Annotated in this window: 47 protein-coding genes, 2 tRNA genes and 1 other annotated feature (1 of these 50 only partly in view); of the genes, 30 read left to right on the top strand and 19 right to left on the bottom strand. The window is 55.9% G+C overall.

The features are described 5' to 3' along the window. The 3 genes from JK231_RS18030 to rsmC all read right to left on the bottom strand — a co-directional run bounded on the left by JK231_RS18030 (position 1) and on the right by rsmC (position 1370). Positions 1–69 (bottom strand) — tRNA-Leu (locus JK231_RS18030). A 38-nt stretch (positions 70–107) separates the two neighbouring features. After that, a tRNA-Leu gene (locus JK231_RS18025) sits at positions 108–194 on the bottom strand. Positions 195–335: 141 nt separating this feature from the next. Then, positions 336–1370 (bottom strand): 16S rRNA (guanine(1207)-N(2))-methyltransferase RsmC, encoded by a 1035-nt coding sequence (rsmC, locus tag JK231_RS18020; protein ID WP_097118292.1) that lies wholly within the window; start codon positions 1368–1370, stop codon positions 336–338. Positions 1371–1476: 106 nt separating this feature from the next. Between rsmC and JK231_RS18015 the strand changes: the two genes are divergently transcribed. The 4 genes from JK231_RS18015 (at position 1477) to yjjJ (ending at position 4445) form a co-directional block, all read left to right on the top strand. Further along, positions 1477–1887 carry a DNA polymerase III subunit psi gene (locus tag JK231_RS18015; RefSeq protein ID WP_058959393.1) on the top strand — a complete coding sequence of 137 codons (411 nt, stop codon included), beginning with the start codon at positions 1477–1479 and terminating at the stop codon, positions 1885–1887. Next, positions 1859–2299 carry a ribosomal protein S18-alanine N-acetyltransferase gene (gene rimI / locus JK231_RS18010; RefSeq protein ID WP_097118293.1) on the top strand — a complete coding sequence of 147 codons (441 nt, stop codon included), beginning with the start codon at positions 1859–1861 and terminating at the stop codon, positions 2297–2299. The genes JK231_RS18015 and rimI overlap by 29 nt, the downstream gene beginning before the upstream one ends. An 11-nt stretch (positions 2300–2310) precedes the next feature. Next, positions 2311–2994 carry a pyrimidine 5'-nucleotidase gene (gene yjjG, locus JK231_RS18005; protein WP_058959391.1) on the top strand — a complete coding sequence of 228 codons (684 nt, stop codon included), beginning with the start codon at positions 2311–2313 and terminating at the stop codon, positions 2992–2994. A gap of 128 nt (positions 2995–3122) precedes the next feature. After that, the gene (gene yjjJ / locus JK231_RS18000) at positions 3123–4445 is read left to right on the top strand and encodes a type II toxin-antitoxin system HipA family toxin YjjJ (protein WP_211729167.1); all 1323 of its coding nucleotides are present in this window, start codon (positions 3123–3125) and stop codon (positions 4443–4445) included. Here the strand turns inward: yjjJ and JK231_RS17995 are convergent. After that, entirely contained in the window at positions 4442–5119 is a 678-nt protein-coding gene (locus JK231_RS17995; RefSeq protein WP_097118295.1) for a YtjB family periplasmic protein, read from the bottom strand. The two genes, yjjJ and JK231_RS17995, sit on opposite strands and share 4 nt — an antisense overlap. A 107-nt stretch (positions 5120–5226) precedes the next feature. Here JK231_RS17995 and serB point away from each other — a divergent pair, with 107 nt between their 5' ends. From serB to nadR, 3 genes are all read left to right on the top strand, one after another. Continuing rightward, a complete protein-coding gene (gene serB, locus JK231_RS17990) occupies positions 5227–6204 on the top strand; it encodes a phosphoserine phosphatase (protein ID WP_034826251.1) in 978 nt (325 codons plus the stop codon). A gap of 13 nt (positions 6205–6217) precedes the next feature. After that, positions 6218–7600: a DNA repair protein RadA gene (gene radA / locus JK231_RS17985; RefSeq protein WP_034826249.1), complete on the top strand. Its 1383-nt coding sequence runs from the start codon at positions 6218–6220 to the stop codon at positions 7598–7600. A 176-nt stretch (positions 7601–7776) separates the two neighbouring features. Then, on the top strand, positions 7777–9003 hold the full coding sequence (gene nadR / locus JK231_RS17980) for a multifunctional transcriptional regulator/nicotinamide-nucleotide adenylyltransferase/ribosylnicotinamide kinase NadR (protein WP_034826244.1): 1227 nt from the start codon (positions 7777–7779) through the stop codon (positions 9001–9003). A gap of 52 nt (positions 9004–9055) precedes the next feature. Here the strand turns inward: nadR and ettA are convergent, their stop codons facing one another. Next, positions 9056–10723, bottom strand: a complete 1668-nt coding sequence (gene ettA, locus JK231_RS17975; RefSeq protein WP_072017012.1) for an energy-dependent translational throttle protein EttA — start codon at positions 10721–10723, stop codon at positions 9056–9058. Between the two features lie 185 nt (positions 10724–10908). Here ettA and JK231_RS17970 point away from each other — a divergent pair, with 185 nt between their 5' ends. Further along, complete coding sequence (locus JK231_RS17970; RefSeq protein ID WP_211729166.1) at positions 10909–11856, top strand: 2-hydroxyacid dehydrogenase; 948 nt, start codon at positions 10909–10911, stop codon at positions 11854–11856. Between the two features lie 2 nt (positions 11857–11858). Here JK231_RS17970 and deoR read toward each other — a convergent pair whose 3' ends face one another. Continuing rightward, complete coding sequence (gene deoR / locus JK231_RS17965) at positions 11859–12623, bottom strand: DNA-binding transcriptional repressor DeoR (RefSeq protein ID WP_058959460.1); 765 nt, start codon at positions 12621–12623, stop codon at positions 11859–11861. A 360-nt stretch (positions 12624–12983) separates the two neighbouring features. Between deoR and rbsK the strand changes: the two genes are divergently transcribed. From rbsK to JK231_RS17945, 4 genes are all read left to right on the top strand, one after another. After that, a complete protein-coding gene (gene rbsK, locus JK231_RS17960) occupies positions 12984–13901 on the top strand; it encodes a ribokinase (RefSeq protein WP_097118297.1) in 918 nt (305 codons plus the stop codon). Between the two features lie 9 nt (positions 13902–13910). Then, on the top strand, positions 13911–15236 hold the full coding sequence (gene fucP, locus JK231_RS17955) for an L-fucose:H+ symporter permease (protein WP_211729165.1): 1326 nt from the start codon (positions 13911–13913) through the stop codon (positions 15234–15236). Continuing rightward, the gene (locus JK231_RS17950) at positions 15233–16246 is read left to right on the top strand and encodes an aldose 1-epimerase family protein (RefSeq protein WP_211729164.1); all 1014 of its coding nucleotides are present in this window, start codon (positions 15233–15235) and stop codon (positions 16244–16246) included. The genes fucP and JK231_RS17950 overlap by 4 nt, the downstream gene beginning before the upstream one ends. Positions 16247–16410: 164 nt before the next feature. After that, complete coding sequence (locus tag JK231_RS17945; protein WP_211729163.1) at positions 16411–17997, top strand: methyl-accepting chemotaxis protein; 1587 nt, start codon at positions 16411–16413, stop codon at positions 17995–17997. A gap of 92 nt (positions 17998–18089) precedes the next feature. On the opposite strand, the gene urtE is transcribed toward JK231_RS17945, so the two are convergent. From urtE to atzF, 8 genes are all read right to left on the bottom strand, one after another. Continuing rightward, on the bottom strand, positions 18090–18788 hold the full coding sequence (urtE, locus tag JK231_RS17940) for an urea ABC transporter ATP-binding subunit UrtE (RefSeq protein ID WP_211729162.1): 699 nt from the start codon (positions 18786–18788) through the stop codon (positions 18090–18092). Position 18789: 1 nt separating this feature from the next. After that, positions 18790–19581, bottom strand: a complete 792-nt coding sequence (gene urtD / locus JK231_RS17935; protein WP_034826215.1) for an urea ABC transporter ATP-binding protein UrtD — start codon at positions 19579–19581, stop codon at positions 18790–18792. Beyond that, positions 19574–20650, bottom strand: a complete 1077-nt coding sequence (gene urtC / locus JK231_RS17930; protein ID WP_211729161.1) for an urea ABC transporter permease subunit UrtC — start codon at positions 20648–20650, stop codon at positions 19574–19576. The genes urtD and urtC overlap by 8 nt, the downstream gene beginning before the upstream one ends. Next, entirely contained in the window at positions 20650–22215 is a 1566-nt protein-coding gene (gene urtB / locus JK231_RS17925) for an urea ABC transporter permease subunit UrtB (RefSeq protein ID WP_160833984.1), read from the bottom strand. Before urtB ends, urtC begins: the two co-directional genes overlap by 1 nt. A 217-nt stretch (positions 22216–22432) precedes the next feature. Beyond that, positions 22433–23701, bottom strand: a complete 1269-nt coding sequence (gene urtA, locus JK231_RS17920; protein ID WP_097118305.1) for an urea ABC transporter substrate-binding protein — start codon at positions 23699–23701, stop codon at positions 22433–22435. Positions 23702–23729: 28 nt separating this feature from the next. Further along, positions 23730–24428 carry a GntR family transcriptional regulator gene (locus JK231_RS17915; protein WP_034826206.1) on the bottom strand — a complete coding sequence of 233 codons (699 nt, stop codon included), beginning with the start codon at positions 24426–24428 and terminating at the stop codon, positions 23730–23732. Between the two features lie 9 nt (positions 24429–24437). Beyond that, positions 24438–28055, bottom strand: a complete 3618-nt coding sequence (uca, locus tag JK231_RS17910; protein WP_211729160.1) for an urea carboxylase — start codon at positions 28053–28055, stop codon at positions 24438–24440. Between the two features lie 2 nt (positions 28056–28057). Then, complete coding sequence (gene atzF, locus JK231_RS17905) at positions 28058–29854, bottom strand: allophanate hydrolase (RefSeq protein ID WP_211729159.1); 1797 nt, start codon at positions 29852–29854, stop codon at positions 28058–28060. Between the two features lie 256 nt (positions 29855–30110). Here atzF and sltY point away from each other — a divergent pair, with 256 nt between their 5' ends. Both sltY and trpR read left to right on the top strand, forming a co-directional pair. Further along, on the top strand, positions 30111–32030 hold the full coding sequence (gene sltY / locus JK231_RS17900) for a murein transglycosylase (RefSeq protein WP_211729158.1): 1920 nt from the start codon (positions 30111–30113) through the stop codon (positions 32028–32030). Between the two features lie 44 nt (positions 32031–32074). Further along, positions 32075–32398, top strand: coding sequence for a trp operon repressor (gene trpR / locus JK231_RS17895; RefSeq protein ID WP_038649187.1), 324 nt, complete (start codon positions 32075–32077; stop codon positions 32396–32398). Here the strand turns inward: trpR and yjjX are convergent, their stop codons facing one another. After that, the gene (gene yjjX, locus JK231_RS17890) at positions 32399–32917 is read right to left on the bottom strand and encodes an inosine/xanthosine triphosphatase (RefSeq protein ID WP_211729157.1); all 519 of its coding nucleotides are present in this window, start codon (positions 32915–32917) and stop codon (positions 32399–32401) included. Positions 32918–32968: 51 nt separating this feature from the next. Here yjjX and gpmB point away from each other — a divergent pair, with 51 nt between their 5' ends. After that, the gene (gene gpmB / locus JK231_RS17885; RefSeq protein WP_038649182.1) at positions 32969–33616 is read left to right on the top strand and encodes a 2,3-diphosphoglycerate-dependent phosphoglycerate mutase GpmB; all 648 of its coding nucleotides are present in this window, start codon (positions 32969–32971) and stop codon (positions 33614–33616) included. 150 nt (positions 33617–33766) lie between these two features. Here gpmB and robA read toward each other — a convergent pair whose 3' ends face one another. Then, a complete protein-coding gene (gene robA, locus JK231_RS17880) occupies positions 33767–34648 on the bottom strand; it encodes an MDR efflux pump AcrAB transcriptional activator RobA (RefSeq protein ID WP_034826193.1) in 882 nt (293 codons plus the stop codon). 194 nt (positions 34649–34842) lie between these two features. On the opposite strand from robA, the gene creA reads away from it, so the two are divergent. Then, entirely contained in the window at positions 34843–35316 is a 474-nt protein-coding gene (gene creA / locus JK231_RS17875; RefSeq protein ID WP_211729156.1) for a protein CreA, read from the top strand. A gap of 48 nt (positions 35317–35364) precedes the next feature. Here creA and arcA read toward each other — a convergent pair whose 3' ends face one another. Next, positions 35365–36081 (bottom strand): two-component system response regulator ArcA, encoded by a 717-nt coding sequence (gene arcA / locus JK231_RS17870; RefSeq protein WP_034826183.1) that lies wholly within the window; start codon positions 36079–36081, stop codon positions 35365–35367. A gap of 609 nt (positions 36082–36690) precedes the next feature. Between arcA and JK231_RS17865 the strand changes: the two genes are divergently transcribed. The 5 genes from JK231_RS17865 to thrC all read left to right on the top strand — a co-directional run bounded on the left by JK231_RS17865 (position 36691) and on the right by thrC (position 42420). Next, a complete protein-coding gene (locus JK231_RS17865) occupies positions 36691–37380 on the top strand; it encodes a tRNA/rRNA methyltransferase (protein WP_038649173.1) in 690 nt (229 codons plus the stop codon). A gap of 202 nt (positions 37381–37582) precedes the next feature. Next, positions 37583–37654, top strand: coding sequence for a thr operon leader peptide (gene thrL, locus JK231_RS17860; RefSeq protein WP_128601299.1), 72 nt, complete (start codon positions 37583–37585; stop codon positions 37652–37654). Next, positions 37590–37712: a sequence feature (Thr leader region), on the top strand. (Overlaps the previous gene by 65 nt.) A 26-nt stretch (positions 37713–37738) precedes the next feature. Then, positions 37739–40201, top strand: a complete 2463-nt coding sequence (thrA, locus tag JK231_RS17855; protein ID WP_211729155.1) for a bifunctional aspartate kinase/homoserine dehydrogenase I — start codon at positions 37739–37741, stop codon at positions 40199–40201. A gap of 2 nt (positions 40202–40203) precedes the next feature. Beyond that, positions 40204–41133, top strand: a complete 930-nt coding sequence (gene thrB, locus JK231_RS17850; protein WP_211729171.1) for a homoserine kinase — start codon at positions 40204–40206, stop codon at positions 41131–41133. Between the two features lie 3 nt (positions 41134–41136). Then, on the top strand, positions 41137–42420 hold the full coding sequence (gene thrC, locus JK231_RS17845) for a threonine synthase (protein WP_211729154.1): 1284 nt from the start codon (positions 41137–41139) through the stop codon (positions 42418–42420). A 62-nt stretch (positions 42421–42482) separates the two neighbouring features. Here the strand turns inward: thrC and yaaA are convergent, their stop codons facing one another. Further along, the gene (yaaA, locus tag JK231_RS17840) at positions 42483–43259 is read right to left on the bottom strand and encodes a peroxide stress protein YaaA (protein WP_058959371.1); all 777 of its coding nucleotides are present in this window, start codon (positions 43257–43259) and stop codon (positions 42483–42485) included. A 213-nt stretch (positions 43260–43472) separates the two neighbouring features. Here yaaA and tal point away from each other — a divergent pair, with 213 nt between their 5' ends. From tal to nhaR, 7 genes are all read left to right on the top strand, one after another. After that, positions 43473–44426 (top strand): transaldolase, encoded by a 954-nt coding sequence (tal, locus tag JK231_RS17835; protein ID WP_034826122.1) that lies wholly within the window; start codon positions 43473–43475, stop codon positions 44424–44426. A 123-nt stretch (positions 44427–44549) separates the two neighbouring features. Then, positions 44550–45137 carry a molybdopterin adenylyltransferase gene (gene mog / locus JK231_RS17830; protein ID WP_038649159.1) on the top strand — a complete coding sequence of 196 codons (588 nt, stop codon included), beginning with the start codon at positions 44550–44552 and terminating at the stop codon, positions 45135–45137. A gap of 112 nt (positions 45138–45249) precedes the next feature. Next, positions 45250–46551, top strand: coding sequence for an MFS transporter (locus JK231_RS17825; protein ID WP_211729153.1), 1302 nt, complete (start codon positions 45250–45252; stop codon positions 46549–46551). A gap of 212 nt (positions 46552–46763) precedes the next feature. Next, positions 46764–48674 (top strand): molecular chaperone DnaK, encoded by a 1911-nt coding sequence (dnaK, locus tag JK231_RS17820; protein ID WP_097118312.1) that lies wholly within the window; start codon positions 46764–46766, stop codon positions 48672–48674. A gap of 103 nt (positions 48675–48777) precedes the next feature. Beyond that, positions 48778–49923 (top strand): molecular chaperone DnaJ, encoded by a 1146-nt coding sequence (dnaJ, locus tag JK231_RS17815; RefSeq protein WP_034826114.1) that lies wholly within the window; start codon positions 48778–48780, stop codon positions 49921–49923. A gap of 167 nt (positions 49924–50090) precedes the next feature. After that, complete coding sequence (nhaA, locus tag JK231_RS17810; protein WP_034826111.1) at positions 50091–51269, top strand: Na+/H+ antiporter NhaA; 1179 nt, start codon at positions 50091–50093, stop codon at positions 51267–51269. Positions 51270–51303: 34 nt separating this feature from the next. Next, positions 51304–52206, top strand: coding sequence for a transcriptional activator NhaR (gene nhaR, locus JK231_RS17805; protein WP_058959366.1), 903 nt, complete (start codon positions 51304–51306; stop codon positions 52204–52206). A 52-nt stretch (positions 52207–52258) separates the two neighbouring features. On the opposite strand, the gene rpsT is transcribed toward nhaR, so the two are convergent. Next, a complete protein-coding gene (gene rpsT / locus JK231_RS17800; protein WP_034826107.1) occupies positions 52259–52522 on the bottom strand; it encodes a 30S ribosomal protein S20 in 264 nt (87 codons plus the stop codon). Between the two features lie 318 nt (positions 52523–52840). Between rpsT and ribF the strand changes: the two genes are divergently transcribed. Both ribF and ileS read left to right on the top strand, forming a co-directional pair. Further along, positions 52841–53779 (top strand): bifunctional riboflavin kinase/FAD synthetase, encoded by a 939-nt coding sequence (ribF, locus tag JK231_RS17795; RefSeq protein WP_058959365.1) that lies wholly within the window; start codon positions 52841–52843, stop codon positions 53777–53779. 27 nt (positions 53780–53806) lie between these two features. Continuing rightward, positions 53807–55303 carry the 5' portion of an isoleucine--tRNA ligase gene (gene ileS, locus JK231_RS17790; RefSeq protein ID WP_211729152.1) on the top strand. The gene runs 1323 nt beyond the window's last position, so 1497 of the gene's 2820 nt are visible here — the first part of the coding sequence; it begins with the start codon at positions 53807–53809; its stop codon lies off the right edge, out of view.

The following is a 55303-nucleotide window of genomic DNA, read 5'->3' as shown; positions in this document are numbered from 1 at the left end:
GGAGGGACTTGAACCCTCACGTCCGTAAGAACACTAACACCTGAAGCTAGCGCGTCTACCAATTCCGCCACCATCGCTCAGTGCTATGATATAAACTTTGTGATTATTGGTGCGAGGGGAGGGACTTGAACCCTCACGTCCGTAAGGACACTAACACCTGAAGCTAGCGCGTCTACCAATTCCGCCACCGTCGCGTACCCTGCAACACTCTAAAGTATTGCTAACCACGGAGGCGCATTCTAGAGATTTTACTCTTTGCGTCAATACATATTTCACGACGATGAAACGATTGCTGCAAAAAACAACATTTTCACCGTCGGGAAGCGCAAAATGGGTTATTTACGCGCTTTGGCGCCGCGTCCGTAGACGGCACGGTAGACTTTAAAGCGTCCGGTCTGCGCCAGCACTTCGTGGTTACCGAAGGTCTCATCCAGAATCTGCGGATAGGGTAGGAAGGCGTTAGCCACAATACGCAGTTCACCGCCGCTGTTCAGATGCTTCAAGGCACCACGAATCAGCGTGTTGGCCGCATCGAGGCTGGTTTGCAGGCCGTCATGGAACGGTGGATTAGAGATGATCATATCGAAACGGCCGGTGACATCCGAGAAGACGTTACTGGCGAACACTTCCCCTTCCAGTTCGTTGGCGGCCAGCGTCAGCTTACTGGCTTCAATCGCTGCGGCATGCACATCACAGAGCCACAACCGCACGCGCGGGGAGATTTGTGCCATCACGGTGGCCAGCACGCCGCTGCCGCAGCCGATATCCAGCACTTTGCCACGGAAGTGCGGCTCCAGCGTGGAGAGCAGCAGATCGCTACCGATATCCAGACCATCGCGGCTGAATACACCCGGCAGCGTGTGGATGGTGAGGTGCTCGATCATGTAACTATTGCCGTAGCTGCTGGCATCAAAGGTTGGCTGTGTATCCAGACGACCATGATAGAGACCGCAACGACGTGCACTGTCGACTTTTTCCAGTTTCGTCCAGTCTTCCAGCATGCCTTCTGCACTGCGCACGCCGCTGCGGTTTTCACCGACCACAAAGATATCGCAGCCGACCGGCATCAGCGACAGCAGGTTTTGCAGCTGGAACTGCGCTTCTGGCTTGTTCTTCGTCCAGAAATAAACCAGCGTATCGCAGCCTTCAACATCGGCGGCAGTGGCCACCATGCTGTAAACCGCACGTTCACCGAGGCGACGGCTCAGGTTCTGCCAGTGATGGTACTGCTGGGTGTGCACGCGCGTTGATGCGGTTTCCAGCTGGGCGGGCAGGTCATCCTGCAGGTCGCCAGCAAACAAAACATGGCGGGCGGTAAATTCATCACTGTGGCGCAGAATGACTTCGCTGGCCGGGGTAAAAGCAGACATGGAACGCTCCTGTTAAATCAGAGCGGGGATTATAGTGCTTTGTTGGCGCATGTTCGATGGGTTTGCTAGCATAGCGTCGCATTCTGGTAGCATAACGGGTAATAGCATGAGCACAAGGCGCGACTGGCTTCTACAGCAAATGGGGATTACGCAGTATCAATTGCGGCGTCCGCGCGTGCTGCAGGGCGAAATTGCCGTGACGCTGGCCCCGGACACCCGCCTGGTGATGGTGGCTGAACATGCCCCCGCGCTGCAGGAACCCTTAATTCGCGATGTCCTGCATGCCCTGAATATTCAGCCTTCGCAGGTGATGACGCTGACGCCGGAACAGCTGCCGATGCTGCCTGAGCAGGTGGATTGTGCCGGTTGGTTGCTGGGCGTCGAGAGCGAATACACCTTTAACGGCATCACCTTTTCCACCGCCGTTTTCAACGAATTAATCAGCAGTGGTGCGGCAAAACGCGCCCTGTGGCAACAGATGTGTAACCATGACAGCCATCTCTTTAGTCACCCCTGAAGACCAGCCGCAGCTGCTGGCCATTGAACGTCGCAGCCACGCTTTTCCGTGGAGCGAGCAGACGTTTGCCAGTAATCAGGGCGAACGTTTTGTGAATTATCGTCTGGAAGCCGAAGGTAAACTGGCAGGGTTCGCCATTACGCAAGTGGTGCTGGATGAAGCCTCGCTGTTCAACATTGCGGTCGATCCCGATTTTCAGCGCCGTGGCTATGCGCGCCAGCTGCTGCAACATTTGATTGCTGAGCTGGAAAAGCGCGATGTCATGACGCTGTGGCTAGAGGTGCGAGCCTCGAATCACCCGGCGATTGCGCTGTATGAGCAACTGGATTTCCATCAGGTCAGCGTACGCCCCAATTACTATCCCACCGCCAACGGTCGTGAAGATGCCATTATCATGGCGCTCACTCTCTAAAAAGGGACACTATGTTAAACGACTGGGACTGCATCCTGTTTGATGCGGATGACACACTTTTTCATTTTGACGCTTACGCCGGTTTACAGCGCATGTTTGCCAGCTATGACGTGCACTTCAGCGATCAGGATTACGCCGATTATCAGGCGATCAACAAACCGCTGTGGGTCGATTATCAAAACGGCACCATTTCAGCCTTGCAGCTGCAAACACGTCGTTTCACCCTGTGGGGTGAGAAACTCAGCGTCGCGCCTGAAGTGCTGAACAGTGATTTCCTCAGTGCGATGGCAGATATTTGCCTGCCTCTCGACGGTGCTGCTGAGTTGCTCAATGCGCTGAAGGGAAAGGTGAAGATCGCCATCATTACCAACGGCTTCACCGCTTTGCAGCAAGCACGTCTGGAACGTACCGGATTCCGCGAGTTCTTTGATGAGCTGGTAATTTCTGAGCAGGTCGGCGTACCGAAGCCGGATGTGGCGATTTTCGACCACACGCTGGCGTTGCTTGGCAACCCGGATCGCAGCCGGGTGTTGATGGTCGGTGATACACCTGAGTCTGACATTCTGGGTGGGATGAATGCCGGGCTAAAAACCTGCTGGATCGATCACGGCACACGCCCGTTACCGGAACATATTAAACCGACCTGGCAGGTGAAGACGCTGGCAGAGCTGCAGGCGTTGCTGACAGAACGCTAAAAGTATCTATTCACCGTTAACGTTGTGATGATTCGAAGAAGCCCGCTGTGCGGGCTTTTTTTATGATAAAATCTATGCATAAATCTATTCACGAATCTATTCATCAGACGCTGATAGGGTGAACGACAATGGCCGATCTGCAAAGTTTGCTGCTAGCGGGGCCGCTCAGTGCAGCCGATTTACTGCAACGCTCTGGCATTAGTCAGGCGACGTTGTCGCGGCAATTACGACAACAGCCCCAAATCGTGAAATGGGGCAAAGCCCGCGCGACGCGTTATGCCTTGCTCCGTCCGATTCGCGGCGAAAGCCGCTTCCCACTGTATCGCATTTCTGCACAAGGCCAGGCGCAGCCCGCGGGTGCTTTGTTACCCACCTGGCCGCAGGGCAGTTGCCTGCATCAGGATGAGCAGGGCCGAGGCCACTTTTTCGAAGGGTTGCCGTGGTTTTTACAGGATATGCGCCCGCAGGGCTTTATCGGTCGTCAGTGGGGTAGAGAGAATGCCCACCCATTAGGATTGAATGATGACATTCGCCTGTGGAGTGATGATCAGTGCTTAATGGCGTTGGCAAGCGGTGGTGTCGATATGCCGGGCGCGTTCATCATCGGTGCACGCACCTATCAGCGTTGGTTAGAGCAGGAAGCACCGCACGCCATCAGCGAAAAAGAGAAAACGTTAACGTATCCGCAGCGAGCACATCATGCGCTGAGTGGGGATGAGCCCGGGTCATCAGCGGGGGGCGAGCAACCTAAATTCCTCTGTTATGCCGCGACAGACAATGGCGATCGTCACTGTCTGGTGAAATTCACTGTGGCGCGCCACAGTGATAATGCGCAGCGCTGGCGCGATTTGCTACGTGCGGAACATCTGGCATTAAAGCATTTGCATGCTACAGGCGTGGCCGCGGCGCAGAGCCAGTTGATTGAAGGTGCAGAGCAGTTATTTCTCGAAGTGCAGCGTTTTGATCGCATCGGTGAGCGTGGTCGACGTGAGATGAGTTCACTTGAGGCCGTCAGCGCAGAGTTTGTTGGTCATCAACAACACTGGCCTGCCGCGCTGCGTGAACTGCACCATCAGCAGCGCATTGATGATGTCACCCTACAGCGTGGCACCTTGCAATGGGCATTTGGTCGCCTGATTGGTAACAGTGATATGCACGCAGGGAATTTGTCTTTCTTCACCGACCAGGAAAAATTCAGTCTGACGCCAGCCTACGACATGCTGCCTATGGCACTGGCACCGAACGCGCAGGGGCATATGCGTGATGAACTGTCATTAACGCTGGATTTTTCATTACCAGGTGAGGTGTGGCGTGCTGCCAGCACTATGGCGAAAACCTACTGGCAGGCGATTGCGGATGACGAAACGTTCAGCGCCAACTTCCAGCGTATCGCCACGCAAGCATGGCAGCAGTTGGATACGCTGGATGAGACCATCCGCAAAATGGCTTAAAGGCTTTTTTCATTTTCTGAGTTAGTGGCCGCTTCTTCTTCCTCTCGTTCCTTATCCTCTTTTACCGCGCGGCTGGCGGTGAGCAGGAACGGTGATTGCTGCCAGCGGGTACGGCGGTCGCGCAGCAGGGTGCGTGTCAGGATGATGCCAATCGCCAGCGCCAGCAGCATCATCAACCGCAAAATGTTGGTGGTGTTGTCCACCTGGCGTGATTCGGTGACCAGCACGTGGGTATCCAGGGTCACGCGCAGGAATCCCTGTGGCCCCTCTTTGCCTTCCAGCGGCTGCACGATTTGATGGTTGAAGTAGCTGCCGGCACGTTTACCATCCAGCGCCAGACGATCGCGCACGTTAATGCTTTCGCCGCTGTGCGCCACCAGGCTGCCGTCGTCGGCATACACCGAGGCATCCAGAATGCGGCTGTTATCGGTCATCTGATTAAGGATGGCTTCGATTTGCGTACGGTTGTCGTCGCTGTTGTCCATCAGCGGTTTGAGGCTAAATGCCACCTGGCGCGTCAGCGTATGCGCGAGTTCTTCCACCTGCTCAGAGCGTGCCATTTGGTGGCCGAGACTGAACCAGGATGCCCCTTGCATCAGCACCACTAACAGGGCCAGCGAGATAAGAACAATCACCGTGCGATGCAGGCGAAATTTCAGTGCGGTTTTAACCATCAGAAACCCGTGTGACGTAACAGCAGAAAGGCTGGCAATTATGTTGCCAGAACCCGCGCAGACAAGGTAGCCTCTTGCGTGGTTTTGTTGTCCCTACAGGAGCTGTAATGCCAAATCGTCTTACCTGGTGCGATCTGCCCGCCGATGTTTCACTCTGGCCGGGTCTACCCCTTTCTCTCAGCGGTGATGAAGTGATGCCGCTGGATTACCGTGCCGGTCGGACTGGCTGGTTGCTGTATGGGCGCGGACTCGATAAACAAAAACTGACCGATTATCAGCATCTGCTGGGTGCGGCGATGGTGATCGTTAGTGCCTGGAATGTCGATGAGTATCAGGTGGTTCGTCTGGCCGGTTCGCTGACGCCCCGTGCGACCAAACTGGCGCACGATGTGGGATTTGATGTGGCGCCGCTTGGCAAGATCCCGCATCTGAAAACCCCAGGATTGCTGGTGATGGATATGGATTCCACCGCGATTCAGATCGAATGCATCGATGAGATCGCCAAACTGGCGGGCTGCGGCGAGCAGGTGTCAGAAGTCACCGAACGCGCGATGCGCGGTGAGCTGGACTTCAAAGCCAGCCTGCGTGAGCGCGTGGCAAAACTGGCGGGCGCTGATGCCAACATCCTTAAGCAGGTACGCGATACGCTGCCTCTGATGCCGGGCCTGACCACGCTGGTACATAAACTACAGGCGCTGGGCTGGCAGGTGGCGATTGCCTCCGGCGGCTTCACTTACTACGCCGACCATTTGCGTCAGACATTGCATCTGGCTGCGGCCGTCGCCAACGAGCTGGAAATGCGCGATGGTAAGCTGACGGGCGAAGTGCTGGGGCAGATTGTGGATGCCCAATTTAAAGCCGATACCCTGAAGAATCTCGCTGAACGTCATGAAATCGCGCCAGAACAAACGGTTGCGATTGGCGATGGCGCCAACGATCTGCCGATGATCAAGGCGGCGGGATTGGGTATCGCTTACCATGCTAAACCAAAAGTGAATGAGCAGGCGTCGATCATTATCCGTCATGCCGATCTGATGGGGGTGTTCTGCATCCTGACCGGCAGCCTGATTCACGAAGAGCGTTAACTGAGGATTTGATTTGGCCAAAGCGGCAAAACGCGCCTTCGTTTGTAACGAGTGTGGCGCAGATTATCCACGCTGGCAGGGGCAATGCAGCGCCTGCAACGCGTGGAACACCATCACCGAGGTGCGTATTGCCGCCTCGCCTGCTGCAGCGCGTAATGAGCGCCTGAGTGGCTATGCCGGTAGCGCGGGACCCGGCCGGGTGCAGAAGCTGTCCGAGATCAGCCTCGAAGCCGTGCCGCGTTTCTCCACCAGCTTCAAAGAGTTTGATCGCGTGTTGGGGGGCGGCGTAGTGCCAGGCAGTGCGATTTTGATCGGGGGTAATCCGGGAGCCGGTAAATCGACGCTGCTGTTGCAGGTGATGTGCAAGCTGTCCGAAGGGATGAAAACCCTGTACGTCACTGGCGAAGAGTCACTGCAACAGGTCGCGATGCGCGCCCATCGTCTGGGATTGCCCACTGAAAACCTGAATATGTTGTCGGAAACCAGCATCGAGCAGATCTGTCTGATCGCCGAGCAGGAACAGCCGAAACTGATGGTTATCGACTCCATCCAGGTGATGCACATGGCGGATATCCAGTCTTCGCCCGGGAGCGTAGCGCAGGTGCGTGAAACTGCCGCTTACCTGACGCGCTTCGCTAAAACACGCGGCGTGGCGATTGTGATGGTCGGCCACGTGACCAAAGATGGCTCGCTGGCCGGGCCAAAAGTGCTGGAGCACTGCATCGACTGTTCAGTGATGCTGGATGGCGATGCCGATTCCCGTTTCCGTACGCTGCGCAGTCATAAAAACCGCTTCGGTGCGGTGAACGAATTGGGCGTGTTCGCCATGACCGAGCAGGGCATGCGTGAAATCAGCAATCCATCCGCCATTTTCCTGTCACGTGGAGATGAAGTCACCTCTGGCAGTTCGGTTATGGTGGTGTGGGAAGGTTCGCGTCCGCTGCTGGTGGAGATTCAGGCGCTGGTGGATCACTCGATGATGGGCAACCCGCGTCGCGTCGCTGTTGGCCTGGAGCAAAACCGTCTGGCGATTTTGCTGGCAGTGCTGCATCGACACGGTGGTTTGCAGATGGCGGATCAGGATGTGTTCGTCAACGTGGTCGGCGGTGTGAAAGTCACCGAAACCAGTGCTGATCTTGCGCTGCTGCTGGCAATGGTATCAAGCTTGCGCGATCGTCCGCTGCCGCAGGATCTGGTGATCTTCGGCGAAGTGGGGCTGGCGGGGGAGATACGTCCGGTGCCAAGTGGTCAGGAGCGCATATCCGAAGCGGCCAAGCACGGTTTCAAACGTGCGATTGTGCCGGCGGGCAATGCACCGAAGAAAGCGATTGAAGGCATGAAGGTGTATAGCGCGAAGAAGCTGGCGGATGCGCTGGCGATATTAGACGAGCTGTAATTTCGCCGGGCGGCATACCTGCCGCCCCTGCCTTTCACCGTCACTGTAGCGTGCGCATTCATGCGCATCTTGATAAACGTACCGCACAGACTTTTCCCTCTCACGTAAACGGGAGAGGGCCGGGGTGAGGGCCAGCGCATACCCCATCCCATTCTTTCCCATGCAGGAGGCACCAAATGTCATCGTTCGACTACCTGAAAACCGCCATACGCCAGCAGGGCCATACGCTGCAGCAGGTTGCAGATGCCAGCGGGATGACCAAAGGCTACTTGAGCCAGTTGCTGAATGCCAAAATCAAAAGCCCCAGCGCGCAAAAGCTGGAAGCACTGCATCGATTTCTTGGGCTGGAATTCCCCCGTCGTGACAAAACCGTTGGCGTGGTGTTCGGTAAGTTCTACCCGCTGCACACCGGCCACATCTATCTGATCCAGCGCGCCTGCAGCCAGGTGGATGAGCTGCACATCATCATGGGCCATGACGATCCGCGCGATCGTGAGCTGTTTGAAAACAGTGCCATGTCACAGCAGCCGACCGTCAGCGATCGTCTGCGTTGGTTGTTACAGACCTTCAAGTACCAGAAGAACATCCGCATCCACTCGTTTGATGAAGAGGGGATCGAACCTTATCCACACGGCTGGGATGTGTGGAGCGAAGGGGTAAAGAAATTCCTCTCCGAGCAGGGCATTGAGCCGGATTGCATTTACACCAGTGAAGAGCCGGATGCGGCGATGTATCAACAGCATCTCGGCATCTCGACGGTGGTGATCGATCCCAACCGATCCTTTATGAACATCAGCGGCGGGCAGATTCGCCAGGATCCGTTCCGCTACTGGGAATATATTCCCACCGAAGTGAAGCCGTTCTTTGTGCGCACCGTGGCGATCCTAGGCGGGGAATCCAGCGGCAAATCCACGCTGGTCAACAAGCTGGCAAATATCTTCAATACCACCAGCGCGTGGGAATATGGCCGCGATTATGTGTTCTCGCACCTCGGTGGCGATGAGATGGCGCTGCAGTATTCAGACTACGACAAGATTGCCTTAGGGCAGGCGCAGTACATTGATTTCGCGGTGAAATACGCCAGCAAAGTGGCGTTTATCGATACCGATTTTGTCACCACGCAGGCGTTTTGCCTCAAGTATGAAGGGCGCGAGCATCCGTTTGTGCAGGCGCTGATCGATGAGTACCGTTTCGATCTGGTGATCTTGCTGGAGAACAATGTGCCGTGGGTGGCTGACGGTTTGCGCAGCCTGGGCAGCTCAATGGATCGCCGCGAGTTTCAGTCGATGCTGGTGACCATGTTGCGTGAAAACAATATCGACTTCGTCCATGTCAAAGAGGATGACTACGACACGCGCTTCCTGCGCTGCGTTGAACTGGTGAAGCAGATGCTGGGGGCCTAACCCTCCAGCAATAAAAAAGGCGCCAATCGGCGCCTTTTTCACATCATAACAATTACTTCGCCATACGCTTGTACTTGATACGCTTCGGCTCCAGCGCGTCAGCGCCGAGGGTGCGTTTCTTGTACTCTTCGTACTCGGTAAAGTTACCTTCGAAGAACTCCACCTTACCTTCATCCTGATAATCGATGATGTGGGTGGCGATACGGTCGAGGAACCAACGGTCATGCGAGATCACCATGGCACAGCCTGGGAACTCCAGCAGGGCGTTTTCCAGCGCGCGCAGGGTTTCGATGTCCAGGTCGTTGGTCGGTTCATCGAGCAGCAACAGGTTGCCGCCAACCTGCAGCAGTTTCGCGAGGTGCAGACGACCACGCTCACCACCGGACAGTTCGCCAACGCGTTTGCCCTGATCGGTGCCTTTGAAGTTGAAGCGGCCGACATAGGCACGGCTTGGCATCTCAACGTTGCCGACGCGCATAATGTCCTGACCACCTGACACTTCTTCAAACACGGTTTTCGAATTGTCCATCGCGTCACGGAACTGATCCACAGACGCCAGCTTGACGGTTTCGCCCAGCTCGATGGTGCCAGAATCGGGCTGTTCCTGACCGGACATCATGCGGAACAGGGTCGATTTACCGGCACCGTTCGGGCCGATGATGCCGACAATCGCGCCTTTCGGCACCGAGAAGGTCAGATCGTCGATCAGTACGCGGTCGCCATACGATTTGCTCAGGTTGGTCACTTCCAGCACTTTGTCGCCGAGGCGCGCACCTGGTGGAATGAACAATTCGTTGGTTTCGTTACGTTTCTGGTATTCGGTGTTGTTCAGCTCTTCGAAACGCGCCAGACGGGCTTTGCCCTTAGACTGACGGCCTTTCGCGCCCTGACGTACCCACTCCAGCTCTTTTTCAATTGACTTACGACGCGCCGCTTCAGAAGAAGCTTCCTGCGCCAGGCGCTGATCTTTCTGCTCCAGCCAGGAAGAGTAGTTACCTTCCCACGGAATACCTTCACCGCGGTCCAGCTCCAGAATCCAGCCTGCAACGTTATCGAGGAAGTAACGGTCGTGCGTGATCGCCACCACGGTGCCTTCAAAGTCGTGCAGGAAACGTTCCAGCCAGGCCACGGATTCTGCATCCAGGTGGTTGGTCGGTTCGTCGAGCAGCAGCATGTCTGGCTTTTCCAGCAGCAGGCGGCACAGCGCGACGCGGCGGCGCTCACCACCGGACAGGTTGCCAATTTTGGCATCCCAGTCTGGCAGACGCATCGCATCAGCAGCACGGTTCAGCTGGGTGTCGAGGTTATGGCCATCGTGCGCCTGAATCACTTCTTCCAGACGACCTTGTTCGGCAGCCAGTTTATCGAAATCGGCATCAGGATCGGCATACAGTGCGTACACTTCGTCGAGACGCTTCAGCGCACCAACCACTTCAGAAACCGCCTCTTCCACAGATTCACGCACGGTGTGCTCTGGATTGAGTTTGGGTTCCTGCGGCAGATAGCCGACTTTAATGCCCGGTTGTGGGCGTGCTTCCCCTTCGATATCGGTATCAATACCGGCCATGATGCGCAGCAGGGTGGATTTACCCGCGCCGTTCAGGCCGAGTACACCGATTTTGGCGCCAGGGAAGAAGCTAAGAGAGATGTTCTTCAGAATGTGACGCTTCGGCGGAACCACTTTGCCGACGCGATGCATGCTATAGACGAATTGAGCCACGTTGTAATGAGCCTCTGGTCTGTGAATGGTGGAACCTCAGATGCTGAAGTTTAGCCGTTTTCACCTGGCAATCACAGCCGCATGGCGTTGAATCTTCTGGAGTGGGGTTGAACAGGGGATAACTGATTGATTCTCACTCAACAGTCGCTATGCTGCTTTTTTGCCTGGAAAACGGAGGGGGTTCGATGAAAGTGCTGATTGCTGCAGATGAACATGCCTGGGGCGGATTAATTCCGGCCATTCGTCAGACGTTACCGGATATGGAGTTTATTGCCTCGGCGGGCCATGCGGCGGAGAGTCTGGCCGGTTTTGATGCGCTAATTCCTGGTATGTGCCGGGTGGATGCCCGACTGATCGCCACGGCCGATCGCCTGAAGCTGGTGCAGCAGGCGGGTGTCGGGCTGGAAGGTGTCGATCTTGAAGCGGCCAAAAAGGCCGGCATTGTGGTGGCGAATGTTCCCTCCGACCATTCCGGTAATGCCGATTCGGTGGCGGAATTGGGGATCTGGATGATGATTGGCCTGGCACGTCGCCAGCATGAGATCGCCGATTGCCTGGCGCAGCAGAGACTGGGTCAACCCATTGGCTTAGGCCTGATGGGCAAAACCGTGGGACTGGTGGGGCTGGGCGGCATCGGCAAAGCTTTGGCGAAGCGACTTGCTCCGTTTGGTATGCGCATGATCGGGGTAAAACGTGAAGCGGATGAAGCTTTTGCGCGTCAACATCAACTCGACTGGGTCGGCAATATGGCGCAGTTGCCGGAACTGTTGCAGCAAGCCGATTTTGTCGTGCTCAGTCTGCCTGACAATGCGGCGACGCATAACATCATTAATGCTGATGCGCTGGCGCAGATGAAACCAGCTAGCTTCCTGATCAACCTGGGACGCGGTGGACTGATCGAGAAACAGGCCTTTCTGGCAGCGCTGGAGACAAAAAAATTGGCTGGAGCCGGGCTGGATGTGTTCTGGCAGGAACCACCCGATCCACAAGATCCGGTGTTCCGCTATAACGTGATCGCGACGCCACACGTTGGCGGCGTCACCGATGTCTCAATGAAGGGAATTATCAAAGGGATCTGCGATAACTTGCGCCGTCTGCGCGACGGCGACGCGGTGATCGATCGCAAGGCATAATTTTAAGGCAGGCGCAGCGGGATGTTATGTTGCGCCAGCCAGCTCTTCAGCGCCGGTTCTGGCGCACTGTCACTCACCAGTAAATCAAAACGGCGTAGCTCGCCAATGCGCGCGGGCAGCACTTTGCCAAATTTGCTGCTGTCCGCCACTAACACGCGCGTGCGCGAACGCAGCATGGCGTGATGTTTCATCGCTAGCTCATTGATGTTATAGCAGGTTGCGCCCTGTTCCGGATCGATCCCCGCGGCTGAGATAAAGGCCAGCGTCGGGCAGAGATCGTCGAGGATCGAGTGCGCGCCAATCGGCGTAAACAGCGCATTATCGGCATGAAACTCGCCGCCACTTAATATCACATTACAGGCGGGTTTCTCTTTCAGCGCGAGGAAGGTGTTCATGGCGCAGCAAATCGCGGTGAACGCCAGCGTGTCCGGAATTGCATCCACGATATAAGGCAGGGTGGTGCCACAGTCGAAAAACACCGTGTCATTTTCGCTGATCAAACTGGCTGCGGCCTGCGCCAGGCGCTGTTTGCGTGCGGCATTTTGCCCGTGCTGGTCGGAGACGAAATAGTGCCCGGCATGGCTTTTCGGATCGCTGACAATGTAGCCCCCGAGCAGGACCACCGTCGAAGCTGGCTCAGTCAGATCGCGACGAATAGTCATCTCTGAGACGCCCAACAGTTGCGCCGCATCTTTCAGGTGCAGCTTATCGGTGCGCTTCAGTGCTTGCGCCAGCTTGTGAATACGTTCTTCGCGCCGGGTTTCCATGAGCATCTCTGTGTTATGGCTATCCTGAGGGGAAAAGTTTTACCCGTCGGCGCGAGAGAAGCGCCACCGACAAACCAAGGTAAATCTCTCATATTTTAATGATTTGCGACTTATCTAGCCGGCAGTTTTTCAATCTTACCTGTAATGAAATCGCCCCGCAAACTTCCCACACCGCGCTGAAAGCGTCAACGGCGCTGATGTTGTTTTGTTAAAATAATAACATCGCTGCGGGCCTTCCTGTCAGAAAATCGTTTTCATATGCTGCTCAGGATGTGAATTTTGTCACACAGATCACTTTGTATACCTGCTAGTGTGATTTAAATAACATTTAAATGCTAAAAATTCACCGGGGAGTAAACAATGGATATCGCGGTTATTGGGTCAAATATGGTGGACCTCATTACCTACACCAATCAGATGCCGAAAGCGGGCGAAACGCTGGAAGCGCCTGATTTCGCCATCGGCTGTGGTGGCAAAGGCGCAAATCAGGCGGTGGCCGCGGCGAAAATGGGCGGCAGCGTGATGATGGTGAGCAAAGTGGGTGACGATCTGTTTGCGCCGAACACCGTGGCGAACCTGAAACAACAGGGCGTCGATACCCAATTTGTCACCACCGCGCCGGGCACTTCCAGCGGCGTAGCGCCGATCTTTGTTGATGATCAATCGCAGAACCGCATTCTGATCATCAAAGGCGCCAACCAGCAGCTCAAACCGGCCGATATTGATGCGGCGGCCGAGGGGCTGAAAGCGTGCCAACTGATTATCCTGCAACTCGAAATCCCGCTGGAAACCGTCTATTACGCGATTGATTTTGCCCGTCAGCATGACATCAAAGTGATCCTCAACCCGGCGCCGGCAGTGGCGAATCTCGATATCAATTACGCCTGCAAGTGCGACTTTTTTATGCCTAACGAAACCGAACTGGAGATCCTCACCGGCATGCCGGTCGGAACCGATAATGAGGTGATCCGTGCAGGCCAGACGCTGCTCAAGCGCGGCCTCAAAAACCTGATTATCACCCTGGGTGCGCGTGGTTCACTGTGGATGGCGGGTGACACGCTGCATCAGGTCGCGCCAACGTCAGTGAAGGCGGTGGACACCAGCGGTGCCGGTGATGCCTTTATCGGCTGCTTTGCGCACACGCTGGTGAAGACCGGCGATATTCCCACGGCGATGGCGCAAGCCTCGGCCTATGCCGCCTGCAGCGTCACTGGACGCGGCACGCAACGTTCCTACCCGGACGCGGAAACCTTCCAGCGTTTTCTCAACCTAAACTGAGGTCGAGTCATGCAACAGAACATTGTTCAGCAATCTGACGGCTATCTGAATAAGACGCCACTGTTTCAGTTCATTTTGCTCTCGTGCCTGTTCCCATTGTGGGGTTGTGCCGCGAGCTTAAACGATATCCTGATTACGCAATTCAAAAGCGTATTTGCGCTGAGCGATTTTGCCAGTGCGCTGGTGCAGAGTGCCTTTTACGGTGGCTACTTCCTGATCGCGATTCCCGCCTCGCTGGTGATCCGCAAAGCCACTTACAAGCTGGCGATATTGATGGGATTGGTGCTGTATATCGTCGGTTGCGTGCTGTTCTATCCGGCGTCACATATGGCGACTTACACCATGTTCCTCGCGGCGATCTTCGCCATCGCCATTGGCCTCAGCTTCCTCGAAACGGCCGCCAACACCTATAGCTCGATGATTGGTCACCGCGATCACGCCACGCTCCGTCTTAACATCAGCCAGACGTTCTATCCGATTGGCGCGCTGATGGGCATCGTGCTGGGTAAATATCTGGTGTTCCAGGACGGCGAAAGTCTGCATACGCAGATGGCGGGCATGAATGCCGAGCAGGCACATGCCTTCCGCCTGAGCATGCTGGAACACACGCTGGAGCCGTATAAATATCTGGTGATGGTGTTAGTGGTGGTGATGCTGCTGTTTCTGTTCACCCGCTATCCACGTTGCAAGCCGGAATCCAGTGAGAAGTCGTTGCCCTCGCTGGGTGAAACCTTCCGCTATCTGGCCGGTAATCGCCACTTTAAACGCGGCATCGTGGCGCAGTTCCTGTATGTCGGCATGCAGGTAGCGGTGTGGTCCTTCACCATCCGTCTGGCGTTGACGTTGGGTGCGACAAACGAACGCCACGCGTCTAACTTTATGATTTACAGCTTTATCTGCTTCTTTATCGGTAAGTTTGTCGCCAACTTCCTGATGACACGCTTCCGTGCGGAAAAAGTGCTGATTGCCTACTCGGTACTCGGCGTGATCACCCTCGCGTGGGTGATGTTTGTGCCAAACTTTACCGCTGTTTACGCGGCAGTGTTTGTCAGTGTGCTGTTTGGACCCTGCTGGGCGACGATTTACGCGGGCACGCTGGCCACGGTGGATAACAAGTACACCGAAGTGGCAGGCGCGTTTATTGTCATGTCGATTGTCGGCGCGGCGTTTATCCCGGCTATACAGGGATTCGCCTCTGATCATCTCGGGTCGATGCAGCTGGCCTTTGGTGTGTCGCTGCTGTGCTTCGCCTGGGTTGGTTTCTATTTCTGGGGCGAACTGCGCCATAAAAATCAGGCGATGCAGGCAGGTCGTCTGGTTGAGGAGATGCCATGAAAACCCGTTTGCCGCTGCGTCGTGAGCAGTTTCATGAAACGCCCAGCACGCTGTTGCACAATGACTATTTCCACGTCGAGTTGTTTCGCTATCCGGCGGGTGTCGAAGCGGTGCGTATCAGCAACCAGCGTGGCACGGTGATTGTGCTGCCGTTTTACGGTCAAATGGTGTGGGATGCGACCTTCGATGGCCATTCCCTCACCATGGGGCACAGCTTTAAACAGCCGCTGCCAGGCAGTTCGATTATCGATACTTACGGCTGTTTTGCCTTCCACTCTGGATTGCTGGCGAACGGCTGTCCTGCGCCCGATGACGAACATCCGCTGCACGGTGAAATGGCCTGCGCACGTATGGACAGCGCGTGGATGGTGCTGGAGCAAGATCGCGTTTCTCTGGAAGGGGAAACCGAATATGTGAAAGGTTTTGGTCATCACTATCTGGCTTCTCCAGCGGTGCGGTTGCACGCTAACGCGCCGCGCTTGCAGATTGAGATGAACGTCACCAATCTGGCGGGCGCGCCGATGCCGCTGCAGTACATGTGCCATCTGAACAGCGCCTGGCTGGCCAATGGCCGCTTTAAACAGTCGATCCCGCAGGATGCGTTCAAGTTACGCACCTCGATCCCGGCACATGTAAAACCAACGCCCCAGTGGACCGCGTACACTGATCGGCTGGCGCGCGATCCCCAGGCATTGCAGCAGCTAGATCAACCGGAGATGTGCGATCCGGAAATCGTGTTTTTTGCCGATAATCTGCCGCAATACGGCAACGAGGTGCAGTTCGAACTGCATGCCCCGGAAGGTTATGCCTTGATGACGCGCTTCGATAGCCGACAATTCCCCCACGCCACACGCTGGCTGCTGCATAATCACGATCAGCAGGTCGCGGCTTACGTGCTGCCCTCAACTTGTCGGCCTGAAGGATTTAAGGCGGCACAGCGTGCTGGCACCCTAATTGAGCTGGCACCCGGCGAGAAGCGACATTTCAGCGTCGAGACCGGCATTCTGTAATCACTGGCGGCCCTTGCGCCGCCTCAATTTTTACCGCTTCGCTATTCACGAAACTGTCACGCAATATCCTTGCCAATCCTATAAAGCCAACTGCCCGGTTGGACGATAACCCCTGCGACATTCGTCACATTGGTTCTCCTCTCTCTTTACCAGGGTTCAGATTTATGAAGCTCAATCAGTTTAAAATTGGCCAGCGGCTAGGTTTTCTCGCCACGCTGCTGTTGCTCGCCACATTGTTGATGGGACTGCACGGACTGCAAGTCAATATGCAGGCGCTGGAAAACAATCAGGACGTGATGGCACGTGAAGTCCTGATTGCCGACAGCATCGACACCGCGCGCAGTGCGCAGGTGCAGTTCAAGATACAGGTACAGGAGTGGAAAAATACCCTGTTGCGCGGCACCCAAGGGCAGGAGACCTTCGATAAGTACAAAAAGGCGTTTTTGAAAGAGAGCCAGCAGACGCAGGCGCTGCTCAGCGAGTTGAGTCAGATCCAAACCGCGCTGGGCTTACCTGTCGCGCCGGTTGAACAGGCGCGCGCGGTGCATGCCGGGCTGGAGAGCAAATATCTGGCGGCACTGGAAAACTACAGCATCAGCGATATTAACAGTGCGGCGCGCGTTGACCATCTGGTCACCGGTATCGACCGCGCACCGACACAGCAAATCGACGATCTGGTGGCTGCCACGCTGAAACGCGCGCAGCAGATGCATCAGGAGATAGAAGCCAACAACCTCGCCCATTACCAGAAAACCCGCATGCTGCTGCTGATCGCGATGGGCTGTATCTTGCTGGTTGGTGTGTGCATTACGGCCTGGCTGGTGCAGAGCATCACGCGTCCGCTGAAGCAGGCAATTAACGTCGCGAAGACCGTGGCGGCAGGTGATCTGCGAGCCCGGATTGCGGTCTCAGGACGTGATGAAACCGCACAGCTGATGGCGGCGCTGCGTGATATGAACCATAACCTGACGCGTATTGTGACCGGCGTGCGTTCGGGGACTGAGGCAATAGCCGATACCACCGATCAGGTCGCACACGGCAGCCGCGAGTTGTCGGCGCGCAACGAAGCGCAGGCCAGTGCGTTGGAAGAGACCGCAGCTTCAATGGAGCAGCTGACTTCCGTGGTGAAAAACAATGCCGAGAACGCACGCCATGCCAGCGATATCGCGCGTGATACCCGCCAGCGCGCCGGCGAGGGCGGCGAGGTGGTGGAAAAAGTGGTGGTGGCAATGGGCGAGATCCACCAGTTCTCGCGTGAGATCAACGAGATCGTGACGGTGATTGATAGCATCGCGTTCCAGACCAATATTCTGGCACTCAATGCCGCAGTCGAAGCGGCACGCGCTGGGAATGACGGGCGTGGCTTTGCGGTGGTAGCGTCGGAAGTGCGTGCGCTGGCACAGCGCTCCGCTTCCGCAGCGCGTGATATTCGTGGTCTGACCGATCGTTCAGTGAGTTTGATGGCGCAGGGCAACACGCTGGTGAAAGGCGCGGGATCGTCGATGCAGGAGATTGTCGAGAGCGTGAAGCAGCTGTGCGAGCTGATGGAGAACATCTCATCCGCTAGCGCGGAGCAGAGCGTGGGTATTGAGCAGGTGAACCTGGCGGTGACGCATATGGATGCCGCCACCCAGCAGAACGCCACGCTGTCGCAGCAGTCCGCCCAATCGGCACGCGCGCTGAATCAGCAGGTCGGCTCGCTGGTGGAGAATATCAGCGTATTTCAGTTGGAGTCGAAGCCGGCTCAGTAACGTCGCGCAACAAACTACGCCGTTACACCGATAGGTATTGAGTCGTAGGGCGCCATCAATGGCGCCCTTTTCGTGCACTCTACAGTTAAAAGTTAAATCGCCACCAACCCGCGCACGCCTTCTGCTTCCATATTGGATCCCGCGCCGCGTTGTACGATCTCTCCACGCGACATCACCAGATACTGAGCGGCCAGCTCGGCGGCGAAATCGTAAAACTGCTCAACCAGCAGGATCGCCATATCACCGCGCTGGGCTAACTGGCGGATCACTGCACCGATCTCTTTGATCACTGATGGCTGGATCCCTTCGGTGGGCTCATCCAGGATCAACAGCTGTGGCTTGCAAGCCAGCGCCCGACCGATCGCCAGCTGCTGCTGTTGCCCGCCGGAGAGATCGCCGCCGCGTCGGGCTTTCATCTCGCGCAGCACCGGGAACAACTCGTAAATCTCCTCGGGCACGGATTTGGCCTGCGACCCGGGGAAGCGCGCCAGCCCCATCAGCAGATTCTCTTCCACCGTCAGGCGCGGAAAGATTTCACGGCCCTGCGGCACATAGGCAATGCCCGCCTGTACACGCTGGTGCGGCTTACGACTGTTTATCACCTTATCCTGCCAGCGAATCTCACCGGATTTCGCCGGAATCAGCCCCATCAGACATTTCAGCAGCGTGGTTTTACCCACGCCATTGCGGCCCAGCAGGCAGGTAATTTCGCCCGGTTTCGTCTCAAACGAAAGACCGCGCAGAATATGGCTGCCGCCATAATATTGATTCAGTTCGGATACTTGCAGCATCTTAGCGCCCCAGATAAACGTCGATGACCCGATCATTCGCCTGCACTTCGCGTAACGATCCCTCTGCCAGCACCTGGCCCTGATGCAGTACCGTGACATGATCGGCAATCGTCTCGACAAAACCCATGTCGTGTTCCACCACCATCAGCGAATGCTTGCCTGCCAGACTGCGGAACAGCTCGGCGGTGTACTCGGTTTCCGCGTCGGTCATACCTGCCGCGGGTTCGTCGAGCAGTAGCAGATGCGGGTCCTGCACTAACAACATGCCGATTTCAAGAAACTGCTTCTGACCGTGCGACAACAAGCCCGCTTTACGCTGGCGCTCACCGCTCAGCCGCAGCAGTTTTAGCACCTCATCGATGCGATCCTGCTGTTCGCCGTTAAGCCGTGCACGCAAACTAGCCCACACCGACTTATCGTTTTTCAGCGCGATTTCCAGATTTTCGAATACGGTGAGCGCTTCAAAAACCGTGGGTTTCTGGAACTTGCGGCCAATGCCGGCCCGGGCGATCTCCACCGACGACATGCGGGTGAGATCGGTATCCTGGTCATAGATCACCTGCCCGTTATCGGGACGCGTTTTGCCGGTGATCACGTCCATCAGCGTGGTTTTGCCCGCGCCGTTGGGGCCGATCACACAGCGCAGTTCACCGACGCCGATCTTCAGCGACAGATCGGTGAGCGCGCGGAAGCCATCAAATGAGACGTTGATCTTCTCCAGTTGCAGCACAGGATCGCTCTGATCGCGATGGCGATCGGCGGGATGGGGTTGGGTAAACAGTTGCTCAGTCATCACGCCTCCGGCGCAGCAGGCCAATCACACCACGCGGCAGGAACAGCGTGACGAGGATAAATATCAGGCCGAGGAAGAACAGCCAATATTCCGGGAAGGCGACGGTGAACCAGCTTTTGGCCCCGTTCACAATCGCGGCCCCTAAAAGCGGGCCAATTAAGGTGCCGCGCCCGCCGAGTGCCACCCAGATAGCCGCCTCAATCGAGTTGGTCGGCGACATTTCACTGGGATTGATAATGCCGACCTGCGGCACATACAGCGCGCCCGCAAGACCACACAACACCGCCGACAGCGTCCAGACAAACAGCTTGAAGCCTTTAGGGTCGTAACCGACGAACATCAGGCGGTTTTCGGCATCGCGTACCGCCGTCAACACCCGCCCAAACTTACTGCGCGCCAGTGTGAAGCCAATGCCAAGGCTGATTAACAACAGCAGCACGGTGGCGACGAACAATCCAATGCGCGTGCCGGTGGCGGTAACGTTAAAGCCGAGCAGGGTGGTGAAGCCGGTAAAACCGTTGTTACCGCCAAAGCCCGTTTCATTACGGAAGAACAGCAGCATGCCGGCATAGGTCAGCGCCTGCGTCATGATCGAGAAGTAAACGCCTTTGATTTTTGAGCGGAAGGCGAAGTAGCCGAACACCAGCGCCAGCAAACCCGGCACCAGCATGATCAGACACAGCGCCCAGGCAAAATGTTGCGTGCCGGCCCAGAACCACGGCAGCTCATTCCACGACAGGAACGACATAAAGGCCGGTAAGCCCTCGCCCGATGCCTGGCGCATCAGGTACATGCCCATCGCATAGCCGCCTAATGCGAAGAACAGACCGTGTCCAAGAGACAGCAATCCGGCATAGCCCCATACCAGATCCAGCGCTACCGCGACGATGGCGTAGCAGAGGATTTTGCCGATCAAGGTCAGAGTGTAAGTGGAGATCGCCAGCGGATGCGTGGCGGGTAATAGGGCGCAGAACGGCAGCACCAGCAGCAGCAAGGAGATCACGATGCCGAGGCTGATACTGAGGCGCGGCGCTTTGCGCGTCAGCGTTAACGTCAGGGGTTGGCTCATCAGTCTATTACCCTCCCTTTGAAGGCAAACAGGCCCTGTGGACGTTTCTGAATGAACAGTACGATCAGCACGAGGATGAGGATTTTACCCAGCACCGCACCAATCTGCGGTTCCAGCACTTTGTTAAGGATGCCCAGGCCGAAGGCCGCTACCACGGTGCCCGCCAGCTGCCCCACGCCGCCAAGCACCACCACCAGGAAAGAGTCGATGATGTAACCCTGGCCAAGTTCCGGGCCGACGTTGCCGAGCTGCGACAGCGCCACGCCGCCCAGTCCAGCAATGCCAGAGCCCAGACCAAACGCCAGCATATCGATGCGTCCGGTTGGCACGCCGCAGCAATCGGCCATCGCGCGATTTTGCGTCACGGCGCGCACGCTCAGGCCCAGACGCGTTTTATTGAGCAGCAGCCAGGTCAGGCCGAGTACCGCAAACACAAACAGGATCACCGCAATACGGTTGTACGGCAGCACCAGGTTAGGCAACACTTGCCAGCCGCCAGACAGCCAGCCTGGGTTAGCCACTTCCAGGTTCTGTGCGCCAAACAGCATACGCACCAGTTGGATCAGCATCAGACTGATGCCCCAGGTGGCGAGCAGGGTTTCCAGCGGGCGGCCGTATAAATGACGAATGATGGTGCGCTCCAGCAGCATGCCAATGCTCGCGGTGATCAGGAATGCCACAGGCAGCGCCAGCAGCGGATACCACGCCAGCCACTGCGGTGCGAACTGCTGGAACAAGTTTTGTACAAACCAGGTGGCGTACGCACCGAGCATCAGCATCTCACCGTGCGCCATGTTGATCACGCCAAGCAGGCCGTAAGTGATCGCCAGACCCAGCGCGGCTAGCAGCAGGATCGAGCCGAGTGACAGGCCGGTAAACGCCTGACCGAAGAGATCGCCCCACATCAGGCGATGTTTGATTTGTTGCAGGCTCTCCGTGGCCGCGGCGCGCACCTGCGCATCGGGTTCGTTGCTGGCCTGCGTTAAGCGATCGAGGCTGGCCTGCATATTCGGGTCGCTGGACTCACCGAGCAGTGTGACGGCTTTGAGGCGCACGCGGGCATCCGGGCTAGCAAGTTGCAGATAGGCGGCGGCCATGGCGAGCACGGCGTGAACCTGAGTGTCTTTTTCCACGGCGAGACGCTGTTCGATCAGCGGCAACTGATCGGCGGCACCGTCGTTTTGCAACTGTTGGGCGGCACGCAGGCGAATCGCGGGATCCTCGCTCACCAGCTGGTGGGCGGCGAGGGCGCTGGCGATTAACACGCGTAGCCGGTTGTTCATAAACAGCTTTTTGGTCTCACCCGTCGGCTGTTGTGCGCTATCCAGCGGGATGAGTTTGTCATCCTGCTTGCTGAACGGCTGTTTATTTTGGTCGATGACCATGCTTTCGTTGCGCAGTGCCTGCAGCAGCGGCAAGCGGCTGGCCTGCGGTGCGGCCGCCCACTGTTGCAGCAGGTTGGCCTGATCAGTGCGGCTGGCAGCGGCGAAATCCGCGCCATCGCCCGCCTGGGCGAGCCACGGCAGGAGCAGCAGCAGACAGCAAAGATAACGGCGGATTGTCATGATGATGATCCTGTATGTCGTTGGGCTTGGGGGCGGTTGGTGACCTCACCCTAACCCTCTCCCGTAAGCGAGAGAGGGGACCGATCCAGCAAAGAACGCTGTTAATCACATTCGGCATCCTCTCCCATACTTTGCCAGAGAAGATCCGCAGGCGGCTGATGCCTTTGCCCTGGCTCCATTACAGAGCCAGATCGGGCATCAGCGCGCATTTTGCGTATTACTTCGTCGATTTCACCGGATAATCCGGCTTCTTATCATTACCGGCGATGTACGGGCTCCAGGGCTGAGCGCGGATTGGCTTATCGGTCTGCCACACCACGTTGAACTGACCGTTCTCTTCCACTTCGCCGATCATCACGGGCTTGTGCAGATGGTGGTTGGTTTTATCCATGGTCAGCGTGAAGCCGTCCGGCGCTTTAAAGGTCTGTCCGGCCATCGCCGCACGCACTTTGTCCACATCGGTGGTACCCGCTTTTTCTACCGCCTGCGCCCACATATGGATGCCGACATAAGTCGCTTCCATCGGGTCATTGGTGACCACGGTGCCTGCGTTCGGCAGGTTGTGCGCTTTGGCATAAGCACGGTAATCCGCCACGAATTTCGCGTTAGTTGGGTTATCCACCGATTCGAAGTAGTTCCACGCGGCTAACTGACCGACCAGCGGTTTGGTATCAATGCCGCGCAACTCTTCCTCCCCGACCGAGAAGGCGATCACCGGAATATCCGTGGCTTTAATGCCCTGGTTAGCCAGCTCTTTGTAGAACGGCACGTTGGAGTCACCGTTGATGGTGGAGATCACGGCCGTTTTGCCACCGGCAGAGAACTTCTTGATGTTAGAAACGATGGTCTGATAGTCGCTGTAGCCAAACGGCGTATAGACCTCTTCGATGTCTTTATCCTGAATGCCTTTGGTGTGCAGGAAGGCGCGCAGAATCTTGTTAGTGGTACGCGGGTAGACGTAATCGGTACCCAGCAGGAAGAAGCGTTTGGCGCTGCCGCCGTCTTCGCTCATCAGGTATTCCACCGCCGGAATCGCCTGCTGGTTGGGTGCCGCACCGGTGTAGAACACGTTTGGCGACATCTCTTCGCCTTCGTACTGCACCGGATAGAACAGCAGGCCGTTCAGCTCTTCAAACACCGGCAGCACTGACTTACGTGAGACCGAAGTCCAGCAGCCGAACACCGCCGCGACTTTATCCTGTGTTAACAGCTGACGCGCTTTCTCCGCGAACAGCGGCCAGTTAGACGCCGGATCGACCACCACCGGTTCCAGCTTTTTGCCCAGCACGCCGCCTTTGGCGTTGATTTCATCAATGGTCATCAGGGCCACGTCTTTCAGCGGCGTCTCGGAGATCGCCATGGTGCCGGAAAGCGACGACATGATGCCGACTTTGATGGTATCAGCGGCCTGGGCACCAAAGGTAAAGCCCAAACTGGTCACGGTGGCGGAGAGCGCAAAAGCTTTTAGCAACGAACGTCTTTTCATCGTTAACCCTCTAAATGTGTTAGTGTTTTTATTCAATGGGTTGAAGCCGGGCCTGCTGTAACATATGCAATGTGATCTTTCTGACCTCTGCCTTACTGACGGCAATGTGGTCGGTTAAAATGCGTTGTGCCTCCTCGGTTTGTTGCTGGAAAATCGCCCGTAAAATCTGAGCGTGTTCGCGGTATGTCGCATCTACCCGGTCGTCACGGGTAAAGTCGAGACGACGGATGATGCGGATCTTTTCGGTCAGTTCGGCGTGGATGCGTGCCATCTCCTGATTGCCCGCGGCGGCTACCAGCGCCATATGAAAGGCTTCGTCGTGCGCCGACACCGCTTTGCCATCCTCCAGGCGTGGCGCATCGATCCAGAAACCTTTCAGTTCGTTCAGGATTTCCGCACAGGCCAGCGGCGGCAGCGCGCACAGGCGGCGCACTGCTTCGCGCTCCAGCACGGTGCGGAAGTCGTACAGCTCTTCGAAGTATTCGAAGTCGAACGGCTTCACCTGCCAGCCGCTGCGGAACCACACTTCGACATAGCCCTCGCGCTCCAGCCAAAACAGCGCCTGACGTACCGGCGTGCGGCTCACGTCGAGCCGATCGGCGATTTCGTTTTCGCTAAAGCGGTCACCGGGCATCAAACGAAACTCAAAAATGTCCTGTTTCAATGCCTGATAAACCTTCTCCGCCAGCGCTTCCGGGCGGCCTTTGCTGCGTGGGCTTTGATGCATACGAACTCCTTATTCCAGCCACAGCAGAGTGTCGCCCGGACTCACCGGACGTCCTGCCTGACAGGCAATGCGTTTCACCGTGCCGGCCTGCGGCGCGACAATCGCCAGTTCCATTTTCATGGCTTCGACGATGATCAGCGTCTGACCGGCTTCCACCGCGTCAGCTGGCTGCACCAGCACTTTCCAGATGTTGCCGTTCATATCGGCACAGACCGCTAGCGCATCTTCGTCGGCTTCCGGGGCCATCAGCGTCTCTTCACTGGTCAGCGGCGCGTTCTGCTCTTCCTGTGCCCACAGCGTCACTTCCTGTTCGAAAGCGGCTGACTGGCGCTGACGGAATTCGGCAATTGAGTCGGCGTGTTCAGCGAGGAATTGCTGGTGGGCAGCGAAATCAAACAGCGTCTCTTCGATGCGTACCGTGGCGCGGCCTTCGCGGAAGTCATCGCGCAGTTGCGTGAGTTCATCTTCGGTCACCGGATAGAAGCGCACCTGATCGAAGAAGTGCAGCAGCCACGGCTCATCCGCGGCGAACTGGTCGTTCTTGAGGAATTTGTTCCAGATTGGCAGCGTGCGGCCCACCAGTTGATAACCGCCGGGAGAATCCATGCCGTAGATGCACATGTACATGCCGCCGATACCGACCGTACCTTCGGCGGTAAAGGTACGTGCCGGGCTGTATTTGGAACTGAGCAGGCGATGGCGTGGGTCGATCGGTACCGCGCAAGGCGCACCGAGGTAGACATCGCCCAGGCCGAGGATCAAATAGCTGGCATCGAAAATGGTGTCGCGCACCGCTTCGCGACTCTCCAGCCCATTAATGCGCTGAATAAAATCAACGTTGTTCGGCAGCCATGGTGCGGTAGCGCGCACGGTTTCCTGATAACGCTCAACCGCACCAAGCGTGGCGCTGTCTTCAAATGCCATTGGCATCCAGACGATGCGCGAAGGCACTTTCAGCTGGCTGACATCGCCGAGTCCGGCTTCCAGTTCCAGCAGTAGATTCATCAGCTGTTTCTGGCTGAGGATCAAGCTGTCATAGCGCACCTGCAATGAACGCACGCCAGGCGATAGCTCTTCCACGCCAGGCACCGCACGTTCACGCAGCGCATTCATCAGCAGGTGCACACGCAGACGCAGCGCCAGATCCAGCACGTTATCGCCGTACTCAATCAGCACGTATTTATCACCGGCCTGGCGATACACGGCAGCAGGCGTGGTGTCTGTGGCGGGCAGTGCGGCCAGCAAGGTCGCAGAGCCAATGTTACTGGCCGCCAGTGAGGGAACCTCAAAGGCTGGCGCATGAGTGCTGCGCAAGGTTTCCACGCTGTGCGCCTGGGCTTTCTCCAGCGCCACCGCTTCATCAGCGCTGATCGGGTGGAAGCGAATGCGGTCGCCGGGTTTCACCTGACCGACTTTCCACAATTCTGATTTGGCGATGGTCACCGGACAGACGAAGCCACCGAGGCTCGGGCCGTCATGGGTCAGGATCACCGGGAAGTCACCGGTAAAGTTCACCGCGCCAATTGCGTATTCGCAGTCGTGTACGTTAGACGGGTGCAGCCCGGCTTCGCCGCCGTTGGCGCGCGTCCAGGTCGGTTTTGGTCCGACTAAACGCACACCGAGGCGGTTGGAGTTGTAGTGCACCTGCCAGTCGCTGGCAAAGAACTCGTCGATGGCAGCCTGGGTGAAGAAATCCGGCGCGCCGTGCGGGCCGTACAGCACGCCGATGCGCCATTCGTTGCCATAGTGCGGCACCAGCGCGTGATCGAGCGCTTGCGGTTCACTGATCGGCGCGGGCGTGGTGCAGGCGGCCAGCAGCGGCTGGGAGATCGGCAGCATATCGGCGACGCGCAGGGTGCGTCCGGCATGACCACCAAACTGGCCGAGTGAGAAGGTAGAACGGCTGCCCAGATATTCCGGCACATCGAAACCGTTGCGTACTGCCAGATAAGTGCGGCAACCGCTTTGCGCACGGCCTAACGTCAGCGTCTGGCCTGCTTTTACACTGATTGGTTGCCAGTAATCGAGGCTTGCGCCATCCAGTTCTGCCGGGCAATCTGCGCCGGTCAGGGCAATGACTGCGTCGCTGTGGAAACGCAGTGTCGGGCCTTGCAAAGTAAACTCCAGCCCGGCGGCGCTGTCGTGGTTGCCGACAATGCGGTTTGCGAGGCGGAAAGCGAAGTCATCCATCGGGCCTGAAGGTGGCACGCCAATATCCCAATAGCCCAGGCGGCCAGGGAAATCCTGAATGCTGCTGAAGGTGCCGGGTTGCAGCACTTCAATCACGCTGGCGGACGGCGTAAAGCTGTCGAGGAAACGCGTCCAGACTTTGCCGCTGCTGAACGCTTCGGTGGCCACAATCTGGCGCAGATAATCGAGGTTGGTGGCGATGCCGTGCAGCTGCGTGGCATCCAGCGCCTGCTGCATTTTTTCCAGCGCCGCTTCACGCGTGTCGGCGTGAACAATCAGTTTGGCAATCATCGGATCGTAAAATGCTGAGACTTCGGTGCCGGTATCGATCCAGCCATCCACGCGCACGCCATCCGGGAAACTGACGCCGGTCAGGGTGCCGGGACTTGGCTGAAAGTTTTTCAATGGATCTTCGGCGTAGATACGCACTTCAATCGATGCGCCTTTGGGGGCCTGCTGCAGTCGCGCCCAGTCGATGGCATCACCGGCGGCGACTTGCAGCATGCACTCCACCAGATCGAGCCCGGTCACACACTCCGTCACCGGATGCTCAACCTGCAAGCGGGTGTTCACTTCGAGGAAATAGAACGCATCCTGTGCGGCGTCGTAGATGTATTCCACGGTACCGGCGCTGCGATAGCTCACTAACTCGCCCAGACGCACGGCCGATGAGAGCAGCGCCTCACGCGTCGCCTGCGGCAGGTTCGGTGCCGGGGTCTCTTCCACCACTTTCTGGTTGCGACGCTGTAATGAGCAGTCACGCTCACCGAGGGCAATCACTTTGCCGCTGCCGTCACCAAAAATCTGCACTTCAACGTGGCGCGCGCGGTCGATAAAGCGCTCCAGGAACACGCCTGCATCACTGAAAAACTGTTCGCCGAGACGACGTACGCTCTCCCATGCATTGCGCAGCGCATCGGCGTCGTCACAGCGGATTAAGCCAATACCGCCGCCGCCCGCCGTGCTTTTTAGCATCACCGGATAATTGATGTTTTCTGCCGCGCTGAGCGCCTCTTCCAGCGAGTTGAGCAGCGGTGTGCCAGGCGTCATCGGCACACCTGCGCTAGCCGCCAGTTCACGCGCGCGGTGCTTCAGGCCAAACTCGCCAATCTGCTGCGCCGTCGGACCAACAAATGCAATCCCCGCCTCTTCACAGGCGGCGGCAAACGGCAGGCTTTCGGAGAGAAAGCCGTAGCCCGGCCAGATGGCTTCTGCGCCGGTCTCTTTAGCAGCAGCCAGAATTTTATCGATGCGCAAATAGCTGTCGCTGGCTTTGTCACCGCCGAGGGCAATCGCCACATCGGCTTCTTTGACATGTCGCGCGTTACGGTCGGCATCGGAGTAAACGGCGACGCTTTTCACGCCGAGGCGCTTGAGGGTGCGAATCGCACGGCAGGCGATTTCGCCACGGTTAGCGATCAGGACGGTGCTGAACATGGTTATTTACTCCCCTGAGAGGCCAGCCAGTTGCGCCAGCCGCCAAATTCGGTAATTTCCAGCGCCTGCGACAGCACCGCCGGTTCACAGATAAAGCCTTTCACCACGCGACCATCAGCCAGCGTCAGAGATCCAATGCCGAGCGGTGCCGGGATTTCCGCCACGAATTCGCCAAAGCGCGCGAGTGGGATATCCCACAGTTCCACGGTGATGGCGGCACCGCTGTCACCGCGCAGCAGGCCGGGTTTTTTGATCGGACCATCGAGCAGGGCAAACAGGCGGTAGTGACTGGCGGTTTGTGTCTCTTCCACCCACACCGCATTGCGGGTGGTGAGCTGGAAATTGAGCGGCATGCCGGTGAGGTGCGCACCGACCACTGCCACGCGTACGTGATCGGCAGACACCGGGAAGGCGGTGTATTGAGCGGGCTGAGCTTTGCCGGTCGCGCCTAACGTCAGCGCCATCTGCTGTTGCCACTGAATGCCGAAGCCTGCCAGCGCGCGATCCTGCCAGGCAGACGCAATCAGCGTGATGCCCGCAGGCAGGCCATCGGCGCGGAACGGACCAGGCAGCGCCAGTGCGCTAAGGTCAGCAAGGTTAGTGAAGTTGGTGTAGGTGCCAAACTGCGAGTTGTAATGCACCGGCTCCTGCTTCATCTCTTCCAGCGTGTGAATGGTTGGCGAGGTCGGCACCACGAGCGCATCAAACTGCGCCAGGGTTTGCTGGATTTGACGCGTCAGTTCGGCACGCAGGTATTCCGCCTGATAAGCTTCAACGGCGGTGTATTTCAGGCCGCTGCTGACAATGCCGAACACCACCGGGTCCATCTCTTCCGGGCGATTGATCATCTCACCGACAGCGACAGTGCGCTCGGCAACCCACGGGCCGTAATAAAGCTGTTCCGCCAGTTGGTGGAATGCGGTGAAGTCGATAGGGTGCAGCGTCGCACCGCCCGCTTGCAGTTGCTCCAGTGCACGTAACCAGGCTGCTTCGGCCTGCTTATCACCAAAGAATTCAGGCGTGGCAGGAATGGCGAAATCAGGTCGAGCCTTAAAGCTGGCAGGCGCGGTGTGCGGATTGTTGCGTGAGTAGGCGTCTCCCGCATCGTAACCGCCTGCGGCGGTGGCAACGGTGAAGGCATCTTCCACCGTCAGAGCGAAGACGGAGATGGTGTCATTCAAACGGCAAGCAGGCACTACGCCGCTGGCCGAGAACCAGCCTTTGGTCGGTTTCAGACCGACGATGTTGTTAAAACCTGCCGGGACGCGACCGGAACCGGCGGTATCGGTGCCCAGCGAGAAGCCCACCAGGCCGCGCGCCAGCACCGAAGCAGAACCGGAGCTGGAACCACCGCTAACATACTCGGGGTTAAAGGTGTTGCTTACCGCACCGAACGGAGAACGCGTGCCGACTAACCCAGTGGCGTATTGGTCGAGGTTGGTTTTGCCGATCACCACCGCACCGGCCGCTTTAAGCTGTGCGACCACAAAGGCATCAGATTCAGCCGTATAGGTTAAGGCCGGACAGGCGGCACTGGTCGGCCAGCCTGCCACATCGATATTGTCTTTCACCGCAAACGGCACGCCAAACAGCGGCAGTGCAGCGGGATTGCGCAAGTAACTGGCCAGCAAGGGTTCAATTTGCGCCTGCAGCTGTGCGGGCGAAGCGACATACAGCCAGGCGTTATCCTGCTGGTCGATGGCGTCGAGGTGTGCTGCCAACAAGGTGCTGATGCACTGTGGGTCCTGCTGATAGCGGTGTTGCCAATCCTGAAGCGTGTATCCGAAGGTTGCTGCCATGAGTGAATTCCAACTGGTATACAAGATGGAATTCAACAGAGCAAAGCGCGTGCCATTTTTGTAAGTAAATGAATAGCTGTAGCTAATTGATATGACATAGGATTTTGTGATGATAATTTGCACAGTCACAGCGCAGACGGTGTGCAATCACGGTGCGCCTGCGTAAATTTTGTGAAGAACATGGCAAGAGACCGTTGGCCTGGTTAGCATGAGTTAAGTCTGGCATGAGCTGGATCGCAGCAGAGAGGAGAGTAGAGTGGAGAAGTGGCGTAACTGGATGATAGGGATCTGTCTGGTCAGCACGGCCAGCAGCGTGTGGGCCGACTCGCTGGATCAACAAAGACAGCGCTATGCGCAAATCAAACAAGCCTGGGATAACAATCAAATGGACCAGGTCTCGCAGCTGATGCCAACGCTGCGGGATTATCCGCTCTATCCGTATCTGCAATACCGTTTGCTGGCGCAGGATCTCGATCAAGAGACGCCGCTGGCGGTGAAGAATTTCATTCAGCAATATCCAACGCTGCCACCGGCGCGTTCACTCTCGACACGCTTCGTCAACGTGTTGGCACATCGTCAGGACTGGCAGGGCGTGCTGAGCTTTAGCCCGGATGAGCCCAAACCGGTGCAGGCGCGCTGTAACTGGTATTACGCCAAGTGGGCTACCGGCCAGCAGCAGGTGGCGTTTGATGGCGCGAAATCGATCTGGCTGCGCGGTTCCGCGCTACCGAATGACTGCGATCAGCTGTTCTCGGTGTGGCAAGCGTCCGGACAGATGTCGCCGATCACCATCCTCGAACGTATTCGCCTGGCGATGAAAGCCGGCAACGACAGCCTGGTGAATTATCTGGCGAAAATGCTGCCGGCGGATTATCAAACCACTTCCAGCGCGCTGATTGCGCTGCAGCAAAATCCGCAGACCGTCACCACTTTTGCCAGCAGCCTCGGTCCGACCGATTTCACCCGTATGGCCACCAGTTATGCCTTTGCCCGCGTCGCGCGTGAAGACATGGATAATGCGCGCATGATGATCCCGCAACTGGTGCAGGCGCAGAAAATGAGCCCGGCGGAAGAGCAGGATCTTAAGGAAACCGTGGTGTGGCGCATGATGGGCGCCGATCTGACCTCCGAGCAGGCGCGCTGGCGTGATGCAGTGGTGATGAACAGTGAATCCACCGCGCTGGTGGAGCGTCGCGTGCGTCTGGCGCTGAGTCAGAACGATCGTCGTGGACTGAACACCTGGATCGCGCGTTTACCGGTTGAAGCCAAAGAGAAAGATGAGTGGCAATACTGGCAAGCCGATCTGCTGATTTCTCAGGGGCGCAAAGAAGAAGCCGATGAGATTCTGCGTAAGCTGATGCAGGCTCGTGGTTTCTATCCGATGGTGGCGGCGCAGCGTCTCGGCGTGGAATATCCGTTGCAGATCGATCAGGCCCCGGCGGCAGACAGCTCGGTGGTGCAGGGGCCTGAACTGGCGCGCGTACGTGAGCTGATGTACTGGGGGTTGGATAACCTGGCGCGCAGTGAATGGGCCAATCTGATCTCCAGCAAGACCCATTCGCAGCAACAGATGCTGGCGCGTTACGCCAACGAGCAGGACTGGTGGGATCTCAGCGTGCAGGCGACCATTACCGCGAAAATGTGGGATAGCCTGAAAGAGCGCTTCCCGCTGGCATGGCGCAATCTGTATCAGCAATACACCAGCGATAAAGGTATTCCGCAGAGCTATGCCATGGCGATCTCCCGCCAGGAGAGTGCGTGGAATCCGAAAGCGCGTTCGCCGGTCGGTGCCAGTGGTTTGATGCAGGTGATGCCAGCCACGGCCAGCCATACCGTGAAGATGTACAACATCCCCGGCTATGTGAACAGCAGCCAGTTGCTCGACCCACAGACCAATATCCAGATTGGTACGCAGTATCTGGAATACGTCTATCAGCAGTTCGATCAGAACCGCATCTTCTCCTCGGCGGCCTATAATGCCGGGCCGGGCAGGGTACGCAGCTGGTTGAATAACAGCGGTGGCAAACTGGATGCAGTGGCGTTTATCGAAACCATTCCGTTCTCAGAAACACGCGGCTACGTGAAAAACGTGCTGGCGTATGACGCCTACTACCGTTACTTCATGGGCAAGCCGGATAAGATTCTCGCCGATGGCGAGTGGAATCGCCGTTACTAGCTGTGCTATGCTTCCGTACTCGCTAATGAGTACGGAAGCCCTTCATGAGCCAACCTCTTTCTTCCCAGCCGGATGCGGCTCAGCCTGTTGAAGATAACTGGCTGCGTTTTATCGATTTGATGCAGAACGCTTTCGCGGACGGTGTGTCGTTGCCTTTGCTGCAACTGATGATGACGCCCGATGAGCGTGAAGCGTTTGGCACGCGCCTGCGCATTATTGAAGAGCTGATGAACGGCGACATGAGCCAGCGCGAGCTGAAGAATGAGCTGGGCGTCGGTATCGCCACCATCACGCGTGGCTCTAACAGTCTGAAAGAAGCGCCTCCTGAGCTGAAACGCTGGCTGGAAGCGCGCTTAGGCCGCCATTAATTACTGCTGATACAGCGGATGGGTGAACGGGCAGAGTGCCAGTATCAGCGCCTGGTGGTAAACGCTTGAGCGGCTCAACAGACCGTTGGTAAACGCGCCGATAGCGCCGCCTTTCTGCTTGATATTATCAACGCCGGTTAAGCGTGCCATTTCGTGACCGAGTTCGTGTCCGGCGGCTAAGCCCGCCATGACAATCGGCGGCAAGGTGAAGCTGGCGGAGCGCGATTCGCCGCGCTGCTGGGCGTTTTCAATCACCATCCATGCAAAGGCACAATCGCCCTCGATGCCGGCTTCAATCGCGACCCAATAGTCAGATTCAGGGCGTTGCTGACGGGCGTTCGCTACGCGGGTACGTGCGCCAGTTCGCGTTTCGACATCGCTTAACGGTTGAGCAGCGACGCCGCTCTCGACCTCGACCCCTTCAATATGGCAGGATTCTTCACCAAAGACGTCGTTGAACGCCTGAGCAATCGCGCGAATTTTTGCCGGGTTGATGGTGGCTGCGACAACGTGGTACATAATTGTTTGAACCCTCAAGGCAAATTTGTCGCAGTATAACGGAAATTAAGCATGCTACAGGTCTATCTTGTTCGTCACGGCGAAACGGTATGGAATGCGGCCCGACGCATTCAAGGTCAATCCGACAGTCCGCTGACGGAAAAAGGTGAGCAACAGGCCCAACAAGTGGGTGAACGGATGAAATCGCAGGGCATCACCCATGTGATCGCCAGCGATTTAGGCCGCACGCGCCGCACCGCCGAGATCATCGCGGATGCCTGCGGTTGTACGGTCACGGTTGATGCACGTTTGCGTGAGCTGAATATGGGCTGTCTCGAACAGCGCCCCCTTGATGGCTTAACGCCGGAAGAGGAGAGCTGGCGTAAAACGCTGGTGGATGGCACCCAAGACGGCCGCATCCCTGGCGGTGAATCGATGCTGGAGATGGCGACGCGCATGCACGAAGCGCTGAACGCGTTGCTCGAACTGCCAGCGGGCAGCCGTCCGTTGATTGTCAGTCACGGTATGGCGTTAGGCGTGTTAGTGAGTACGCTATTGGGATTGCCGGCGCACGCTGAGCGCCGTTTGCGCCTGCGCAACTGCTCGATTTCACGCGTGGATCATCAACAGAGCGCGTGGCTGGCTGCAGGTTGGGTGGTCGAGACGGCAGGCGATGTGTCGCATCTGGATGCGCCTGCGCTGGACGAATTGCAGCGTTAAGCGTCATTCGGTTTCGGTGCGCATCAATGCGCTGCCTGTAAAGGGTGGGGGTAATGATTGCCTGCCCAGCAAAAGGGTCAGCTCGCCATTTATGGCGATCTGCCGTTATTGAAGCCAAAAAAATGCCGTCATCATGACGGCATTTTCATATCAGCGATTCTGCTGCGGGCGAATGGGAATCAGGTATTCGCAACGGATTTCCGTTGGCGGCTCGCTGCGTTTCTTACCGCCATGCGTGAAGAAACGCTCAATATCCTGGCCCTGACGACGCACCAGACCCAACGTTGGCATACAGGTGCCGTACAGCAGCAGAATGAACTCACCCAGTGCGCTGCGCGCACCGTTATAGGTGAACTGCACGTAATCCCCGGCTTCGAGAATCACATTTTGATTCGACTGCATGCTCAATGCCTGTTGATCGGCAGGCACTGCCGTGGTGTAGAGAATCTCCTGCTCATCATCCTTTTCATGGCTGGCACGTACCTGATGCAGACCGTATAACACCGGTGGCACGGTATCAGTTTCCAGCAGGAACTGTTTCCAGAAATGGATGCGCATTTCGTCACGGTAGCTGGAAATTTGCTCCAGCGTACAGGTGTAACTCTGCGTTTGCCCGACCAGCACCGTTTCCGGCAGCGTGACAAACGTGGCCTCAGGCATGTGGTGATCGTCCAGACGAATCGGCGGGCGAATGCCGAAGGAGTTCCATTCCGATGAGCGACGATACCAGGCGGGCGTTTGATTAAACTGCTTTTTAAACGCACGGGTAAAAGTCTGCTGTGAATCGAAGCGGTATTGTAAAGCGATGTCGAGGATCGGGCGGCTGGTCAGGCGCAAGGCCACAGCGGCTTTCGACAGGCGACGCGCGCGGATGTAAGCGCCGATGGCGTGGCTCGTCACTTCCTTGAACATACGCTGCAGGTGCCACTTGGAATAGCCCGCTTTCAACGCAACATTATCTAATGAAAGGGGTTGATCCAGATGGCTCTCCAGCCAGACAAGCAAATCGCGAATGATACCGGCTTGGTCCATAAAACATCCTCATAACTCTCTGGTGGCGCAACTATGAAGTCGTCGAATAATAGCACGAAATGCACAAAAGCGTGGGGGCGGTTTGTCAATCGGCTGTGCTAAATCAATGCGGGCTACAACCCGTTTAGGTTTGGTTCCGGGTTCGATTGACAGTACATTACAGTCTCATCTATTCGATTGGCAATGGTAACTCAATGACAATAACTCGCTTTCTTATAATCACGCTTGCAACTTGTCTCTTCAGCGTGGGCGTTCAGGCCGAGGAAATCGGCTCGGTAGACACGGTTTTTAAGATGTTTGGCCCCGACCATAAGATTGTGGTGGAAGCCTTCGACGACCCCGACGTAAAAAATGTAACCTGTTATATCAGCCGGGCGAAAACCGGTGGGATCAAGGGCGGATTAGGTCTGGCGGAAGATACTTCCGACGCGGCCATCTCCTGCCAGCAGGTTGGGCCTGTAGAGCTTAGCGATAAAATCGCACAAGGCAAGGCGCAAGGAGAAGTGGTCTTCCAAAAGCGCACTTCATTGGTATTTAAGAAGCTGCAGGTGGTGCGCTTCTATGATCAAAAACGTCATGCGCTGGTTTACCTGAGCTACTCAGATAAAGTGGTGGACGGTTCGCCGAAGAATGCGCTGAGCGCTGTGCCAATCATGCCGTGGCATTGAGGCATAAAAAAACGCCCTGATGGGCGTTTTTCTTTTACTGCAGCAAACTTAATCCTGCAATTCACCACAGAAGCGATACCCTTCGCCATGAATGGTGGCGATGATTTCTGGCGTATCCGGGGTGGATTCGAAATGCTTACGAATGCGGCGGATGGTGACATCCACGGTGCGGTCATGCGGCTTCAGCTCACGACCCGTCATCTTCTTCAGCAGATCGCCACGGGTTTGAATCTTGCCCGGGTTTTCGCAGAAGTGCAGCATCGCGCGGAACTCACTGCGTGGCAGCTTATACTGTTCACCGTTCGGGCTGATCAGTGAGCGGCTGTTAATGTCCAGCTCCCAGCCGTTAAAGCGATAGCTTTCAACCGCGCGACGTTCTTCACTTGGCATCGCCAGATTCATGGTGCGCGATAACAGGTTGCGTGCACGAATCGTTAGCTCACGTGGGTTAAACGGTTTAGTGATGTAATCATCGGCGCCAATCTCCAGGCCGAGGATTTTATCTACTTCGTTATCACGACCTGTCAGGAACATCAGCGCAACGTTTGCTTGTTCACGCAATTCGCGTGCCAGCAGCAAACCGTTTTTGCCTGGCAGGTTGATATCCATGATCACCAGATTGACGTCATTTTCCGTCAAAACCTGATGCATCTCGGCGCCGTCGGTGGCTTCATAGACCACGTAACCTTCCGCCTCAAAAATACTTTTGAGGGTGTTACGCGTGACCAGTTCGTCTTCAACGATAAGAATGTGCGGGGTCTGCATGTTTCGCTACCTAAAATTTGCCAACAAATCGAAAACAGGGCGTACGATGGCTGCGTTTACTGTTCATCAAAACAGCGTGCCTTACGCAACCGGTGTACGAAATAATCTTCGGAATACACCATCCATCTATGTCAACTTCAGTGTTAGCTCAGCCAGTCAGGATGAATATTTGCGTGCCCCGTGGGTATCGGACTGGCGCTTATCCTAACCGTATTAACAGCAACCTAACAGCACCAACAACAACCGATAAGCATAAAAACAACGCTTCGTTGACTTATATCAAATGCAAGTGTAGCACGTTAACACTTTTATGAAAAACTTCTCCAGGAATGCCAGCTTAGCTCACAAAAAGCAGCATTTTTGCTACATTTTGGCTGCATAACGGTAAAACTAAAACCTGCAGGAAATAATATTTTAATAATATGAAAAACAATAGATTTATATTAATTAAGCGTGGAAATTTTAGTTATATCCCACAATATCTTCTCCCCATCGCTTTTATCCTCTTTTAACATCCTTAACATCTTATTTTCTCTTGTCCGTGCGGTTGGTATTTTTGCCACTGCATGCCAACATAGGGCGAGTTGTTAACAGTTCGATGGAAAAATCATGCATTTCCCCCTAATCCTTGTCTCACCCGCCCGTCCGGAAAATATCGGCGCGGCCGCTCGTGCCATGAAAACCATGGGTTTTAGCGAACTGCGTATTGTCGCCAGCGATGCCTGGCAAGACCCGGCTGCGCGTCGTGTTGCGCACGGTGCCGGTGAGATTCTCGATAATGTCAAAACCTATGCCACGCTAAGTGAAGCGCTGGCCGATGTCGATTTCTCGGTCGCCACCACCGCCCGCAGTCGTGCGAAGTTCCGCTACTACGCCACGCCGGCGCAAGTCGAAACCATTCTGCAGGAGAAGCGCCAGTGGCTGAGCCGAATCGCGCTGGTATTTGGTCGTGAGGACAGTGGCTTAACCAATGAAGAGCTGGATCAGGTCGATCTGCTGACCGGCATTCCAATGGCCAATGATTATCCTTCACTCAACCTCGGACAGGCGGTGATGGTGTACTGCTATCAGCTGTCGGCGCTGAATCAGGTCGCGGCAGAAGTGAAAGAAGTGGCGAACGAACACCAGCTGCAGGCGCTGCGCGAGCGCTTCCACCAGCTGCTGGTGAAACTGGAAGTGAGCGACGATGCCAAAATGGCGGACTGGATCGATCAGCGCATTGGCCTACTGGAACAGCGCGATAGCGCCATGCTGCATCGCCTGCTACATGATGTAGAAAAAAAACTTATAGATAAATAATCGGTGAATATCGTTTTTAATAGTGACTGATCGGGAAACAGGGCGATCAGTCGAACGATCCCAATATGATTTACGCGCAGACACCGAACTCTGCGCAGTCGCCTTAAAATGGCGGCTAAGACAAATTCGTTGACTTAACGTGCGCTTTGCTTTACTTCTGGAAGGCAGACGGACAAGACAAAGACAGACAGAAAAAATCTCAATGCGTAATCACAGCCTGAACACCACAATTATTATTACCACCACCATTACCACAGGTAACGGTGCGGGCTGACGCATACAGGAAAAACAAAGAAAAAAGCCCGCACCTAAACAGTGCGGGCTTTTTTTTCGGCAAAAATTCAGGAGAGCTTCAATCATGCGAGTGCTGAAATTCGGCGGAACCTCAGTAGCCAATGCGGAACGTTTTCTCCGCGTGGCAGATATTCTGGAAAGCAACGCGCAACAGGGACAGGTTGCCACCGTGCTCTCTGCCCCAGCGAAAATCACCAATCATCTGGTGGCGATGATTGAGAAAACCATTAGCGGCCAGGACGCACTGACGAATATCAGCGATGCCGAACGGATTTTTGCCGACCTGCTGCAGGGCCTGGCGGAGGCTCAGCCGGGCTTCGATTACGATGGCCTGAAAACCCGCATTGAGCTGGAATTTGCCCAGCTGAAACAGGTGCTGCATGGCATCAGCCTGCTGGGCCAGTGCCCGGATGCGGTGAATGCCGGCATTATCTGTCGTGGTGAGAAGCTCTCTATCGCCATCATGGAAGCGCTGCTGCAGGCGCGCGGCCACAAAGTCACGGTGATCGACCCGGTGGAGAAACTGCTGGCCGTTGGTCACTACCTCGAATCCACCGTGGATATCGCCGAGTCAACCCGTCGCATCGCGGCCAGCCAGATCCCAGCCGATCACATGATCCTGATGGCCGGTTTTACCGCCGGTAACGAGAAGGGCGAACTGGTGGTGCTGGGCCGTAATGGCTCTGACTACTCGGCGGCGGTGCTGGCTGCCTGCTTGCGTGCGGACTGCTGCGAGATCTGGACTGACGTAGACGGTGTTTACACTTGCGATCCACGCCAGGTGCCGGATGCGCGACTGCTGAAGTCGATGTCCTACCAGGAAGCGATGGAGCTGTCTTACTTCGGCGCGAAAGTCCTTCATCCTCGCACCATTGCTCCGATTGCCCAGTTCCAGATTCCTTGTCTGATCAAAAATACCGCCAACCCGCAAGCGCCCGGCACCTTAATCGGTGGGGAAGGCGAGTTGGATGAGAACCCGGTGAAAGGCATCACCAACCTGAATAATATGGCGATGTTTAACGTCTCCGGTCCTGGTATGAAAGGCATGGTCGGCATGGCAGCGCGCGTGTTTGCGGCGATGTCGCGCACCGGTATCTCGGTGGTGTTGATCACCCAATCCTCTTCTGAATACAGCATCAGCTTCTGCGTACCGCAGAGTGAGCAGGCGCGTGCGCGCCGTGTATTGGAAGAAGAGTTCTATCTGGAATTAAAAGATGGCCTGCTGGATCCGCTCGATGTGCTGGAGCAGCTGGCGGTGATTTCCGTGGTCGGCGATGGCATGCGCACCTTGCGCGGCATCTCCGCCAAATTCTTCTCGGCGCTGGCGCGTGCCAACATCAATATCGTGGCGATTGCGCAGGGTTCCTCTGAGCGTTCCATCTCGGTGGTGGTGAGCAATGATGAAGTGACCACTGGCGTGCGCGTGGTGCATCAGATGCTGTTCGCCACCGATCAGGTGATCGAAGTGTTCGTTGTCGGTGTCGGCGGTGTCGGCGCGGCGTTGCTGGAGCAGCTGCATCGTCAGCAGGCGTGGCTGAAAGAGAAGCACATCGATCTGCGCGTGTGCGGTATCGCCAATTCTCGCGCGCTGTTAACCAATGTGCACGGCATCGATCTCAGCGGCTGGAAAGGCGCGCTGAGCGAAGCCAAAGAGCCGTTCAATCTCGGTCGTCTGATGCGTCTGGTGAAGGAGTATCACCTGCTGAACCCGGTGATTGTGGACTGTACTTCCAGCCAGGCGGTGGCCGATCAATATGCTGACTTCCTTGCTGAAGGTTTCCATGTGGTGACGCCGAACAAAAAGGCTAATACATCGTCGTGGAATTACTATCAGCAGATGCGTGCGGCCGCGGCGAAATCGCGTCGTAAGTTCCTGTACGACACCAACGTCGGTGCTGGTCTGCCAGTGATCGAAAACCTGCAAAATCTGCTGAATGCCGGTGACGAGCTGATCAAATTCTCCGGTATTCTCTCCGGTTCACTCTCCTTTATCTTCGGGAAACTGGACGAAGGCGTTTCACTGTCTGAAGCCACCAAAATGGCGCGTGAGATGGGCTTCACCGAGCCGGATCCGCGTGACGATCTTTCAGGCACCGATGTGGCGCGTAAACTGCTGATTCTGGCGCGTGAAGCGGGTCATCAACTGGAGCTGAGCGATATTGAGATTGAGCCGCTGCTGCCAGCTGAACTCACCGACATCGCTGACGTTGAGCAGTTTATGGCCCGCCTGCCGGAACTGGATGATGCTTTTGCCGCCCGCGTTGCCAAAGCGCGTGATGAAGGTAAAGTGTTACGCTTCGTCGGCGCCATTGAAGAAGGCGGCGTCTGCAAAGTGAAAATCGATGCGGTGGACGGTAACGATCCGCTGTACAAAGTGAAGAACGGCGAGAACGCGCTGGCGTTTTACAGCCGCTATTATCAGCCGATCCCGCTGGTTCTGCGTGGATACGGCGCGGGGAATGATGTCACAGCGGCCGGCGTGTTTGCCGACTTGCTGCGTACACTGTCGTGGAAGTTGGGAGTTTGATGATGGTAAAAATTTATGCACCGGCCTCAATAGGTAACGTCAGCGTCGGCTTTGATGTGCTGGGCGCGGCGGTTTCGCCGGTGGATGGCACCCTGTTGGGTGACTGCGTATCGGTGGAAGCGGCCGACAGCTTCAGCCTGGTGAACACCGGGCGCTTTGTCAGCAAGCTGCCAACCAATGCGCAAGAGAACATCGTTTATCAGTGCTGGGAACGTTTCTGCCAGGCGATTGGCAAACAGGTTCCGGTGGCAATGACGCTGGAAAAGAACATGCCGATCGGTTCAGGTCTGGGTTCCAGCGCCTGCTCGGTGGTCGCGGGTTTAATGGCGATGAACGAGTTCTGCGGCAAGCCATTGAACGATACCGAGCTGCTGGCCTTGATGGGCGAGCTGGAAGGGCGTATTTCCGGCAGCGTGCACTTTGATAACGTCGCGCCTTGCTTCCTCGGCGGTGTACAGCTGATGATTGAAGAAAACGGTATCATCTCACAGGATGTGCCGTGCTTTGATGACTGGCTGTGGGTGATGGCCTATCCAGGCATTAAAGTCTCAACCGCTGAAGCACGCGCGATTCTGCCTGCGCAGTACCGCAAAGACGATGCCATCAAGCATGGCCGTCTGTTAGCGGGCTTTATTCACGCCTGTCATACCCGCCAGCCGCTGCTGGCGGCTAAACTGATGCAGGATGTGATTGCAGAACCTTACCGCACCAAACTGCTGCCGGGCTTCGCTGAGGCGCGCCAGGCGGCTGCCGACATCGGTGCGTTGGCCTGTGGTATTTCGGGCTCCGGCCCGACACTTTTCGCCGTTTGCAACGAGATGGCAACGGCACAGCGGATGGCAGACTGGCTGAGCCAGCACTATCTGCAGAACGATGAAGGCTTCGTCCATATCTGCCGTCTTGATACGGCTGGCGCACGTAACTTGGGATAACGCATGAAACTCTACAACCTTAAGGATCACAACGAGCAGGTTAGTTTTGCTCAGGCCGTTAAACAGGGCCTCGGCTCGCAGCAAGGGCTGTTCTTCCCGCTCGAACTGCCGGAATTCGAACTGACCGACATCGATGCGATGCTGGAGATGGATTTCGTCAGCCGCAGCAGCAAAATTCTCTCAGCTTATATTGGCGATGAGATTGCCGCGCACCAGCTGGCTGAGCGCGTGAAAAACGCCTTTGCCTTCCCCGCGCCGGTGGCGAAAGTCAGTGCAGATGTGGCGTGCCTCGAACTGTTCCACGGCCCCACGCTGGCATTCAAAGACTTCGGTGGCCGTTTCATGGCGCAGATGCTCTCTTATGTGTCAGGCGCTGATGAGCAGATCACCATTCTGACCGCGACTTCAGGTGACACCGGCGCCGCCGTGGCACATGCCTTCTACGGCATGGAAAACGTGCGCGTCGTTATCCTCTATCCGCAGGGCAAAATCAGCCCGCTGCAGGAAAAGCTGTTCTGTACGCTGGGCGGCAACATTGAAACCATCGCGGTGGAAGGCGATTTCGATGCCTGCCAGGCGCTGGTGAAGCAGGCGTTTGATGATGAAGCGCTTAAGAAAGCGATTGGCCTGAACTCGGCTAACTCCATCAACATCAGCCGCTTGCTGGCGCAGATTTGCTATTACTTCGAAGCGGTGGCGCAACTGCCACAAGAGCAGCGCAATCAATTGGTGGTCTCCGTGCCAAGCGGTAACTTTGGTGACCTGACCGCTGGCCTGCTGGCGAAATCCCTCGGCTTGCCGATCAAGCGCTTTATCGCTGCAACCAACGCCAACGACACCGTGCCACGCTTCCTTGATAAGGGCGAATGGCTGCCAAATGCGACAGTGGCAACCCTGTCGAACGCCATGGACGTCAGCCAGCCGAACAACTGGCCGCGCGTGGAAGAGCTGTTCCGTCGTAAAACCTGGCGCCTGACCGATCTGGTGTCTGGCGCGGTATCGGATGAGACCACCAAAGCCACCATGCGTGAGCTGGCGGAAATTGGCTACATCTCTGAACCGCACGCGGCGATTGCCTATCGCATGCTGCGCGACAACCTGCAGGAAGGCGAGTTCGGCCTGTTCCTCGGCACCGCGCATCCGGCCAAGTTCAAAGAGAGCGTGGACGAGATTCTGGGTCAGGAATTGCCGCTGCCAAAAGAGCTGGCAGAGCGCGCTGAGCTGCCATTGCTGTCGCATAATATGGCGGCAGACTTCGCTGAACTGCGTAACTTCTTGATGAAGTAATGCAAACAGGCGCGCGACCATGCGCGTTTTGAAGAGTGAGGTCGCCATCATGGCGACCTTTTTTATTTCTGTTCGTGGCGCTTAAACACCAGCTCGTTACCTTTGCTCTCATCAGCCGCAAAGAAGTAGCCATCAACATCAAACTGTTTCAGCTGCTCGGGCTTGCTCAGGCGGTTCTGAATCACATAGCGGCTCATCAGGCCACGCGCTTTCTTGGCGTAAAAACTGATCACTTTAAACTTGCCGTTCTTCTCATCAAGGAACACCGGCTTGATCAACTCACCGTTCAGTTGCTTCGGCTTCACCGCTTTGAAGTACTCATCAGATGCCAGGTTGATCAGCACCTCATCGCCTTGCTCGGCCATCGCTTCATTGAGCTTCTGCGTCAGTAAATCACCCCAGAAACCGTAGAGATCTTTCGCCGCCGGGTTGGCCAGCTTGATGCCCATTTCCAGACGATAAGGCTGCATCAAATCCAGTGGGCGCAGCACGCCGTATAAACCGGACAGCATGCGCAGGTGCTGCTGGGCAAAATCGAAATCTGCATCACTGAACGTCTCAGCCTGCAAACCGGTGTACACGTCACCTTTAAACGCCAGAATTGCCTGACGCGCATTTTCGAGCGTGAAGGGCGGCTGCCACTGGTTGAAGCGATCGGCATTCAGATGTGCCAGTTTGTCGCTGATGCTCATTAGTGAACTGATCTGCGCCGGTGAAAGATCGCGCGCAACATCGATCAGCTGTTGTGATTTTTCTAACAGTGTTGACTGCGTAAAGCGCTGTGTCGCCAGCGGGCTTTCAAAATCCAGTGTCTTCGCTGGCGAGATAACCATCAGCATCGTGTTTGTCCTTGTTGACCCGCTTGTTAACAGGGGATTGATGGGAATTAAGTTGCGACGAGTGTAGCAAAAAAGCTGCACGGATCGGCAAATCGCTCCCATTTGTTAGCGCTATCGTTATGAGGCACTTCGTGATGTTGCGCACTGAATTGTGCGTGATATTATCCCAACAGCCTTTTACACCCTGACAGTCAACCTAAGAGAAAGAGAACCATGACGGACAAACTTACTTCCTTGCGTCAGCTGACTACTGTGGTCGCCGACACCGGTGATATCGCGGCTATGAAGCTTTATCAGCCGCAAGATGCGACCACCAACCCTTCTTTGATCCTCAACGCCGCTCAAATCCCTGAATACCGCAAACTGATTGACGAAGCCATTACCTGGGCACGTCAGCAGAGCAGCAACAAAGAAGAGCAGCTGGCACTGGTTTCTGACAAGCTGGCCGTCAACATTGGTCTGGAAATTTTGAAACTGATCCCAGGCCGTATCTCTACCGAAGTTGACGCACGTCTCTCCTACGACACCGAAGCGAGCATCGCGAAGGCACGTAGCCTGATCAAACTGTACAACGATGCGGGCATCAGCAACGACCGTATCCTGATCAAACTGGCCTCAACCTGGCAGGGCATCCGTGCTGCTGAGCAGCTGGAAAAAGAAGGCATCAACTGTAACCTGACTCTGCTGTTCTCCTTCGCGCAGGCGCGTGCTTGTGCTGAAGCAGGCGTGTTCCTGATCTCGCCATTCGTAGGCCGTATCCTCGACTGGTACAAGCAGAACACCGACAAGAAAGAGTACGCTGCGCATGAAGATCCAGGCGTAGTGTCAGTGGCGGAAATCTACAACTATTACAAACAGCACGGTTATGAAACTGTGGTAATGGGTGCCAGCTTCCGTAACATCGGTGAAATCATCGAACTGGCCGGCTGTGACCGTCTGACCATCTCTCCGGGCCTGCTGAAAGAGCTGGCAGAGAGCGAAGGCGCGGTTGAGCGCAAGCTGAGCTATACCGGTGAAGTCAAAGCGCGCCCTGCGAAAATGACCGAAGCTGAGTTCTTCTGGCAGCACAACCAGGATCCAATGGCCGTGACCAAACTGGCTGAAGGTATCCGCAACTTTGCCATCGATCAGGGCAAACTTGAGAAGATGATCGCCGAACTGCTGTAAGGTGATTTGCCGTGGCGGCACCCGTCGCCACGGTTTTACGCTTTCCCCTCGCTTCCGCTTTGTATTATCCTTTTTGCATTCCCCTTCAATTGCCGCATTGCGGTCAACCACAGCGATAACTTAATGGATACTTTACGTATTGGATTAATTTCCGTTTCCGATCGTGCTGCTAATGGCATTTATCAGGATCAAGGCATTCCGGCGCTGGAAAGCTGGCTCGCCGCCGCGCTGACTACCCCGTTTGAAATCGAAACCCGTTTAGTGCCCGATGAGCAGCCGATGATTGAACAGGCGATCTGCGAACTGGTCGATGAACTGTTCTGCAATCTGGTGTTGACCACCGGCGGAACCGGTCCTGCGCGCCGCGATGTGACACCCGATGCCACTTTAGCGGTCGCCGATCGTGAGATGCCGGGTTTTGGCGAACAGATGCGCCAAATCAGCCTGCAGTTTGTGCCGACTGCGATCCTTTCGCGTCAGGTGGGCGTGATACGTAAACAGTCGCTGATCCTCAATCTGCCGGGCCAGCCCAAATCCATCAAAGAGACGCTGGAAGGGCTGAAAGCAGAAGATGGTGCAGTGAAAGTGCCAGGCATTTTTGCCGCCGTACCTTATTGTTTACAGTTACTGGAAGGGCCCTATGTGGAAACCGATCCCGAGGTGGTAGCAGCATTTCGCCCTAAAAGTGCAAGGCGTGAGACAAACGTCTGAAAATCGCCGTTTTCAGGCATAAAATCCAGCGGTACTGGTGTGGCGAAATATTGACGGTATAGTAACTCCAGCTTTACAACCACACTGACTTGCCTCTGGATACCGCACGACTATGGATGCACACACATCGCGCCGTCTCAACGGCCAGGATTATAAAACCCTGTCGCTGGCCGCCCTCGGCGGGGCGCTGGAATTCTACGACTTCATCATCTTCGTTTTCTTCGCCGCCGTAATTGGCGAGCTATTTTTCCCGCCGGATATCCCAGAGTGGTTGCGTCAGGTGCAGACCTTCGCGATTTTCGCCGCCGGTTATCTGGCGCGCCCTCTGGGCGGCATCATCATGGCGCACTTTGGTGACAAAGTTGGGCGCAAGAAGATGTTTAGTCTGAGCATTCTATTAATGGCGTTACCCACGCTGGCAATGGGCGCACTGCCGACTTATGCCAGTATTGGCATCGCAGCGCCGATTTTGATGCTGCTGATGCGCGTGCTGCAGGGCGCGGCGATTGGTGGCGAGGTGCCGGGCGCGTGGGTGTTTGTGGCTGAGCATGTGCCGGAGAAACGCATCGGTTTCGCCTGCGGCACGCTGACGGCGGGTTTAACGGCGGGGATTTTGCTGGGTTCGCTGGTGGCAACGGTACTCAACACCACACTTTCACCGGCTGCGATTCGCGATCACGGCTGGCGCATTCCGTTCTTCCTCGGTGGCCTGTTTGGTTTGCTGGCAATGTATCTGCGCCGTTGGTTACATGAAACGCCGGTGTTTAAACAGATGCAGGAGCGTAAAGCATTATCCGAGAAACTCCCGCTGCAAACCATTCTGACCAGCCATAAGCGCGGGATTGTGGTGTCGATGTTGGTCACCTGGCTGCTTTCGGCCTGCATTGTGGTGGTGATCCTGATGGCACCCACGTTAATGCAGAAGCAGCATGCGATTCCCGCAGCGTTAAGTCTGCAGGCGAATAGCGTTGCTACCATCATGTTGCTGATCGGCTGCGTCGTCGCTGGCTGGCTGGTGGATCGCTTCGGCGCGGCATTAACGCTGATGGGCGGTTCGTTGCTGTTGGCCATCTTCAGCTGGAACTTCTTCCATCAACTGGATGGTTCGCCTGAGATGCTGTTCGTCTGGTACGGCCTGGCGGGATTGAGCGTGGGCGTGGTGGGTGTGGTGCCCTTTGTAATGGTCAAAGCGTTCCCGGCGGCGGTGCGTTTCACCGGCATCTCCTTCTCATACAATGTGGCCTATGCGATTTTTGGCGGTCTGACACCGATTAGCGTGACGCTGATGATGCAACTCACGCCGATGGCGCCGGCCTGGTATGTGCTGGCGTTGGCGCTGATTGGCTTGCTGGTTGGCCTGTGGCTGCAGAGCGAAAAACAGCGATCGACGCTGCTCAATCAGGTGAATGTCTAACCTAAGGCGCGTAAGCGCCTTTTTCTTTTCCGCATTTTTTTAAAATTATTTTAGTTTTAACCCTTGATGCGCTCTGAAGCGGCCCCATTTAGTTGTCATCGAGTGATGTCAGGCAGCAAAAAAAGGCTGTCACAGCAGTTGAAAAGGGTCAGTTTGACCGCACATCTGCTAACAACGCTAATTGACAAAGAATTTAAGTGGGAGACGTTTAGATGGGTAAGATTATTGGTATTGACTTGGGTACAACCAACTCATGTGTTGCGGTTATGGATGGTGGTAAAGCACGTGTGCTTGAAAACGCCGAAGGCGATCGCACCACACCGTCAATCATTGCATATACACAAGATGGCGAAACTCTGGTCGGTCAGCCGGCTAAACGTCAGGCGGTGACTAACCCGCAGAACACCCTGTTCGCGATCAAGCGCCTGATTGGCCGTCGTTTCCAGGACGAAGAAGTGCAGCGTGATATTAAAATCATGCCTTACAAAATCATCGGTTCTGATAACGGTGACGCATGGTTGAACGTGAAAGACCAGAAAATGGCACCACCGCAGATCTCTGCTGAAGTGCTGAAAAAGATGAAGAAAACCGCGGAAGATTTCCTCGGTGAAGCGGTAACCGAAGCGGTTATCACTGTTCCAGCTTACTTTAACGATGCACAGCGTCAGGCAACCAAAGATGCCGGCCGTATCGCGGGTCTGGACGTAAAACGTATCATCAACGAACCTACCGCAGCCGCACTGGCTTACGGTCTGGATAAAGGTCAGGGCAACCGTACTATCGCGGTATATGACCTGGGTGGTGGTACTTTCGATATCTCTATCATCGAAATCGATGAAGTTGATGGCGAGAAAACCTTCGAAGTACTGGCGACCAACGGTGATACTCACCTCGGTGGTGAAGACTTCGACAGCCGTCTGATCAACTACTTAGTCGCGGAATTCAAGAAAGATCAGGGCATCGATCTGCATAACGATCCGCTGGCGATGCAGCGTCTGAAAGAAGCGGCTGAAAAAGCGAAGATTGAACTGTCTTCAGCGCAGCAGACCGACGTTAACCTGCCGTACATCACTGCAGATGCAACCGGTCCTAAGCACCTGAACATCAAAGTGACCCGTGCGAAGCTGGAATCACTGGTTGAAGATCTGGTGACCCGTTCTATCGAGCCACTGAAAGTTGCTCTGCAGGACGCTGGTCTGTCTGTTTCTGATATCAACGACGTAATCCTCGTTGGTGGCCAGACGCGTATGCCAATGGTTCAGGCCAAAGTCACTGAGTTCTTTGGTAAAGAGCCACGTAAAGACGTGAACCCGGATGAAGCCGTTGCTGTAGGTGCTGCGGTTCAGGGTGGTGTGTTGGCCGGTGAAGTGAAAGACGTTCTGCTGCTGGACGTAACCCCGCTGTCGCTGGGTATCGAAACCATGGGTGGCGTGATGACTTCGCTGATCAGCAAGAACACCACCATCCCAACTAAGCACAGCCAGGTGTTCTCGACGGCTGAAGATAACCAGTCTGCCGTGACCATTCACGTGCTGCAGGGTGAGCGTAAGCGTTCAGGTGATAACAAGTCACTGGGCCAGTTCAACCTCGACGGTATTCAGGCTGCACCGCGCGGTATGCCGCAGATCGAAGTGACCTTCGATATCGATGCCGATGGTATCCTGCACGTGTCTGCGAAAGACAAAAACAGCGGTAAAGAGCAGAAGATCACCATCAAAGCTTCTTCAGGTCTGAACGAAGAAGAGATCGAAAAAATGGTGCGTGACGCAGAAGCGAATGCCGAGTCTGACCGTAAGTTCGAAGAGCTGGTGCAGACGCGCAACCAGGGTGACCAGATTGCGCATAGCACCCGTAAGCAGTTGGACGAAGCCGGTGACAAACTGTCTGCTGAAGACAAAGCACCGATCGAGTCTGCGCTGACCGAGCTGAACACCGCGCTGAAAGGCGAAGATAAAGCAGAAATCGAAGCCAAAATGCAGGCATTGATGGAAGTCTCAAGCAAACTGATGGAACTGGCGCAGCAGCAAGGCCAGGCGGGCGCAGCAGATGCTGGCGACGCTTCAGCGAAGAAAGATGACGATGTTGTCGACGCTGAATTCGAAGAAGTTAAAGATAAAAAATAATTGCCCCTGACCGGGCGCGACGGCTGGCCTGACAGCCGTTGAAACCAGCACGGGCGTAGGAGATCTCTCCACGCCCGTGCGATCATGTTAAGGGCAGAACAAAATGGCTAAGAGTGATTTTTACGAGATCTTAGGCGTCTCTAAATCCGCAGATGAGCGTGAAATCAAAAAGGCTTACAAGCGCCTGGCGATGAAATACCATCCGGACCGTAACCCGGACAATAAAGAAGCCGAAGCTAAGTTTAAAGAGATTAAAGAAGCCTACGAAGTCCTGACCGATGCGCAGAAGCGTGCGGCCTATGACCAGTACGGCCATGCAGCCTTTGAACAGGGTGGCATGGGCGGTGGTGGATTCGGTGGCGGCGGCTTTGGCGGCGGCGGTGCTGACTTCAGCGATATCTTTGGCGACGTATTTGGCGATATTTTTGGTGGTGGACGCCGTCAGCGTGCTGCCCGTGGCGCCGATTTACGCTACAACATGGAGCTGTCGCTGGAAGAAGCGGTACGCGGCGTGACCAAAGAGATCCGCATCCCAACCCTGGAAGAGTGTGATGTCTGCCACGGCAGCGGGGCCAAAGCGGGTACGCAGCCACAGACCTGTTCGACCTGTCACGGTGCAGGCCAGGTGCAGATGCGCCAGGGCTTCTTCACCGTGCAGCAGGCGTGTCCGACCTGTCACGGTCGTGGTTCGGTGATCAAAGATCCGTGCAATGCCTGTCATGGACATGGTCGCGTTGAACGCCAGAAAACCTTGTCGGTGAAAATCCCGGCAGGCGTGGATACCGGCGATCGCATTCGTCTGAGTGGCGAAGGTGAAGCGGGTGAGCATGGTGCACCAGCAGGCGATCTGTACGTTCAGGTCTCGGTGAAGAAACACCCGATCTTCGAGCGTGAAGATAACAATCTGTACTGTGAAGTGCCGATCAACTTCGCAATGGCGGCATTGGGTGGCGAGATCGAAGTGCCTACTCTTGATGGTCGTGTGAAGCTGAAAGTGCCGTCTGAAACGCAAACCGGCAAGTTGTTCCGCATGCGCGGTAAAGGTGTGAAGTCGGTTCGTGGCGGAGCCGTTGGCGATTTGCTGTGCCGTGTGGTGGTGGAAACGCCAGTTAGCCTCAACGACAAACAGAAAGCGTTATTGCGTGAGCTGGAAGAGAGCTTTGGCGGCCCAACGGGTGAGAAAAACAGCCCGCGCTCTAAAAGCTTCTTCGATGGTGTGAAAAAGTTCTTTGACGATCTGACCCGCTAATCGGGTAAGTGGTTCACAATGAAGCGGAGAGGCGACTCTCCGCTTTTTTTATGGCTGTGATTTAATAGATCGTTATTACCGATCTATAAACGAGACATAAGCTGCTTTTAACGAGGTATTTACGCCGCTAAACTAGCCGCTAAAAATTGTCCTGCTCAGGAGGAGTTGTGAACAAACCCCGTAGTATTCGAAGCTTACTGAAGAGCTTTATCGCGAGCGATGCCAGCAACGGCATCGTGCTTATTCTTGCCGCTGTTGCGGCAATGATCCTCGCCAACAGTGCAGAAACCGCGCAAGGTTATCAATCGTTCCTCGCTGAGCCGGTGCAAATTCGTTTTGGCGCACTGGATATCAGCAAAAACCTGTTGCTGTGGATCAACGATGCGTTGATGGCGTTGTTCTTCTTGTTAATCGGCCTTGAAGTGAAGCGTGAGCTGATGATTGGTGAATTAGCCAGTCGCGACCGTGCCATCTTCCCGGTGATTGCAGCGCTCGGTGGTATGGTGGTTCCCGGGCTGATCTTCTTCGGTTTCAATCATGCTGATGAAATCGCTCGCAACGGCTGGGCGATCCCAACTGCCACTGACATTGCCTTTGCTTTAGGTGTGCTGGCACTGCTCGGCAGCCGCGTACCTGCCGCACTGAAAGTGTTCCTGATGGCACTGGCGATTATTGATGATCTCGGCGCTATCGTGATCATCGCGTTGTTCTATACCAGCGATCTCTCGGTGCTGTCGCTGAGCGTCGCAGCTGGCGCTATCGTATTGCTGGCGATATTGAACCGCTGCGGAGTGCGTAACATTGCGATTTACATGCTGGTGGGCGTGGTGCTGTGGACCGCTGTGCTTAAATCCGGCGTGCATGCCACGCTGGCAGGGGTGATCGTGGGCTTCTTCGTGCCGCTGGAAGAGAAGGATGGCCATTCGCCTGCAGAACATTTGGCACACGGTTTGATGCCCTGGGTGAACTGGCTGATTCTGCCGCTGTTCGCTTTCGCTAACGCCGGTATCTCTTTAAGTGGCATTACCTTTGGCGACGTGCTGTCACCGGAGCCACTGGGCATTATCCTCGGCCTGTTGATCGGTAAACCGCTGGGCATTACGTTGTTCTGCTGGCTGGCAGTGAAGTGGCGACTGGCGGTGTTGCCGAACGGCACCGCAATACGCGATATCATGGCGATCGGTGTACTGTGTGGTATTGGCTTCACCATGTCGATCTTCATTAGTTCACTGGCCTTTGACGCCGCACATGAGCAGTTGGTGACCTTCTCGAAACTCGGTATCCTCAGTGGCTCGCTGCTGTCGGCAGTAATTGGTTACACGCTGCTGCGTATCAAACTGCGATAAACAGGGAAGGAGGCGTAAGCCTCCTTTTTTTATAATGAATCAGCTCAATTTCAATCATCTCTATTATTTCTGGCAGGTGTGCAAAACCGGCTCCGTGGTACGCGCCGCTGATGTCCTGTGCCTGACGCCCCAAACGGTGACGGGTCAGATTAAAGCACTGGAAGAGCAATTGGGTGGCGCGCTGTTTCGTCGGCAGGGACGGGGTTTAGTGCCTAATGAACTCGGACAACTGGTGTTTCGCTACGCCGATCGCATGTTCATGCTCAGCCAGGAGATGCTGGATATCGTTAACTATCGCAAAGAGTCGCATCTGTTGTTCGACGTGGGGGTGGCGGATGCATTATCGAAGCCACTGGTGAGCAAAGTGCTGGAAGCGGCCGTGGTGTCGGAGGAGAAAATTCATCTGCGCTGTTTCGAGTCAACGCACGAGATGTTGCTGGAGCAACTGAGCCAGCACAAGCTCGACATGATTGTCTCGGATTGCCCAATCGACTCCACTCAGCAGGAAGGTTTGTTCTCAGTGAAACTCGGCGAATGCCCAGTCAGTTTCTGGTGCAATGCACCGCTGCCCGATCGTCCTTTCCCGGCATGTTTAGAGCAGCGTCGCCTGCTCATTCCCGGGCGTCGCTCGATGCTCGGCCGCAAGTTGCTGAACTGGATTCACAGCCAGGGGTTGCAGGTGGATATTCTGGGCGAGTTTGATGATGCGGCTTTGATGAAGGCCTTTGGTGCGCAGAACAATGCGATTTTTGTCGCGCCGACACTCTATGGCGCTGAGATCTATCGCGATGATACGATCCGTGAAATAGGGCGTCTGGAGGCGGTGATGGAGGAGTATCACGTGATTTTTGCCGAGCGTATGATTCAACATCCGGCGGTGCAGCGCATCTGCAATCGTGATTTCAGCGCACTCTTTAATGCTAAATCGCAGGCATAAAAAAACCGGCTAAGCGCCGGTTCTTTCGACAAAGCGATAACCTAACAGGCGATTAAGCCAGTTTGGTGATCTGTGCAGCCAGGTTTGCTTTATGGCGTGCAGCTTTGTTTTTGTGGATCAGACCTTTAGCAGCCTGACGGTCCACGATTGGTTGCATTTCGTTGAATGCGTTCTGCGCAGCAGCTTTGTCGCCTGTTGCGATAGCCGCGTATACTTTCTTGATGAAAGTACGCATCATTGAACGGTTGCTTGCGTTATGCTTGCGACGTTTCTCAGATGTTACGGCGCGTTTCTTAGCTGATTTGATATTAGCCAAGGTCCAACTCCCAAATGTGATCTATATGGACAAATCAAAGGCCGAGGACTATGCCTTTTGCGCCTTCTTTTGTCAATGGATTTGTGCAAATAAGCGTCGTTTTAGCAACGGCGCTTGATTACGTAATTGATGGCGCAGGATTCTACCAGCAACACGTCGCTGAATACAGTATTTCGCATTAAAAATCTTCATTACCTGCCTGAGCAATGGGTTGCGTGCGCATTAAGCCGCACCATACGCAGGAAAGGCACGCAGACGGGTTAACCTGAAGGCCATTCAAGGGTATAATCCGCCGATTTCCACCGGTTTGAGTCAGCCATGAAGTTTATCCGCGGTATTTATAATCTGAAAGAGCAGCATCGCGGCTGCGTCCTGACCATTGGCAATTTTGACGGCGTACATCGCGGCCACCAGGCATTGATGGCGGAGTTGATTGCTGAAGGACGTCAACGCAATCTGCCGGTGGTGGTGATGCTGTTTGAACCGCAACCACTTGAATTGTTTGCCGGTGACAAAGCCCCGGCACGCCTGACGCGTTTGCGCGAGAAGCTGAAGTATCTCGAGCTGGCGGGTGTTGATGCGGTGCTCTGCGTCCGCTTTGATCGCCGTTTTGCGGCGCACTCCGCACAAAGTTTCATCGCTGAACTGCTGGTCGATAAACTCAACGTGAAGTTTCTCGCAGTGGGTGATGATTTCCGCTTTGGCGCTGGTCGCCAGGGAGATTTCCTGTTATTACAGAAAGCCGGTGTCGAGTATGGCTTCGACGTCATCAGCACCCAGACCTATTGTGATGGCGGTGCGCGTATCAGTAGCACGGCGGTACGTCAGGCACTGGCACAGGATGATTTTGCGCAGGCGGAAGCGCTGCTGGGCCATCCATTCAGCATTTCAGGGCGCGTGGTGCACGGTGATGCACTGGGGCGCACCATTGGTTTCCCCACCGCTAACATTCCATTGCGCCGCACAGTAACGCCGGTGAAAGGGGTGTTTGCGGTAGAAGTGTTAGGCCTGGGCGACAAGCCCATCGCTGGCGTGGCCAACATTGGCACACGTCCGACGGTAAAAGGTCTGCGTCAGCAGCTTGAAGTTCACCTGCTTGACACACATATGAATCTTTATGGCCACCACATTGAGGTGGTGCTGAAACAGAAGATTCGCGACGAACAGCGTTTCGCTTCGCTGGACGCGTTGAAAGAACAAATTGCGAAAGATGTGGTGACGGCCCGCCAATTTTTTGGGCTTAACGCACCGGCTTAATGACCGAAATACGGAACCGAGAATCTGATGAGTGACTATAAATCTACCCTGAATTTGCCGGAAACGGGGTTCCCGATGCGTGGCGATCTGGCCAAACGCGAACCGGGAATGCTGCAACGTTGGACTGATGACAACCTGTACGGCATCATCCGCGAAGCCAAAAAAGGGAAAAAAACCTTTATTTTGCATGATGGCCCTCCTTACGCGAACGGCAGCATTCATATTGGTCACTCCGTTAACAAGATTCTGAAAGACATTATCGTTAAGTCGAAAGGCATGGCGGGCTATGACTCGCCGTATGTGCCGGGTTGGGACTGCCATGGTTTGCCTATCGAGCACAAAGTTGAGCAGATGATCGGTAAGCCAGGCGAGAAAGTCTCCGCCGCGGAATTCCGTGCCGCCTGCCGCAACTACTCTGCTGAACAGGTTGAAGGCCAGAAGAAAGACTTCATCCGTCTCGGCGTGCTGGGCGACTGGGATCGTCCCTACCTGACCATGGACTTCAAAACCGAAGCCAACATCATTCGTGCGCTGAGTAAAATCATTGGCAACGGCCACCTGCACAAAGGCGCCAAGCCGGTGCACTGGTGCATGGATTGCCGCTCGGCGCTGGCTGAAGCAGAAGTCGAGTACTACGACAAAACTTCCCCATCTATCGACGTGATGTTTAACGCCGTTGATGCCGATGCGGTACGCGCGAAGTTTGGCGTTGCCGCCTCTGAAGGCCCGGTTTCTCTGGTGATCTGGACCACTACCCCGTGGACCATGCCGGCCAACCGCGGTATCTCACTGCATCCTGAGTTCGAATACCAGTTGCTGCAAATCGAAGGCCGCAGCTTGATCCTCGCCAAAGAGATGGTTGAGGGTGTGATGAAGCGCGCGGGCATCACTGAGTGGAAAGTACTGGGCGAATGCAACGGTGCGGCACTTGAGCTGCAGCTGTTCCAGCACCCGTTCCTTGAGCAGATCCAATCCAAAGTCGTATTGGGCGAGCACGTTACGCTGGAAGCGGGTACCGGTGCAGTGCATACCGCACCTGGCCACGGCCCAGATGACTATGTGATCGGCCAGAAATACGGTCTGGAAACCGCTAACCCGGTCGGCCCGGATGGCGCGTACCTGCCAGGCACCTATCCTACGCTGGATGGTGTAAACGTGTTTAAAGCCAACGACATGATCGTTGAGCTGCTGAAAGAGAAAGGCGCGCTGCTGCACGTAGAGAAACTGCTGCACAGCTATCCACACTGCTGGCGTCACAAAACCCCGATTATCTTCCGTGCCACCCCGCAGTGGTTCATCAGCATGGATCAGAAGGGCCTGCGTGCGCAGTCGCTGAAAGAGATTAAAGGCGTGCAGTGGATCCCAGACTGGGGCCAGGCGCGTATCGAAGCGATGGTGGCGAACCGTCCAGATTGGTGTATCTCGCGTCAGCGTACGTGGGGCGTGCCAATGGCGCTATTCGTACATAAAGAGACCGAGCAGCTGCACCCGGATACACTGGAGCTGATGGAAAAAGTCGCGAAG

The organism is Pantoea sp. JGM49 (genome assembly GCF_018257655.1).
Taxonomy (GTDB): domain Bacteria; phylum Pseudomonadota; class Gammaproteobacteria; order Enterobacterales; family Enterobacteriaceae; genus Pantoea; species Pantoea communis.
This window is presented reverse-complemented; position numbering and strand designations above follow the sequence as displayed.

Coding starts and splice junctions, on each gene's coding strand:
- trpR (WP_038649187.1), top strand. CDS start 32,075: ATGAGCCAACCTCTTTCTTCCCAGCCGGATGCGGCTCAGCCTGTTGAA.
- yjjG (WP_058959391.1), top strand. CDS start 2,311: ATGTTAAACGACTGGGACTGCATCCTGTTTGATGCGGATGACACACTT.
- JK231_RS17950 (WP_211729164.1), top strand. CDS start 15,233: ATGAAAACCCGTTTGCCGCTGCGTCGTGAGCAGTTTCATGAAACGCCC.
- dnaJ (WP_034826114.1), top strand. CDS start 48,778: ATGGCTAAGAGTGATTTTTACGAGATCTTAGGCGTCTCTAAATCCGCA.
- creA (WP_211729156.1), top strand. CDS start 34,843: ATGACAATAACTCGCTTTCTTATAATCACGCTTGCAACTTGTCTCTTC.
- rsmC (WP_097118292.1), bottom strand. CDS start 1,370: ATGTCTGCTTTTACCCCGGCCAGCGAAGTCATTCTGCGCCACAGTGAT.
- nadR (WP_034826244.1), top strand. CDS start 7,777: ATGTCATCGTTCGACTACCTGAAAACCGCCATACGCCAGCAGGGCCAT.
- yjjJ (WP_211729167.1), top strand. CDS start 3,123: ATGGCCGATCTGCAAAGTTTGCTGCTAGCGGGGCCGCTCAGTGCAGCC.
- JK231_RS17825 (WP_211729153.1), top strand. CDS start 45,250: ATGGATGCACACACATCGCGCCGTCTCAACGGCCAGGATTATAAAACC.
- JK231_RS17995 (WP_097118295.1), bottom strand. CDS start 5,119: ATGGTTAAAACCGCACTGAAATTTCGCCTGCATCGCACGGTGATTGTT.
- urtB (WP_160833984.1), bottom strand. CDS start 22,215: ATGACAATCCGCCGTTATCTTTGCTGTCTGCTGCTGCTCCTGCCGTGG.
- gpmB (WP_038649182.1), top strand. CDS start 32,969: ATGCTACAGGTCTATCTTGTTCGTCACGGCGAAACGGTATGGAATGCG.
- urtA (WP_097118305.1), bottom strand. CDS start 23,701: ATGAAAAGACGTTCGTTGCTAAAAGCTTTTGCGCTCTCCGCCACCGTG.
- thrB (WP_211729171.1), top strand. CDS start 40,204: ATGGTAAAAATTTATGCACCGGCCTCAATAGGTAACGTCAGCGTCGGC.
- JK231_RS18015 (WP_058959393.1), top strand. CDS start 1,477: ATGAGCACAAGGCGCGACTGGCTTCTACAGCAAATGGGGATTACGCAG.
- thrA (WP_211729155.1), top strand. CDS start 37,739: ATGCGAGTGCTGAAATTCGGCGGAACCTCAGTAGCCAATGCGGAACGT.
- rbsK (WP_097118297.1), top strand. CDS start 12,984: ATGGATATCGCGGTTATTGGGTCAAATATGGTGGACCTCATTACCTAC.
- JK231_RS17945 (WP_211729163.1), top strand. CDS start 16,411: ATGAAGCTCAATCAGTTTAAAATTGGCCAGCGGCTAGGTTTTCTCGCC.
- JK231_RS17865 (WP_038649173.1), top strand. CDS start 36,691: ATGCATTTCCCCCTAATCCTTGTCTCACCCGCCCGTCCGGAAAATATC.
- JK231_RS17915 (WP_034826206.1), bottom strand. CDS start 24,428: ATGCATCAAAGCCCACGCAGCAAAGGCCGCCCGGAAGCGCTGGCGGAG.
- fucP (WP_211729165.1), top strand. CDS start 13,911: ATGCAACAGAACATTGTTCAGCAATCTGACGGCTATCTGAATAAGACG.
- arcA (WP_034826183.1), bottom strand. CDS start 36,081: ATGCAGACCCCGCACATTCTTATCGTTGAAGACGAACTGGTCACGCGT.
- uca (WP_211729160.1), bottom strand. CDS start 28,055: ATGTTCAGCACCGTCCTGATCGCTAACCGTGGCGAAATCGCCTGCCGT.
- urtD (WP_034826215.1), bottom strand. CDS start 19,581: ATGACTGAGCAACTGTTTACCCAACCCCATCCCGCCGATCGCCATCGC.
- rimI (WP_097118293.1), top strand. CDS start 1,859: ATGACAGCCATCTCTTTAGTCACCCCTGAAGACCAGCCGCAGCTGCTG.
- ribF (WP_058959365.1), top strand. CDS start 52,841: ATGAAGTTTATCCGCGGTATTTATAATCTGAAAGAGCAGCATCGCGGC.
- JK231_RS17970 (WP_211729166.1), top strand. CDS start 10,909: ATGAAAGTGCTGATTGCTGCAGATGAACATGCCTGGGGCGGATTAATT.
- tal (WP_034826122.1), top strand. CDS start 43,473: ATGACGGACAAACTTACTTCCTTGCGTCAGCTGACTACTGTGGTCGCC.
- urtC (WP_211729161.1), bottom strand. CDS start 20,650: ATGAGCCAACCCCTGACGTTAACGCTGACGCGCAAAGCGCCGCGCCTC.
- serB (WP_034826251.1), top strand. CDS start 5,227: ATGCCAAATCGTCTTACCTGGTGCGATCTGCCCGCCGATGTTTCACTC.
- yaaA (WP_058959371.1), bottom strand. CDS start 43,259: ATGCTGATGGTTATCTCGCCAGCGAAGACACTGGATTTTGAAAGCCCG.
- thrC (WP_211729154.1), top strand. CDS start 41,137: ATGAAACTCTACAACCTTAAGGATCACAACGAGCAGGTTAGTTTTGCT.
- robA (WP_034826193.1), bottom strand. CDS start 34,648: ATGGACCAAGCCGGTATCATTCGCGATTTGCTTGTCTGGCTGGAGAGC.
- nhaR (WP_058959366.1), top strand. CDS start 51,304: ATGAATCAGCTCAATTTCAATCATCTCTATTATTTCTGGCAGGTGTGC.
- dnaK (WP_097118312.1), top strand. CDS start 46,764: ATGGGTAAGATTATTGGTATTGACTTGGGTACAACCAACTCATGTGTT.
- yjjX (WP_211729157.1), bottom strand. CDS start 32,917: ATGTACCACGTTGTCGCAGCCACCATCAACCCGGCAAAAATTCGCGCG.
- atzF (WP_211729159.1), bottom strand. CDS start 29,854: ATGGCAGCAACCTTCGGATACACGCTTCAGGATTGGCAACACCGCTAT.
- urtE (WP_211729162.1), bottom strand. CDS start 18,788: ATGCTGCAAGTATCCGAACTGAATCAATATTATGGCGGCAGCCATATT.
- deoR (WP_058959460.1), bottom strand. CDS start 12,623: ATGGAAACCCGGCGCGAAGAACGTATTCACAAGCTGGCGCAAGCACTG.
- mog (WP_038649159.1), top strand. CDS start 44,550: ATGGATACTTTACGTATTGGATTAATTTCCGTTTCCGATCGTGCTGCT.